This window comes from Streptomyces sp. NPDC056160, assembly GCF_042268205.1.
GTDB lineage: Bacteria > Actinomycetota > Actinomycetes > Streptomycetales > Streptomycetaceae > Streptomyces.
Window position 1 is genome coordinate 55,485 of record NZ_JBHJUW010000003.1, and the last position, 55,090, is coordinate 110,574.

Below are 55,090 nucleotides of genomic sequence, written 5' to 3' on the forward strand. Positions count from 1 at the left end.
TTCTCGCGCTACGAGGGCATGGACCGTGACCGGTACGTGCTGCGGGCGGTGACGGACTCGGTGATGACCGAGGTCATGCGGTTGTCGGGGCAGGAGTACGTGGACATGTACGCCACCAAGGCGAAGGTGGCGTAGGCCTGCGGCGGTTGGGCGGTCGGGCGCCCCGGGGAGCTCCTGTGCTTCGCCGGGTGCGGCGCCCATCGTGGTTGATCGCGCACTTCCCCGCGCCCCTTGCGGGGTGCCACCTCACCGGCGTTTCGTAGTCTCCGGGCCTTCGGTTTCAGAGTTTCTCGTTCTTCAGCAGGAGCCATGCCGCTGCCGCCGCTGCCAGGAGGACTGCCGCGCCCGCGCCCGAGGCCAGGTGGAGGCCGTGGACGAAGGCGTCGCGGGCCGCGGAGAGCAGGGCGTCCGCCGTGGGGGCCGGCAGCGTCGCCGCCGCCTCCACCGCGCCGCCCAGTGACTCGTGGGCCTGCGGCGGGGTGCCGGCCGGGCCGGTGAAGTCGCGGTAGGCGGCGGTCACGATGGAGCCGAGCAGGGCGATGCCCAGGGCGGCGCCGAGTTCGTAGGCCGTCTCGGAGACCGCGGAGGCGGCGCCCGCCTGGTCCTTGGGCACGCTGGAGAGGATCACGTCGGCGGTCACCGTGAAGGAGAGTCCGGCGCCGACGCCGACCACCAGCAGGGCCGAGCCCAGCAGCGGGTAGCCGGTGGCCCCGCTGAGCATGGTCAGCGCCGCGAGGGCCAGGCCGACCGCGGCGAGCCCGCCGGAGACCACCGCCCGCACCGAGAAGCGCCGGGCCGCGCTGCCCGCGACCAGACCGGCCGCCACCGCGCCCACGGCGGCCGGCAGCTCGGCCAGGCCCGCCTCGAACGGCCTCCTGCCCTGGACCAGTTGCAGGTACTGGGAGAGGAAGAAGACGAGGCCCGACATGCCCAGGACGGTCAGCAGGTCGGCGAGGACGGCGCCGCTGAAGCCGCGGCTGCGGAAGAGCCGCATGTCCAGCAGCGGGGTCGGCATGGTCAGCTGGCGGCGGACGAAGCCGTACAGCGCGGCCACGCCCAGGACGCCCGCGCCCAGGACCGCCCAGGTGAACCCGTGCGCGGCGGCCTCCTTGACGGCGTACACGGTGGCGATCATGCCGACCAGCGACAGCAGGACACTGGCCAGGTCCCACGGGCCCGGGTTCGGGTTGCGGGACTCGGGCAGCAGCCGGATGCCGACCAGGACGAGCACGGCCATCACGGGCAGGTTGATCAGGAAGACCGAGCCCCACCAGAAGTGTTCGAGCAGGAACCCGCCCGCGATGGGGCCCACGGCCATGCCGGCGGAGGCGGCCGCGCCCCAGATGCCGACGGCGAGGCTGCGCTCGCGCGGGTCGTGGAAGAGGTTGCGGATCAGGGCGAGCGTGGCCGGCATCAGCGTGGCACCGGCGACGCCGAGCAGCGCCCGGGCCAGGATCATCATCTCCGGCGAGGTCGCGTACGCGTTGAGCACGGAGATCAGGCCGAACGCGGTGGCACCGCCGAGCAGGATGCGCTTGCGGCCGATGCGGTCGCCGAGGCTGCCCATGGAGACGAGCAGACCGGCGATGACGAACGAGTAGACGTCGCCTATCCACAGCAACTGGGTGCCCGAGGGGCGCAGGTCCTCACTGATGTAGGGCGTCGCGAGACCGAGGACGGTCGCGTCGACGGCCACCAGCAGCACGGCCAGGACGAGGACGCCGAGCGCGAGCCAGCGGCCCGGTCGCTTCTCCGTCTCCGCCGCCCGGACGGGCTGCAGGGTGCTGGTCATGATTCCTCTCTCCGTGGTACGTCATCGCGCAGGACGCCGCCGAGCAGCAGTTGCACGATCATGTGGGTGAAGTCCTTGGGGGCCACGCGGCCCTCGGCCACGGCCCAGGCGCCGGAGGCCAGCAGGCCGTACAGCGCCTCGGTGAGCCAGGCCGGCGTGAGGTCGATGCGGAACTCACCGCCTTGCTGGCCACGCCGGAACAGGGCCTCGATCTGTTCGTCGATCCGCGTCCAGCCCGTGTTCTGCTCCTCGCCCTCGAACAGCTGGTTCTCGGTGTAGAGGAACGACAGCAGGCCCGCGACGGGCTCGACCTCGCGCACCAGCCGGTGCACGGCGTCGCGCGCCGGGCCCTCGTGCGTCCTCGCGGCGGCCAGGGCCGCTTCGCACTCCTGGATGCCGAGCGCCTCCAGCGCCCGGACGAGCGCGTCCCGCCCGGCGAAGTGCCGGTGCAGCGTGGCCCGGCTGATCCCGGCCGCGCGGGCGACCTCGTCCATCGTCGCGGTGGACTTGCGGGTCAGCAGGGCGGCTGCGCTGCGCAGCACGTGGTCACGATCGACAGCCATGAGACAAGGATACACCGAATGAGACATTAGTGTCTCAGTGGCGGCGTACGCGTCTCAGCAGCCGGGGCCTTCGAGAGGGGCGGCGGGAGTACGAAGACGCAGAGGCGCAGAGGCGCAGAGGCGCAGAGGCGCAGAGGCGCGGAGATACCGGGGTGCGGGGGATACGGGACTGCGGGGATACGGAGCTGCGGTGCGGCTCAGTGCCAGGGCAACTGGCCGCGCCGCTCCCAGTACGCCCGCGGCTCCTCGGCCAGGGTGTCGAGGCGGGCCACCTGCTCCTCGTCCAGGTCCACGGCCGGGGCGTGCAGGTTGGAGACGAGCTGGTCGAAGGTGGCCGCGCCGGAGAGCACGACGCCCGCCCACGGCCGGCGCAGGATCAGGGCGAGGGCGACCGCGTCGCAGCCCTGGCCCGTCTGCCGGGCCACGTCCCTGAGCACCTCGGGCGCCCCGGGGCCGGCCAGCCGCCCGTTGGCCATGCCCTCCTTGACGATCACCGTGAGACCGGCGTCGCGGGCCTCGGAGAGGGCGGGCCCCGCGGAGGTCTCCAGGGCGTTGTACGTCGACTGGACCGTACGGAAGAGGGGCGCGCCGTCGACGGTCACGGCGAGGGCGGCCCGGATCGCGTCGGCCTGCGCGGGCCCGCTGGTGGAGAAGCCGACGGTCAGACCGGAGGCGGCGGCCTCGGCGAGCCGGGCGTGCAGCTCCTTGTCGGTCAGGGCCGGGCTGTCCGGCGTCACCGAGTGGATCTGGTAGAGGTCGAGCCGGTCGCCGAGGAGTGCGGCGCTCTCGGCGCGCTGGCGCTCGTAGGTGGCGAGGCCGTGGTCCTTGACCTCGTGCCGCTCGGCGTCGGTGCGCCAGTCGGCCGTGTAGGTGTAGCCCCATTTGCTGCCGACGACGACGTCGTCGATCTCCGGGCGGGAGCGCAGCCAGCCGGCGAGGAACTCCTCGGAGCGGCCGTAGGAGCGGGCCACGTCGAAGTAGCGCACGCCCTGGGCGTAGGCGGCGTCCAGGAGTTCGTGGGTACGGGCCCGCAGGGCGTCGACGGAGCGGTCGGCGCCGAGGTCGCGGTCACGGCCGAGGTTGATGTACCCGGGCCGCCCGACGGCGGCGAGGCCGAGGCCGAGGTGGCAGGTGGGGGTGGTGGCTGCGGCCAGTCGGGTGAAAGGCATCGCGGGCTCCGTTCGGTCGGCTCGCGACCAACCTAACCCGCGATGCCCTCACGTCAGTTCTTCGCCCCGGCCCACGCGTGCTGGGCGGCGACGTCGGCCTTGACCTCGGCGAGCTGGACGGCGACCGCGCTCGGGGCGGTGCCGCCGCGCCCGCTGCGGGAGGCGAGGGCGCCGGGGACGTCGAGCACCGTGCGCACCTCGGGGGTCAGGTGGGCGGAGATCTTCGCGAACTGCTCGTCGGTCAGCTCGTCCAGCTCCTTGCCCTCGGCCTCGGCGGCCTTGACGCACTCGCCGGCGACCTCGTGCGCCACCCGGAACGGCACGCCCTGCTTGACCAGCCACTCGGCGATGTCGGTGGCCAGGGAGAAGCCGGCCGGGGCCAGTTCCTCCATGCGCTCGCGGTGGACGGTGAGGGTGGCCATCATGCCGGTGAAGGCGGGCAGCAGGATCTCCAGCTGATCGCAGGAGTCGAAGACGGGCTCCTTGTCCTCCTGGAGGTCGCGGTTGTAGGCGAGCGGCAGGGCCTTGAGCGTCGCCATCAGGCCGGTCAGGTTGCCGATGAGACGGCCCGACTTGCCGCGCGCCAGCTCCGCGATGTCCGGGTTCTTCTTCTGCGGCATGATCGACGAGCCGGTGGAGAAGGCGTCGTGCAGGGTGACGAAGGAGAACTCCTTCGTGTTCCAGATGATGATCTCCTCGGCGATGCGGGAGAGGTTCACGCCGATCATCGCGGTGACGAACGCGAACTCGGCGACGAAGTCCCGGGAGGCGGTGCCGTCGATGGAGTTGGCGACGCTGCCGTGCTCGAAGCCGAGGTCGCGGGCGACCGCCTGCGGGTCGAGTCCGAGGGAGGAGCCCGCGAGGGCGCCCGAGCCGTAGGGCGACACGGCGGTCCGCTCGTCCCACTGGCGCAGCCGCTCGGCGTCCCGGGACAGGGACTGCACGTGCGCGAGGACGTGGTGGGCGAAGAGGACCGGCTGGGCGTGCTGGAGGTGGGTGCGGCCGGGCATCGCCACGTCCGGGTGCGCCTCGGCGAGGCCGATCAGGGCGTCCTGGAGGTCGGCGATCAGAGCGCCGATGATCCGGGCGTGGTCGCGCAGGTACATGCGGAACAGGGTGGCGACCTGGTCGTTGCGGGACCGGCCGGCCCGGAGTTTGCCGCCCAGTTCGGGGCCGACGCGCTCCAGCAGGCCGCGCTCCAGGGCGGTGTGGACGTCCTCGTCGGCGACGGTTCCGGTGAAGGAGCCGTCCGCGACGTCGGCTTCCAGCCGGTCGAGCCCGGCGGTCATGCGGGTCAGCTCGTCCTCGGTGAGCAGGCCCGCCCGGTGCAGCACGCGCGCGTGCGCACGCGAACCGGCGATGTCGTAGGGGGCGAGCCGCCAGTCGAAGTGGACGGACGCGGACAGTTTCGCCAGGGCCTCGGCGGGTCCGTCGGCGAAACGGCCGCCCCAGAGCCGTACGTCACCGCTGTTGCTGCTCACTCGCTCTGCTCCTAGGGAGGTGTGGGTGTACGAACCGTACTCGTGCCGGGTCCGCGCCGGGCCCTGCCCGCGGATCGCGCCGCGCGGCGAGCTGGCATGCATGAGTATTCAGAAGTATGCATGAATCGTCAATCGAGCGACGGAGTGCCGCCGGCCGGTCCGGAGTGCGCCGGGGACGCGTCAGCGGTGTGCCAGTGTTGCGGGCCTCGGTGTGCCGGGGATGCGGCACTGCTGCACCGGGGAGCGTCAGTGGCACGCCGGGGCCGGAAATCCTTAGACAGTCGAAAGAATTGCGCGGATAATCGACGGACATGGGAAAGACCTACGACCGCATAGACGGCAGGCTGCGTACGTTCATCGAGGAACAGCCCCTCTTCTTCACCGCGACCGCGCCGCTCGCCGGCGACGGCACCGTCAACCTCTCTCCCAAGGGCCTCAAGGGCTCCCTGGCGGTGCTCGACGAACACACCGTGGCCTACCTGGACTTCGCCGGGTCCAACGCGGAGACCGTCGCGCACCTGCGGGAGAACGGCCGCATCACCCTGATGTGGTGCGCCTTCCAGGGCCCGCCCGACATCGTGCGGGTGCACGGCCGGGGCGAGCCGGTCTTCCGCGACGACCCCCGTTTCCCGGAACTCCTCGCCCGTTTCCCCGACATCGACCCGGCGGCGCACGGGTTGCGCGCCGTCGTCGTCGTGCACGCGTCGCTGATCCGGGACACCTGCGGCTACGCGGTGCCCTTCATGACCTACGAGGAGGACCGCGACCTGCACGGCAGGCGCTTCGCCCGGGAGGACGACACCTCGCTGAGCGAGTACTTCACCAGGAAGGAGCACATCGCCACCAGCCTGGACGGGCTGCCGGGGCTGCCGTTGCCGCTGCCGCCGTCCCCGGTCTGAGCCGCGCGCGCCCGGCCGCCCGGCGAACGCTCACCCGGCGCGGCCGTCGCCCCCGCCGGCCGGCCGGTGCTCGCCCGTGCCGTCGCCCCTGCCCCCTACGCCGTCCCGGCCCGCTCCCCCGTCCTCGCCCGCGGGCAGCCGGACCGTGAACGCCGTCGAGCCGGCGCGGCTCTCCAGGTCCACCGTGCCGCCGTGCGCCTCGGCCACCGCGGCCACGATCGACAGCCCGAGGCCCGCCCCGGCGCCGCCGAAGGAAGCGGCGCGGCGGCGGTCGGCGCGGGTGAAGCGCTCGAAGACGCCCGGCCGGACCTCCTCGGGGACGCCCGGGCCGTCGTCGTGGACGCGCAGGAGCACCCACACACCGCCGGTCTCCGCGGTCCGCTCCAGGGACACCGTCGCCTTCGTCCCCGCGGGCGTGTGCTGCCGCGCGTTGGCCAGCAGGTTGGCCAGCACCTGGTGGAGCCGGTGCGCGTCGCCGGTCACCGTCACCGGGTCCTCCGGCAGCTCCAGCGCCCAGTGGTGCCCCGGGCCCGCGGCCCGCGCGTCCGTCACGGCGTCCAGGACCAGGCGGGTGAGGTCGACCGGGCGGCGCTCCAGGGGGCGGCCGGCGTCCAGGCGGGCGAGCAGCAGCATCTCGTCGACCAGCTCGCCCATCCGCGCGGACTCGGCCGCGATGCGCTCCAGGGCGCGGGCGACCTCGGGCGGTACCGGACCCGGGTGCAGCAGCGCCAGTTCGGCGTGGCCGCGCACGGAGGCGACCGGCGTGCGCAGCTCGTGGCTGGCGTCGGCGGCGAAGCGGCGCAGCCGCTCCTCGCTCGCGTGCCGCTTGGTCAGCGCGTCCTCGACGTGGTGCAGCATGCGGTCGAAGGCGGCCCAGACCCGGCCGACCTCGCTGCGCGGATCGGTGGCGCCCGTGCGCGGCGGCAGCGCCACCTCGCCGCTGGCCAGCGGCAGCTCGCTGACGCGGGTGGCGGTGGCCGCCACCCGGCTCAGCGGTCGCAGCGACCAGCGCACCCACAGGGCCCCCGCGACCCCCGCGGCGGCGAGTGCGAGGCCGAAGACGCCCCCGGCGACCAGTTCCAGCCGGTGGACCGTGGCCCGGACGGGTTCCATGGGCAGACCGGTGACGAGGACGTCGCCGTCGCGTCCCGGGCAGGCCACCAGCCGGTAGTCACCGAGAGCCGACAGGTGTGCCGTGCGACCGGTGCGGTCCGCCGGGAGGGCCGCCAGGGCCGCGCGGTCGGCGGCGGTGAAGGTGACGCCGAAGGCCGGATGGGAGCGGGAGGGCACGACGGCCGCGTTGGTGATCCGGCCGCCGACCAGCCGGGCGCCGAAGGTCTCGGCGGCCTGGCGCCGGGTGTCGCCGTGTTCGTCGCCGTCGTGGTCGGACGGCTTGACGGTGCCCTCGGGCCCGGGCAGCCCGGCGCTGCCGTGTTCCAGGCTCTGCGCGAAACCCGTCCCGGTCTGGCGCAGCTGTTCGTCGAGCCGGCCGGTGAGGAAGCCGTCCAGTTCGAGCACCGCCGCCACGCCGACGGCCGCGCAGCTCACCGCGAGCAGTACGACGAGACCGGCGGTCAGCCGCGCCCGCAGCGTACGCGGCCACGGCAGCCGGAGCGGCCGGCGCGGGCGGTGGCTCGGGGGCGGATGGGCCGCGGGCGGGGCGGCGCCCGGGGCGCGGGGCTCGGGCGTCGCGCTCACCTCGTCGCCGGCTTCAGGACGTACCCGGCCCCGCGCACCGTGTGGATCATCGGTTCGCGGCCCGCGTCCACCTTCTTGCGCAGGTAGGAGATGTACAGCTCGACCACGTGGGCCTGGCCGCCGAAGTCGTAGGACCACACGCGGTCGAGGATCTGCGGCTTGCTGAGCACCCGGCGCGGGTTGTGCATCAGGAAGCGGAGCAGCTCGTACTCGGTCGGGGACAGCTCGATCAGCTCCCCGGCCCGGGTGACCTCGCGGGCGTCCTCGTCCATGGCCAGGTCGCCCACGGTCAGCCGCGGGCCGTCCGCCTGCTGCCGGGCCATGCCGGCGCGGCGCAGCAGCCCGCGCAGCCGCGCGACCACCTCCTCCAGGCTGAACGGCTTGGTGACGTAGTCGTCACCGCCCGCGGTGATGCCCGCGACCCGGTCCTCCACGGCGTCCCGCGCGGTCAGGAAGAGCACGCAGACGTCCGGCCGCACACCGCGCAGCTCCCGCAGCACGGCGAAGCCGTCGGTGTCGGGGAGCATCACGTCCAGCACCACGGCGTCGGGGCGCAGCGCGCGGGCCCCCGCGACCGCCGCCGCGCCGTCGCCCGCGGCCCGCACCTCCCAGCCCTGGTAGCGCAGGGCGCCCGAGAGGACCTCGGCGAGGTCGGGATCGTCGTCGACGACCAGGACCCGCACGGGGCTGCCGTCGGGTCGGGTGAGCGCGGGGAGGCCGGAGGGGCCCGGCCGGGAGGTGTCCATGGCCCTACCAGCATCGCCGACCCGCTCCCGGTGCGGCGAGCGAGGTGGCTCTGAGTTCTCTGTGAGTGGCCCGCGCGGGCCCGCTGCTCAGAGCGTGCTCAGAGGTTCGGCCCGCACAGTGGCGTCCCGGACCCCGGTGAAAGGACGTGGACGGCATGACCACGGTGGACGAGCGGCGGACGGCACCCTCCGTGCCGGCGGCGCCGCGGCGCGTGCCCGCCGGGGCGCTGCCGGCCCTGCTGTGGGCGGGGGCCGCGGCGGTCCTCGCCCTGTGGTGGCACGACACGCGTTCCGTCGTGGGGGCGGCGGGCGCGCTGACCGGCGCCGGGCGGATCACGGGACTGCTGTGCGGCTACTCCTGCGCGGTGCTCGTCGCCCTGATGGCCCGGGTGCCGCTGCTGGAGAACCGGATCGGTTCGGACCGGGTGGCCCGCTGGCACGCGATGGCCGGCCGGTACACGGTGTGCCTGCTGGCCGCGCACGTCGTGCTGGTCCTGACCGGGTACGCCGCCCAGGACCGCTCCTCGGTGCTGCACGAGGCGGTCACCGTGGTCCTGGACTACCCGGACATGCTGATGGCGAGCGCGGGCACGCTGATCCTCCTCGCCGTCGGCGTCACCTCCGCGCGTGCGGTGCGCCGCAGGACCAGCCACGAGTTCTGGTACTGGACGCACCTGCTCACCTATGCCGCCGTCTTCCTCGCCTTCTGGCACCAGCTCGCTCTCGGCGAGCAGTTCAACGGCAGGCCCGCAGCCACGGCCGCCTGGTATGCGCTGTACGGAGGCGTGAGCGTCCTGGTGCTGTGGTTCCGCGTCCTCGTGCCGGTGCGGCTCAACCTGCGGCACCGGATGCGGGTCGAGTCGGTGCACCGGGAGGCGCCCGGCGTGTACTCGGTCGTCGTCCGCGGCCACCGCCTCGACGAACTCGGCGCCCGCCCCGGCCAGTTCTTCCGCTGGCGGTTCCTGTCCGAGGGCATGGGCCGGACGTCGACGCCGTACTCGCTGTCGGCGCCGCCCCGCCCCGGCCTGCTGCGCATCACCGTGAAGGCGCTCGGCGACCACAGCGCGGCCGTGGCGCTGCTGCGGCCGGGCACCCGGGTGTGGGCGGAGGGCCCGTACGGCGCGCTGACCGCCGACCGGCGGACCTCGCCCAGGTCGCTGCTGATCGCGGCCGGGGTCGGCATCACCCCGCTGCGGGCGCTCTTCGAGACGCTGCCCGGCGAGGTCACCCTGCTGTACCGGGCGCGCACCGCCGAGGACCTGGCCCTGGGCGGCGAACTGGAGGCCATCGCCCGCTGGCGCGGCGCCCGGGTGCTGTACGCACTCAACGGCCCGCACGGCCGGCGCCCCGCCCTGACCCCCGAGTCGCTGCGCGCGACCGTCACCGACCTCGCCGGGCACGACGTGTACCTGTGCGGTCCGCACGCCTTCGCCCGGGACGTGTACGCGGCACTGCGCGCCGCCGGCGTGCCGGACCGCCGTATCCACCACGAGTCGTTCGAGCTGTGAGGCCGCCGTGCACCCGTTGAGGAAGAACCGTCCGCTGCGCCGGATCGTGCTGGCGAGCGCCGCGACCGTCTCCGGCCTGGTGATGCTGCTGTCGCTCAAGCCGCACACGCCGCCGCGGATCGCCGCGGCGCAGGCACCGGCGCCGGCCCCGGCCGCGTCGGGCAGTCGCGGTGCCGCGGGCGGGTCCACCGGTGGGTCCACCGGCACCAGGTCCGTCACCGGTGAGACCGTGCAGACCCGTTGGGGCCCGGTCCAGGTGCGGATCACGGTCGAGAACGGCCGGATCACGGACGTGACCGCCGTCGCCTACCCCACGGACAACCCGCGCGACCAGGAGATCAACAGCTACGCCCTGCCCGCGCTGCGCAGGGAGGCGCTGACCGCGCAGAGCGCGGACATCGACTCGGTCTCGGGGGCCACGTACACCAGTGACGGCTACCGGCGGTCGTTGCAGTCGGCGCTGGACCGGGGCCGTGGCTGAGGCCGCGGCCCCGGTCGCCGTGCGACACGCGGAGGAGGTCATGGGAACGGTCTTCTCCTTCGACGTCCGCGGCGGGGAACCCGGCGCGGTGCGCGCCGCGCTGGCCGAGGCCGTGGCCGCACTGCACCGGGTCGACGAGCGCTTCAGCACCTACCGTCCGGACAGCCAGGTCTCCCGGCTGGCGCGCGGTGAACTCACGGAGCGGGAGTGCGACCCGGAGGTCGCCGAGGTGCTCGCCCTGGGCGCCGAGGCGGAGGAGACCAGCGGCGGCTGGTTCAGCCTGCGCCACCGGGGGCCAGTGGACCCTACGGGCATCGTCAAGGGCTGGGCGGCCGAACGCGCCGCCCGTCACCTCGCTGCCGCGGGAGCCGGCGCGGTCAGCGTGAACGGCGGCGGCGACGTGCAGGTGCTGGGCTCCCCGGGGCCGCACCGGCCCTGGCGGATCGGGGTGGCGGACCCGGTGGGCCCCGGCCGGCTTGCCGCGGTGGTCTCGGCGGCCGGTGCGGCGGGACTGGCCGTGGCCACCTCGGGCACCGCCGAGCGCGGCGCCCACGTCCTCGACCCGCGCACCGGCCGCCCCGCCGCCACCGACCTGCTCTCCGCCACGGTGCTGGCGCCCCGCCTGACGTGGGCGGACTGCTGGGCCACCGCCGCCTTCGCCCGGGGTTCGCAGGGCGCGCTCGCCTGGCTGGAGACGCTGCCCGGCGTGGAGGCCCTGCTGATCACGGCGGGCGGGGAGATGCGGGGCACGCCGGGGCTGAGCGGGTACCTCGCCGCTCAGTGACCGTTCTGCGCCAGCCTCAGCAGGTGGTCCGCCAGGGCCTGGCCCCCGCTGGGGTCCCGGCTGATCAGGAGCAGCGTGTCGTCACCGGCGATGGTGCCGAGGATGTCCTGCAGTTCGGCCTGGTCGATCGCGGACGCCAGGAACTGTGCGGCGCCCGGCGGGGTGCGCAGGACCACGAGGTTCGCCGACGCCTCCGCCGAGATCAGCAGTTCCTGCGAGAGCCGCCGCATCCGCTCCTCCTTGGCGGACTCGCCCAGCGGGGCGCGCGGCGTGCGGAAGCCGCCCTCGCTGGGGACCGCGTAGATGAGGTCACCGTCGTTGTTGCGGATCTTGACCGCGTTCAGCTCGTCGAGGTCGCGCGAGAGCGTCGCCTGCGTGACGCTCAGCCCGTCGTCGGCCAGCAGCTTGGCCAACTGGCTCTGCGAGCGCACCGGTTGCCGGTTGAGGATGTCCACGATCCGGCGGTGGCGTGCGGTGCGGGTCTGCGGCAGGGCGGGCCCGGCGGCTGAGCCGTCACTGTGCTCGTGGTCCTGTGCCTGACTCATCGTCGTCCCATTTCTGCGGATCATCCCTCCCCGTCGGCCACGTCGGCCTGGTCCAGGATGCCGGGCAGCGCCCGCAGGAGCGCGTCCACGTCGTCGTCGCCCAGGTTCAGCGGCGGCATCAGCCGGATGACGTCGGGAGCGGGCGCGTTCACGAGCAGGCCGGCTTCCTGGGCCGCCTGCTGCACCTGTGGCGCGTGCGGCCCGGTGAGCACGATACCCAGGAGCAGGCCGGCGCCCCGGACGTGGTCGACGAGCGGGTGGCCCAGCGCCTCGACGCCCTGGCGCAGCGCCTCGCTCTGCCGTTTGACGTTCTCCAGCAGGCCCTCGCCCGCGATGGTGTCCAGGACGGCGAGTCCGGCGGCGCAGGCGACCGGGTTGCCACCGAAGGTGGTGCCGTGCTGGCCGGGCTGGAGGAGGTCGGCGGCGCGGCCGAAGGCGACCGTCGCGCCCAGCGGCAGCCCGCCGCCGAGGCCCTTGGCGAGGGTGACCACGTCCGGCAGGACGCCGTCGTGGGCCTGGTACTCGAACCAGTGCCCGGTGCGGCCGATGCCGGTCTGCACCTCGTCCAGGACGAGCAGCGCACCGGTGGCGGCGGTGATCGCGCGGGCCGCCTTCAGATAGCCGGCCGACGGTACGACGACGCCGTTCTCGCCCTGGATCGGCTCGATGACCACCAGGGCGGTGTCCTCGGTGACCGCGGCGGCCAGCGCCTGCGCGTCGCCGTAGGGCACATGGGTGACCTCGCCGGGCAGCGGCAGGAAGGGCTCCTGCTTGCCGGGCTGGCCGGTCAGGGCCAGGGCGCCCATGGTGCGGCCGTGGAAGCCGCCGTGGGTGGCGACCATGTGGGTGCGCCCGGTGAGCCGGCCGATCTTGAAGGCGCCCTCGTTGGCCTCGGCGCCGGAGTTGCAGAAGAACACCCTGCCGTCGCGGCCGAAGTGCTGGAGCAGCCGTTCGGCGAGGGCGACCGGCGGCTCGGCGACGAACAGGTTGGAGACGTGGCCGAGGGAGGCGATCTGGCGGCTCACGGCCTCGACGACCGCCGGGTGGGCGTGGCCGAGCGCGTTGACCGCGATGCCGCCGACGAAGTCGAGGTACTGCTTGCCGTCGGCGTCCCAGAGCCTCGTGCCCTCGCCGCGGACCAGGGGCAGGCGGGGCGTGCCGTAGTTGTTCATCAGCGCGCCCTGCCACCGGGCGGTCAGTTCGGCGTTGCTCACGACTCCCCCTCTTCGTCCGGCACGACCATCGTGCCGATGCCTTCGTCGGTGAAGATCTCCAGCAGGATCGAGTGCTGGACCCGGCCGTCGATGACGCGGGCGGTATTCACCCCGCCGCGCACGGCGTGCAGGCAGCCCTGCATCTTCGGCACCATGCCGGAGGACAGGTCCGGCAGGAGTTTCTCCAGCTGGCTCGCGGTGAGGCGGCTGATCACCTCGTCGGAGTTCGGCCAGTCCTCGTAGAGGCCCTCGACGTCGGTGAGGACCATGAGGGTCTCGGCGCCCAGTGCCGCAGCGAGTGCCGCAGCCGCCGTATCAGCATTGACGTTGTAGACATGTCCGTCGTCCTGGGAGCGGGCGATCGAGGAGACGACCGGGATGCGGCCGTCGGCGAGCAGGGCTTCGATCGCGCCGGTGTCGATCGCGGTGATCTCGCCGACGCGTCCGATGTCGACCGGTTCGCCGTCGATCTCGGGGAGGTGCTTGGTGGCGGTGATGGTGTGCGCGTCCTCGCCGGTGAGGCCGACGGCGAGCGGGCCGTGCTGGTTGAGCAGTCCGACCAGTTCGCGCTGGACCTGCCCGGCCAGCACCATGCGGACGACGTCCATGGCGTCCTCGCTGGTGACGCGCAGGCCCGCCTTGAACTCGCTGACGATGCCGTGCCGGTCGAGGGCGGCGCTGATCTGCGGGCCGCCGCCGTGCACGACGACGGGCTTGAGCCCGGCGTGCCGCAGGAAGACGACGTCCTGGGCGAAGGCGGCCTTCAGCTCCTCGTCGATCATGGCGTTGCCGCCGAACTTGATGACGACGGTCTTGCCGTGGTGGCGGGTGAGCCAGGGCAGGGCCTCGATGAGGATCTTGGCCTTGGGCAGTGCCGTGTGTTTCCGCGTCGTGGTCATGAGGAGTAGGCGCTGTTCTCGTGGACGTAGTCGGCGGTGAGGTCGTTGGTCCAGATGGTGGCGGTCTCGGAGCCCGCGGCGAGGTCGGCGACGATGTGCACCTCGCGGTAGCGCATGTCGACCTTCTCGCGGTCCTCACCGACCGAGCCGTTCTTGCAGACCCAGACGCCGTTGATGGCGACGTTCAGCCGGTCCGGCTCGAAGGCGGCCCCGGTGGTGCCGATCGCGGACAGGACGCGGCCCCAGTTGGGGTCCTCGCCGTGGATGGCGCACTTGAGGAGGTTGTTGCGGGCGATGGAGCGGCCCACCTCGACGGCGTCGGCCTCGGTCGCCGCGCCCACCACCTCGACCTGGATGTCCTTGCTGGCGCCCTCGGCGTCCCCGATGAGCTGGCGGCCGAGGTCCGCGCAGACGGTCCGTACGGCCTCGGCGAACTCCTCGTATCCGGGCGCCACTTCACTGGCGCCGGAGGCGAGCAGCAGCACGGTGTCGTTGGTGGACATGCAGCCGTCGGAGTCGACGCGGTCGAACGTGACCTTCGTGGCCGCGCGCAGGGCCCTGTCGAGGACGTCGGCCTCCAGGTCGGCGTCCGTGGTGAGCACGACCAGCATGGTGGCCAGGCCCGGGGCGAGCATGCCCGCTCCCTTGGCCATGCCGCCGACGGTCCAGCCGTCCTTGGTGACGACGGACGTCTTGTGCACGGTGTCGGTGGTCTTGATGGCGATGGCGGCCTTCTCGCCGCCGTGCGGGCTGAGCTGGGCGACCGCCTTGTCCACGCCCCGCAGCAGCTTGTCCATCGGCAGCAGCACACCGATCAGGCCAGTGGAGCAGACGGCGACCTGGCCCGGCGCGTGGCCGCCCGTCTCGTCGTGGCCCGCGGTGTTGAGCGATGCGGCCACCTTCTCCGCGGTGGCGTGGGTGTCCTGGAAGCCCTTGGGCCCCGTACAGGCGTTGGCGCCGCCGGAGTTGAGGACGACGGCGGTCAGCTCACCGCCCTTGAGGACCTGCTCGGACCACAGCACCGGCGCGGCCTTGACACGGTTGGAGGTGAAGACGCCCGCGGCGGCGCGGCGCGGCCCGGTGTTGACCACGAGGGCCAGGTCGGGGTTGCCGTTCTCCTTGATCCCGGCGGCGATGCCCGCAGCCGTGAATCCCTTTGCGGCCGTGACACTCACGGTGCGACTCCGATCGTGGAAAGTCCGGTGGTCTCGTCGAGTCCGAGGGCGATGTTCATGCTCTGCACGGCGCCGCCCGCGGTGCCCTTGGTCAGGTTGTCGATGGCGCTGATCACGACGACGCGGTGCGCGGCGGGGTCGTACGCCACCTGGATCTGGACGGCGTTGGAGCCGTGCACGGCGCCGGTGGCGGGCCACTGCCCCTCGGGCAGCAGGTGGACGAAGGGCTCGTCGGCGTACGCCTTCTCGTAGGCGGCGCGGACGGTCTCGGCGGTGACGCCCGCGCGGGCCCTGGCGCTGCACGTGGCGAGGATGCCGCGGGGCATCGGGGCCAGGGTGGGCGTGAAGGAGACGGTGACCGGCTCGCCGGCCGCCGCGCCGAGGTTCTGCATCATCTCGGGGGTGTGCCGGTGGCCGCCGCCTACGCCGTAGGGGGACATGGAGCCCATGACCTCGGAGCCGAGCAGGTGCGGCTTGGCCGCCTTGCCCGCGCCGGAGGTGCCGGAGGCGGCGACGACCACCGCCTCGTTCTCGACGAGTGCGGCCGCGTAGGCGGGGACGAGGGCCAGGGACACGGCGGTCGGGTAGCAACCGGGCACCGCGATGCGCCTGGACCCCTCCAGCGCGGCGCGGCCACCCGGAAGTTCGGGGAGTCCGTAGGGCCAGGTGCCGGCGTGCGGGGAGCCGTAGAACCGCTCCCAGTCGGCCGGGTCCTTCAGCCGGAAGTCGGCGCCCATGTCGATGACGAGGACGTCGTCTCCGAGCTGCTCGGCGACGGCCGCGGACTGGCCGTGCGGCAGCGCGAGGAAGACGACGTCGTGCCCGGCCAGTGCCTCGGGGGTGGTCTCGGCGAGCACCCGGTCGGCCAGCGGCAGCAGGTGCGGCTGGAGCGCGCCGAGCCGCTGACCGGCGTTGGAGTTGCCGGTCAGGGCACCGATCTCCACCTCGGGGTGCGCGAGCAGCAGACGCAGCGCTTCTCCGCCCGCGTATCCGCTGGCACCGGCGATCGCCACACGTACAGCCATGAGCCCTCCTCCTTGATGGCATGACTATACGTATGGATGCACGTTTATGCAATCCTGGGCGGGTCCGCCTTCGGGAGCATGATCCAGCGGGAGACGACGAAGGTCACCGGGATCGCCGCCGCGGAGGCGAGCAGCGGGGCGAACCGGCTCCCGGCGTGCAGCACGTCGACGATCACGTACACGCCCGCCGTGGTGATCAGGAAATTGGCGGCGTTCGTCAGTGGGAACAGCAGGAATTTCCGCCAGGTCGGCCGGGTCCGGTAGGTGAAACGCGCGTTCAGGAAGAAGGAGCCGATCATGCTGAGGAAGAAGGCGAGCACATGCGCGAGGAGATACGGCAGACGCGTGAGGAACAGCAGGTAGAGAACGTAGTACGTCGCCGTGTTGAGAACGCCGACCACGGCGAAGGTGACGATCTGCCTCGTCATCGGGTTACGCATCAGGAAATGAGATCCTTCGTTCGCTCCACGTTGCTCTCCTTCACCAGGAAGTGCGGGCGCCCCTTCACCTCGTAGTAGATCCGGCCCGTGTACTCCCCGATGACGCCGAGCATGACCATCTGCACGCCGGCGAGCGCGGTGACGGCCGTGATGATCGTGACATATCCGGGGGTCTGCACGCCGTTGACGAGGGCGGCGCCCACGATCCACGCGGTGTACACCCCGGCGCACAGCAGCAGCCACATGCCCAGGTGGAGGGCTGCGCGCAGCGGCCTGTTGTTGAACGAGAGCAGACCGTCGAGGCCGTAGTTGAGCAGGGACTTCAGGGTCCAGGAGCTGCTGCCGTGCTCGCGTACCGCGTTCTCGTACTCGAAGGTGGTGGTGGGGAAGCCCACCCAGGCGAACAGCCCCTTGGAGAAGCGGTTGTACTCGGTCAGCGCCAGCACCGCCTCCACCACGCGCCGCGACAGCAGCCGGAAGTCGCCCACGCCGTCCTTGAGTTCCACGTCGACGAGCCGGTTGACGAGCCGGTAGTACAGGCGGGCGGTGAGGGTGCGGGTGAACCGGTCGCCGTTCCTGCTGCGCCGGGCCAGCACCTGGTCGTAGCCCTGGCCGCGCAGCTCGACCATGCGCCGGATCAGCTCCGGCGGGTGCTGGAGGTCGGCGTCCATGACGACCACGGAGTCCCCCGAGGCGTGGCGCAGGCCGGCGAGCAGGGCGGCCTCCTTGCCGAAGTTGCGGCTGAACGAAACGTAGCGCACGCGTGCGTCGGCGGCGGCCAGTTCCTGGAGCAGCGTCAGCGTCCGGTCGCGGCTGCCGTCGTCGACGTACACGAACTCCATGTCGTGGCCGAGCGGCAGGAGGTCTTCGGCGACCTTCTGGACCGCCTCGTGGAAGCGTTCGATGACGTCTTCCTCGTTGTAGCAGGGCGCGACGATCGAGATGAGCATGGTTGTTCTCCCCGGGGGGCGCGGTCAGAGAGCGCTGGTCGTGCGCTCGCGCGGGCGTGTGGGCGTGGGGTGCGGGGCGGGGCGGCCGGCGGTCCGCCGTCGGCGGACGGCGCCGAGAGCGCCGAGCAGGGCCAGGACCAGGAGCGAGGCACCGCCGACGGCGGTGCCCAGGCGCAGGCCTGGCGGGTGGAAGGTGCAGATGACGCTGGTCGCGGAACCGTCCAGGGGCACGGCGATCAGGCCGTAGTACTGCTCGGCGGGGACGGCGGGGCCGTTGCCCGCGGCACACCGCCAGCCGGCGATCCGGGGCGCGGCGACGACGGCGGTGCCGGTGCTGTGGGCCGGGAGCCGGGCGTGCAGCGTGCCGTCGGAGACGCTCACCTCGCTCGCGCCGGTGGCCTTGAGGTGCTCGACGGCGGTGTGCAGCCGGGCGGTGTCCAGGCAGCCGACCGCACCGTCCGGGACCGTGCCGGCCCTGGTGGGGGTCAGCTCGATCCGCAGCCGCCCGGAGACCGGGACCCGGCCGAGCCGCTGCATGGCGGCGATCTTGGCCGCGTCGGACCTGAACCGTCCGGTCGGGCCGTAGCCGTGCGCGGCGCCCGCTCCGGTCCCGCCCGCCGGGGCGGCGGTGAGCCGGGCGGTGCCGTAGAAGTGCGGCGCCCACAGGTAGACCTCGCTGCCGGCCGGGCAGCGGGCGGTGATCGACGGCTTCGGTGCCGGGAGCGCCCCCGCGGCGCGGCGGGCGGCGCCGAACCGCAGGCCGGGACGGGCCGCGTCGGCGCTGCGGTCCGGCTGCTCCCCGGCCCCCGTGCGCAGGGTGAGGCGCGGCACGGTGTAGACGCGGGCGCCGAGGACCAGCTCCTGGTTGCGGTACGGCGAGGGGCCGAAGGCGGCGACACCCGCGCGCGCGGGCCCGGCGGCGCCGGCCGGGCGTACGGTCACCAGCGGGGGGACCTCCTGGCGGGACACGGACGGGGGGCTGGGGTCGCGCGCGTACCAGTCCTGGTGCGGGTCCGGCGGTGAGTGCACGCGGGCGCCCACGGAGAAGACGGCGTCCGTGACGGCGTTGTCCAGGCTCTGCAGATTGCGCCCGCGGGAGGTCCAGCCGTCGCCCAGGGCGGTGAGCATGCGGCTGAGGACGTCGGCGGTGAGGCTGCTGTAGTACTGCGCCCCCTGGCCGCCGACCATCATCGGGTCGTTGCCCACGGTCTGCTCCCGGCCCGGGTCGGTGCGGTAGCGGGGCCAGTCCTCGACCCGCGCGATCGCGTCCGCCTGCCGCTGCTGCCGCGCCCCCCAGGGCGCGTAGTCGTCCAGGTGGGCCAGCCGCAGCCGGGTCGCCACGGCGGAGGTGGCGGTGGCCTCCCCCAACTGCACCGCGGTGAGCAGCACCACGGCGAGTCCCGCGAGGGCGGTACGGCGCCGCTGCCTGCGACCGGCGGGCGAGGGCGCACCGCCGGGGCGGGGCCGGCGGACGGCGGGCGGACGCGGGACGGTGGACGGCCCCGCGGCCGTGCCGGGCGGGTGCGGGCCGTCGGAGGGCAGGCGCGGGCCGTCGCCGGGCGCTCCCCCGGTGGCCGAGCCGCCGCCGTCGGCGGACACGGGTGCGCGCCCGGTGGCGGATCCCCCGCCGTCGGCGAACCCCCGTGCGTCCTCGGTGGCCGAGCCCGCGCCGGCGGCGGACGCCCCCCGCTCCGCGCGGCCGAGGAGCAGCAGTCCCGCGAGGGCCCCCGTCGCGGCCAGGAGCAGTACCGGCCAGGCGAAGGAGCGGACCAGGCCGCTGCCGCTCGCGACGGCGGCGATCAGGGCGAGCAGCGTGGCAGCCGCCCCCAGCGCGCGCGGGCCCGGGGTGCCGTACGAGAGGGTGTGCCAGGCCGCGATCACCAGCAGGGCGCACAGGACGAAGGCCTGGCGGTAGGGGCTGCCGTTCGGGGTGGCGAAGGCGTGCCAGGCCAGGTGGGTCGGCGTCCACTGCAGGGACAGCGCCACGGCGGCCACCAGCAGGGGCCATCCGGCGCGCACCCGCTTGGGGGCCGCGCTGTGGAAGGGCAGGGCGAGGGCGAGCAGCAGGGCCGTGGTGCCCACGAAGAGGGCCGGGCTGCCGAAGCCGTACGTCGTGGGCAGCAGGCGGGCCAGGACGTCCTCGGCGGGCACCGGCGAGAAGTGCGTGACCCGGCCCGGGTAGGCGTGCTGCGTGCCGCGGTAGATCACCGTCACCAGCGGCGCCGACAGGCCCACGCCGAGGGCGACGGTGGCCGCGGCCCGGCCCGCGGCCCTCAGCGCGCGCCGCCGCGGCAGGCGGCCGAGCCACAGCCGCAGCAGCAGCACCAGGCCGGCGCCGAGGGTGGCCATGTAGGCGGTGTAGAAGTTGGCGATCCAGGCGAGCGCCACGATCACGACGCCGAGCAGCCGGCGCCGCCCGCTCAGGGCCCATTCGCCGACCAGGCAGAGCAGGGGCAGCGCGACGAGGCCGTCCAGCCACATCGGGTTGTAGGAGGCGTCCGCCAGGGACCACCCGCACAGGGCGTAGGCGGCGCCCAGCAGCCCCGCCGCCCACCAGCGGCCCGGGCGCAGGCGGAGCAGCAGCCAGGCCATGGCGGCGCCGGCCGACATGGTCTTCAGCGCGGTGACGACGTAGACCACGAGGTCGATCTCGTCCCGCGGGAAGAGCGCGACCAGCAGGGCGAAGGGGCTGCTGAGGTAGGTCCCGAGGTCGGGCAGGAAGCTGGAGCCGTACCCGGACTGCCAGTTGACCAGCAGGCCGCCGTCGGCGCGTCCGTGCAGCAGGTCCCACAGGTGGGCGTGGAAGGGCACGTACTGGTTGCCCAGGTCGTTGACGCTGCGGGTGCGGGGACCGAAGGGGTAGCTGCCGGCGACGGCGTCGGCGGCGCAGAAGGCGGTGGCGGTGAGCAGCGCGGCCAGCAGGGCGGCGGACTGCCCCGGCCGCCGCCACCAGGATATGCGGGGCGAGCCGTCCTCCGGCGCGCCGCCGCCCCCGTCCGCTCGTCGCCGCACGGCTTTGAGAACGGCCCTCGGCAGGCTTGGACGATCCATTCTCGGCAGGCTCCCAGGGAAATTCGGGACGTACGTCGTCTCGTCGGGGAGGGGAGGTCACTCCCCGCGCGTTGTCGGTCTACGGGCCTGGACGGCGGGCTTCCCGATGGCTGTGCCGTCGCCCGGGGCGGGGGCCGTGAATTCGAATGCGCAGCAGTATTCTCCGGCACCCTGTTTCCGTCAGGGAAACTCGAACCGTCGCGTAAATGATCCAGGGGTTAATTGAATTGCCGTCGGGTTCGGGGGCGGTGACCGGTGGTGCTCGGGAGGGCTCGCGACCGCCCCGCCGCGAGGTGCCCGGCACCGGAGCTTGACCTGGAGCGCGCTCCAGGTTCTACGGTCTTCCCATGACCAGCGGACAGCCCCTCCCCGGGGTCCGGGCAACGACTCTGACCATCGCCCAGGTCGCCGAGCGCACCGGCCTCTCCCACGACACCCTGCGCTACTACGAGCGGGCCGGCCTGATCGAACGGGTCGGCCGCAGCACCGGCAACCAGCGGCGGTACGAGGCGGCCGACCTGGCCTGGCTGGAGTTCCTGCTGCGGCTGCGCGAGACGGGCATGTCGATCGCCGGCATGCAGCGCTTCGCCCGCCTGCGGGCCGGGGGCGACGCGACGGTCGCCGACCGGCTGGCGCTGCTGCGTGAGCACCGGGCCGAACTGGCCGCGCGCATGCGGGCGCTGCGCCGCAGCGCGGGCGCGCTGGACGACAAGATCGATCACTACGAACGGCTGCTGCACGAGCGGCAGGCGGGGACGGACGATGCGAGATGAGCGAGAGCACCACCCGTGAAGAGCGCTTCGAGCGCGGCCTCGAGGTACTGCGGAGCGTGGACGGCGAGGCGGGGCAGCGGGTCGTCGACTCGCTGGCCGACATCAGCCCCGAACTGGGGCACCAGATCGTCTCCTGGGGCTTCGGCGAGATCTACGCCCGGCCGGAACTAGCGCCGCGCGACCGCCAGTTGGTGACCCTCGGGATGCTGACCGCGCTCGGCGGCTGCGAGCCCCAGCTGGAGGTGCACGTGAACGCGGCCCTCAACGTCGGTCTCACGCCGGAGCAGATCGTCGAGGCGATGCTGCACGCGGCCGGCTACTGCGGTTTTCCCAAGGCCCTCAACGCCACCTTCGTCGCCAAGAAGGTCTTCACCGAGCGTGGGCTGCTGCCGCTCGGACAGGGGTCCGCGCCGGCCTGAGGGCCCGTCGAAGAGTGCTCGGTGCGCCGAAGGGCAAGATGGGCGGGGCAGGCAGCGGGGGCACGTCCATGGGTGGGCAGCGGCCCGGGCCGGGAACGGCGAACGGCGAACGCGAGCGGAGGCGGAAGACGATGGGCGAGTACTGGCCGGTGCCGGACGCGCTGGCCTACCTGGCCGGGCGGTGGCGGGTCGAGCGGTCGGTGCGGGACCTGGCCGGCGGCGGTGAGGGCTCCTTCACCGGCGTGACCGACTTCGGTCCGCTGGACGGCGGGGGGCTGCTGCACCACGAGTCGGGCACGTTCGTCTGGCGGGGCGTGGCCCGGCCCGCGGAGCGCACCCTGCGCTTCCTGCCCGGCACCCGCCCGGGCGGGGCTGACGTGCGCTTCGCCGACGGGCGGCCCTTCCACGACCTGGACCTGACCTCGGGCCGGCACATCGCCGACCACCCCTGCTCGGCCGACCTGTACCGCGGCGAGTTCACCGTGCGGGACGCGGACCACTGGCGGACGGTGTGGCGCGTGGGCGGCCCGGCCAAGGACCTGGTCCTCACCACCGACTACACGCGCGAGGGCTGAACCCACCCGGCCGCCCGCGCGGCCCGCCTTCGCGCGGACCCCCCGGCCTCTCCTCGGGCCCCGCCTTCGCGCGGGCCGCGGCGAGGCTCGCTCGAAGACGAGCGCGATCCACCGGCCGGGCCGCTCCAGCGGCCGGCAGCCCAGCTTCTCGTAGCCGCCGTGCGCGTCGTCGCTGGCCGGCACGATCCGCCGCAGCCCGTGCGGGCGCAGGTGCTCGCGGACGGCGCCGACGAGAGCGGTACCGATGCCCTTGCCGCACGGCCGGATCGACCTGCACGTCGCACCGCCAGGCGAAGGTCGTCAGGTCGGTGATCACACGGGCGTACGCGACCTGGTAGCGCGGGCGGTGTCGAACACACCGGAGTTCAGCGAGCCGTCGATGGCCCGGCCTGCTTCTCCCGGGCGCGGCCCCGCGCCCAGTACGTCTCCGTGCAGAGCCGCTCGTGCACGCCTGCGGCGTCGATGCGGGCGGGGTCGGTGGAGATCTCGTAGCCGTCGGCCAGGCGCGGGGTGGCAGTCGTGCCGGGAGGCTGACAGGCCCGGGCGGACCCCGTCGAGCGGGTTCCCGGACACCGCCCGCGGCCGGCCGTCAGGCAAGCACCTCGGTGCAGGCCGTGCGCAGACGGCGTACGCCCTCGGCGATCTCGGCGGTGCGGCCGACCGCGGCGAAGCTCAGCCGGACGTGGGCGGCCGGGGGCTCGGCGCTGAAGTACGGGCGGCCCGGAGTGAGCGCGTCCCCCCGCGCGCAGCGCGGTGGTGGGCGCGGACTGGCCGCCCGCCGTGATCAGGACCTCGGCGGGCGGCCACCGTGCCGCCGGGGCCGCCGATGCTCCGCGCGAACCACTCGCGCAGTTCCACGAGTCCGTCCAGCGGAGGTCTGCCCCAGGCCCCGGGGCGGCGGCCCGCGCGGGAGAGCGCGGCGGCCATCGCCCGCTCGGGCTGGAGCGAGGGGTGCAGAGCGGTGGCGCGCTGACCACCGCCGACGGCTGTCTCCTCGGCGCGCTGCCGGTGTGCGCGGCGGGCTACACCGAGGGCGGCCGGCTGGCCCGGATCATGCCGGGCCGGCACGTCATCGGCTGGGCCCTGGTGCTGTGCCTGCCGGTCACCGCGCCGGCCGCCGCGGCCGCACTGTCGTTCGAGCCGGTGCACCTGGGCGTGCACAGCGTGGCCGGCCTGCTGTGGGTCGCGGCGGGCTCGCAGTTCCTCGGGCTGGTCCTCTGGTACCGGGGCATGGCGGCCGTCGGCATCCCCAAGGCCAGCCAGTTGCAGCCGGCCCAGCCGCTGCTCACACTGGTGTGGTCGGTGCTGCTGCTCGGCGAGCATCTGACGCCGGCCGCCCCGCTGACGGCCGCCGCCGTGCTCGTCTGCATCGCCGTCACCCAGCGGGCGCGCGGCTGACCGGGCCACATCCGGCGCCGACCGCACACCCGGTTTCCGGCCGCGGACCGGTTCCGGCCGCGCTCCGCGCCGTAGACTCGGGAACCGAGGACCGCTGCTCCCCCGCATGGTGAGGAGGCCCGCAGATGCGCGCAGCCAAAGGCGACCAGCTCGTGCAGCACGGCCGGGTGGTCGGCCAGCACGACCAGGTCAGCGAAGTCGTCGAAGTGATGGGCTCGGAGGGCAGTCCGCCCTACCGCGTCCGCTTCGCGGACGGGCACGAGGCCGTGATGTCACCCGGCCCCGACTGCCAGGTCCGCCGTCACGAGAAGGAACAGCAACAGTACTAGTGCCGCGGCAGGCAACGTTTACCCGTCAAGGAGCGGCGTCCGGTGCGTGCTCTCGGTGTGCCGGCCGGAAGTCCTCGTACTGGACGTACTCGGGCTTTCGGCCGGTGCGGCGAGAGTGCGTGCCGGGCGTCGCGACGGGGCGAACGTTGCCTGTTGCGGCACTAGGCGACCCGGGCCCGGGTCCGGACTCAGCGCGGGGGTCTCGCCGGCTGCCGGTAGTGGTCGGCGACCACCCGTGCCATCGCGCCCGCCGGGTCCGCGGCGACCTCCTTGGCCGCGAAGAAGACGTGCCCGCGCACCTGCGGGTACTTCTTCGCCAGCGTGAGGTGCCGGGACAGCTCGTCCGGGTCCCGCCAGGCCTTGCCCCCGCTCGCGTCACCGGCCTTGTACAGCGCCTCGCCCAGGTAGAGGCGGGTGCGGCTGCCCCGCGCCACCTCCGCCCACCAGGGCACGAGCTTGGCGTAGTCGGCGGCGCTCAGGCCGATGTTCCAGTACAGCTGCGGGACGATGTAGTCGATCCAGCCCTTGCGGACCCAGGTGCGGGTGTCCGCGTACAGGTCGTCGTAGGACTGGGCGCCCGCCTTCGTGTCGGAGCCGCGCGAGTCGGCCGAGGCGTTGCGCCACACGCCGAACGGGCTGATCCCGAACTGCGTGCCGGGCCGGATCCGGGCGATGCCCGCGGCCGTCTCCCGGACCAGCCGGTCGACGTTGTCCCGCCGCCAGGCGGCCCGGTCGGCGAAGCCGGAACCGTGGCGGGCGTAGGCCGCACCGTCGTCGAAGGTCCGGCCGGCCACCGGGTACGGGTAGAAGTAGTCGTCGAAGTGCACGCCGTCGACGGGGTACCTGCGCACCGCGTCGAGCATCGCCTCCTGCACGAAGGCCCGGACCTCGGGCAGTCCCGGGTTGTAGTAGAGGGCGCCGCCGTACGCCACCACCCAGCCGGGGTGCCGGCGCGCCGGGTGGGAGGCGGCGAGCCGGGACGGGTCGTCGTGCAGCGCGACCCGGTAGGGGTTGAACCACGCGTGCAGGCGCAGGCCCCGGGCGTGCGCCTCCTCGACCGCCGTGCCCAGCGGGTCCCAGCCGGGGTCCTTGCCCTGGGTGCCGGTGAGGAACTGCGACCACGGCTCGTACGGCGAGGGCCACAGCGCGTCGGCGGTGGGACGCACCTGGAAGACGACCGTGTTGAGGCGGCGGCGCACCGCCGCGTCCAGCAGCGCGGTCAGTTCGCCGCGCTGGCGGGCCACGCTCAGGCCGGTGCGCGAGGGCCAGTCGCGGTTGGCCACCGTCGCCAGCCACATCCCGCGCATCTCGGTGGTGGTGCGCCCGCCACGGGCCCCGGCCGACGCGCCGGGAGGCTGGGGCGCCGCCGTCGCGCCCGGCGTCACCGCCACGGTCGACAGGGCGGCCACCGTGAACGCCCGTCGTGTCACTCGGCCCATCCGGGCACCCCCAGTACGCCGTGGATCCGCGCCGTCACGGATCGTGCACCGGGCCAGCATGCACGACCCGGCCCGTCGATCGGCGTCACGACGGGGGTAACGTGCTCGATCGGAGCAGGCACCGCACACATGGGCCGCCTGCCACAGCCGAAGATCAGCAGCGAAAGGGACGATGTGACCGACATCGAACGCGTCGGAGTCGTGGGCTGCGGCCAGATGGGTGCGGGCATCGCCGAGGTGTGCGCCCGGGCCGGACTGGACGTGAAGGTCGCCGAGACCACCGGCGAAGCCCTGGAGATCGGCCGCACCCGGCTGTTCAACTCCCTGGCCAAGGCGGCCGAGCGCGGCAAGATCACCGAGGAGGAGCGGGACGCGACGCAGGCGCGGCTCACCTTCACCACCGACCTCGGCGAGTTCGCCGACCGCGACCTGGTGATCGAGGCCGTGGTGGAGAACGAGCAGGTCAAGACCGAGATCTTCCAGGTTCTCGACCAGGTGGTGACCCGGTCGGACGCGATCCTGGCGTCCAACACCTCCTCGATCCCGCTGGTGAAGCTGGCCGTCGCCACCGCGCGCCCCGACCAGGTCATCGGCATCCACTTCTTCAACCCGGCCCCGGTGCAGCAGCTGGTCGAGCTGATCCCGGCGCTCACCACGTCCGAGGGCACCCTGAGCCGGGCCCAGCTGTTCACCGAGAAGGTGCTCGGCAAGCACGCGATCCGCGCCCAGGACCGTTCGGGCTTCGTCGTCAACGCGCTGCTGATCCCCTACCTGCTCTCCGCGATCCGGATGTTCGAGTCGGGCATCGCCAGCCGCGAGGACATCGACAACGGCATGGAGCTGGGCTGCGCCCACCCGATGGGCCCGCTGAAGCTGTCCGACCTGATCGGCCTGGACACGGTCGCCTCGGTCGCGTACTCGATGTACGAGGAGTACAAGGAGCCGCTGTACGCCGCACCCCCGCTGCTCCAGCGCATGGTCGACGCCGGCCGGCTGGGCCGCAAGAGCGGCTCGGGCTTCTACACCTACGGCTGACCACGCAGCGCGACGCCCCGCGGGCCCGGCACCGGGAAGGTGCCGGGCCCGCGGCGTTCACACGCCGTGTGCGCACCGGACTCGCATATGCCGTTCACACACTCTCCCCCCACGCCCACCAGGCGAGTTGACTCCTCATGCACATGCAAGGGACGTGAGACGACTACAGAAAGGAGCGGGTCCGTGACCGTCGATCCCGAGCATCCGGCCGTTCCCGGAGACCTCGCAGAGTTACGGCGCCGTCTGGACGTGGCATATGCCCGCGTGGAGGGTGGCCTGGCCCTGCTGAACCATCGCACCGAGGAGACCGCGAAGGAGCTCGACGAGCTGAGCGCGCGGCTCGTCACCGTCGAGCACTCCCGCTGGCCGCTGCCCACGGTCTCCGCACTGGCGGCCGTGGGCGCCCTGGTCGTGGCCCTGTGGCAGGCACTGGGCCGTTAGCTCCCGTCGTCACGTTCCCGCCTGCCCCGCGACGACAGGACCTGGTCCCCCCGGCCACCGGGCCGGGTGTCCTGCCCGAGCCGGAGGTGGTGCAGGAGCAGTAACGCCGCCGCCATGTTGGCGGCCGGGACCTCCCCGCGGGCGACCAGGTCGGGGACGACTTTGAGCGGGACCCATTCCCGGCGGTCCGACTCGAAGTCGTCCACGGGGTGTCCGACGTACTCGCCCTCGTCCGACCAGTAGATGTGGTGCCGGGCGTCGGTGAGGCCGTTGGACGGCTCCACGCTCATCAGGTGGTGCAGCCGTCCCGGCCGCCAGCCGGTCTCCTCCTCCAGCTCGCGGGCCGCCGCGTGTGCGATGTCCTCGCCGTCCTCGACGACGCCTGCCGCCAGCTCCCAGCCCCAGCTGTCGGTGATGAAGCGGTGGCGCCACAGGAGGAGGACCTCCTGGGCGTCGTTCACCACCGTGGCCACGGCGACGGGCCGCAGCCGTATCAGGAAGTGGTCGAGGTGCCGGCCGTCGGGCAGCGCCACATCCGCGAGGTTGACGGTGAACCAGCGGTTTGCGTACACAGTTTGTTCGTTCTGTTTCGTCCACTGCACGGTTCTGCCACCTTCCGTCGGGTCAGTGGCAATATCGCAGCCTCAGCGACCCCGGAGGCAGGCGCACGGCGTGCGGCGCACGGCGCAGCGGCGGGCGCAGGGCGGCCCGCGGGGGCGGACGGGGAGGGCCGGTGGGGACGGACGGGGAGGGCCGTGGGGGACTGACGGGGAGGGCCGTGGGCCGGCCCGGGGGCACGGGCCGCCGGGGCGGGTGCGCGGGTCAGCGGGTCGTGAACAGCGGTACGCGCAGGGCCCCGTCGATGAGTTCGGCCGCCTCGGCCGTGCCCGCGCAGCCGCTGCGCACGAGGTGTTCGCGCACCGCCCGCAGCCGGTCCCGCAGCCGCTGGGACTCCATCCCCCGGGCCTGCTCGGTCATCCTGACCGCCGTGGCCACCGCCTGCTCCACGTTGCCCCGGCGCAGCTCGATGGTGCTGAGCATGGCCAGGCGGTGCACCCGGCCGCGGTCGTGCGCGGGGTTGTCCACCGCCTCGGTCGCGTGCTCCTCGGCCGCGGCCAGCTCGCCGAGACTGAGCAGCGCCTCCGCCACCTGGACGTTGACCAGGCCCGGCTGGACGTATCCGGTCTCGTCGGGCTCGTGTCCGCGCCGGATGCGTTCGGCGGCCTGCTCGGCTCGCCGGATGCAGGACAGCGCGTTCGTGCCGTCGCCGAGATGGGCGTACGCCTTGGCCTGCATCGCGAACAGGTCGGAGGCGAGCGCGGGCGTGATGTGCCGGCCGGCGGTGCGCAGCGCCGCCTCGGCGAAGGCGACGGCCTGCCGGTACTCCCGCATGAACAGCGCCTGGTTGACCAGCAGCGCTATCACGTAGGCCCCCAGCCCCCGGTCCCCGCTGGCCTTGGCGAGCCGCAGCGCCTGGTGGAAGTAGCGCTGGGCGAGGCCGTGCGCGTCGGAGTCGTACGCGCAGATCCCGGCGACCGCCACCAACCCGCCGGTGGCCCGGTGCAGTTGGCGGCCGGTGGCGTCGGTGTAGCCGCCGCGCAGCAGCGGCGCCGCCTCCGCGTCGAGGAAGCCCACGATGCGGCTGCGCGTCGCCACCCCGCCGGCCTTGCGGTACATCTGCTCGTAGTGCGTGCGGGCCGCGCGCAGCATCTCGATGTCGGCCGGGGTGACCCGGTGCCGGCCGCCCCGCGAGACGTCCACGTCCTCGGGCGGGTTCTCCCATTCCCACACCGGCATCACGGCCGGGGTGCCGGTCACGGCGGGGGCGCCCAGGACGTGCGGGCGCTGCTGCTCGTCGGAGCGCCACAGGGCGGTGGCCCGTTCGACGAAACCGGACAGGGAGGTGCCGTGCGGGACGGACGGCCCGCCGGGGACGCCCAGGCCGATGTCATCGAGGGTGACGGGCCGGTGCAGGCGGGCGGCCAGCACCTCGCAGATCAGGTCGGGCACCTGGCCGCGTGGCCGCTGGCCCTTCAGCCAGCGGGCCACGGCCGTGTGTTCGTAGCGGAGCGCGAGGCCGCGCGCCCGGCCCGCCTGGTTGACGTGCGCGGCCAGACCGGCGTGCGAGATGCCCGCCTCGTCCAGGATCGCGTCGAGCAGAGTGTTGGGCTGCATGTCGAACCCCCCGGGTGGCTGGGTGCGGACAGCGTAGTGCGGGGCGGTTCACACGGGGTGTGAACCGAGTGCCCGCATCCGCGCGGTGCGCGCACTGTCGCGTGGCGGGGGCTGCCGGTTGACTGAGGTGCCTCGTCAAGAGGCCGGCCGGGCCGCCCGCTCCCCCTCGCACCGTGCGGCGGCCCGCCACCGCGCCGCCCGCTCCGCCGTCTGCCCGACACTCCGTGGCGGGGCGGGCGGCGACCAGGTGCCGGGACGGGCGCGAGGCCCTACGGGCGGCGCTGGACGACGAGGACGGCGGCGTCGTCGGCGCGGCGGTGGCCGGTGTGGCCCAGGAGGCGGGTGAAGACGGCCCGGAGCACCGACTGCGCGGAGAGGGGACCGGCGCGGGCGGTCTGCGCGAGGACGGTCCGCAGCGGGAAGAACCGGCCCCGGGCGTCCCGTGCGTCCTCCACTCCGTCCGTGTGCAGCAGCAGTGTCTCGGCGGGCAGCAGGCGGCCGAGTTCCGCGACGGGCAGGCGGGACGGCAGGGGGAACAGGCCCAGCGGCGGCAGCGGTTCGCGGCGGGACACGGGGGTGGCCGTCCCGCCGCCCAGCCGGTACGGCCACGGGTGCCCGCAGTTGAGGGCGAGCAGGGTGCCGTCGGCGGCGATCTCCGCCAGGAGGACGGTGACGAAGTCCTCGGCGGCCGCCGCTTCCCGCGCATCGTCCCGGGCGCGCTGGTGGCGGGCCAGGGCCCGGTCCAGGCGGCGCAGCACGCCCGCGAGGTCCACCTCGTCGTGGGCGGCCTCGCGGAAGCTGCCGAGGACGGTGGCGGCGGTGCCGAGGGCGGCGAGACCGTGGCCGCGCACATCCCCCATGACGATCCGTACGCCGTGCTCGGTGGGGATCACCTCGTACAGGTCACCGCCGACGGCCGCGCCCGGGTCCGCGGAGAGCTGGGCCGCCGCCACGTCCAGGTCGGCGACGCGGGGCGGCAGGGGCCGCAGCAGCACGCTCTGCGCGGCGCCCGCGACCGCGCGGGCCTGCCGCAGCTCGCGCAGCATGGCCCGGCGGGCGTGCAGGAAGAGGCCGGTGCAGGTGCTCACGGCCAGGAACACGGCGCCCGGCCGCACTCCGCGGGGAGCCCCAGCCCTGATGCGGATCATGACCATGGCCCCCCAAGAGGCGCTGACAGCGCGGACCGGCCCCGAAGGGCCGGTCCGATTCTGTCGATCGCGTCCGCGGCAGGGAACCGGAACCCCGGCCTCTGCCACCCGAACGAGTGAGGGGGCCGCGAAGCGCCCCCGAAAGGGGCGCGGGGCGCTGTCGACAGCGGCTTGGCCGCGCGGGCGCGGCCGGCCGAAGGACGACCCGCACCCGGCGACCGGCCTGCGGTCCCCCCGCCCCTTCCCGGGGACGCGGCGGAGCTAGCTGCGCAGCTCCGCCCCGGTCCGCTCGGCGGCCAGCGCCACCGCCGCGTCGCGGGCGGCGGACGCCTCGTCCACCGTCAGCGTGCGGTCGGGGGCGCGGAACCGCAGCGCGTACGCCAGCGACTTGCGCCCGTCACCGAGCTGCTCGGCGTTCTCGTAGACGTCGAACAGCCGCAGGGACTCCAGGAGTTCACCGGCGCCCTCGCGCAGCGCGGCCTCGACCTCGACGGCCGGGACCGGCTTGTCGACGACCAGGGCGACGTCCTGCGTGGCGACCGGGAACGCGGAGATCCGCGGCGCCCGGGCGACGCCGTCCCCAGCCCGCTGGAGCAGGTCGAGGTCGATCTCCATGGCGCAGGTGCGCTCCGGCAGGTGCATCGCCTTGACCACACGCGGGTGCAGCTCGCCGGCGTGGCCGACGAGGGTCTCGGCGCCGTCCACCTCGGCGTACAGCGCGGCGCACCGGCCGGGGTGCCAGGGGGCGTGCCGGTCGGCACGGATGCTCAGCTCCACACCGGCCTCGCGCGCCACGGTCCGCGCCGCCTCGATCGCGTCCGCCCAGTCGGACGGACGGCCCTTGCCCCACCAGCCGGCCTGCTCGCGGGCGCCGGCGAGCACCACGGCGGCCCGGCGGGGCTGGCGCGGCAGCGCGGCGTCGAGCGCGGCGAGCTGGTCGGCGGCGGGCCGGCGGTCGGCGGGCAGCCGGACCGCGGCCCTCTCCTGGCCGGTGGGCCGGAAGACCAGGCCGGTCTCGAACAGCGCCAGGTCGTGGCTGCCGCGTCCGTCGTTGCGGCGCAGCGCGCCGAGCAGGCCCGGCAGCAGCGTCGTACGGAGCGCGGGCTCCTCGTCGGAGAGCGGGTTGACGAGGGTGACCACGGTGCGGCGCGGGTCGTCGGCGTCCAGGCCGAGCTGGTCGAGGACGGCCTCGCCGATGAACGGGTAGTTCGGCGCCTCGACGTAGCCGGCGCCGGCCAGCGCGCGGCCGACGCGGCGGTGCAGCCGCTGGCGGGCGGTCAGGCCGCGGCCGGGCAGCGGCCGGGGCAGCGTGGAGGGCAGGTTCTCGTAGCCCTCCAGGCGGATGACCTCTTCGGCCAGGTCGTTCGGGTCGGTCAGGTCGGGCCGCCAGGACGGCACGGTGACGATCAGCTCGTCCTGGCCGTACACGTCGCAGCCCACCTGCTGGAGCCGCCGTACGACGGTCTCGCGGCCGTAGGTGACGCCCGCGACCTTGTCGGGGTGGTCGGCCGGGATGGCGATGGTGCGCGGCGCGGCCGGTGCGGTGATCTCGGTGACGCCCGCCTCGGCGGTACCGCCGGCGAGCAGGACCAGCAGGTCGACGGTGCGCTGCGCGGCGGCGGAGGCGGCCTGCGGGTCGACGCCCCGCTCGAAGCGGCGGGACGCCTCGGAGGTCAGCTTGTGCCGGCGGGCGGTGCGCGCGACGGCGACCGGGTCGAAGTGGGCGGCCTCGACGACGACCTCGGTGGTGGTGCCCTCGGTGTCGTCGATCTCGGTGTTGGCGCCGCCCATGACGCCCGCGAGGCCGATCGGGCCGCGGTCGTCGGTGATGACCAGGTCCTCGGCGGACAGCGTGCGGGTGACGCCGTCGAGGGTGGTCAGCTGCTCGCCGCGCTCGGCCCGGCGCACCCCGATGGCGCCCTGGACGCGGGAGCGGTCGTAGGCGTGCAGCGGCTGGCCCAGCTCCAGCATCACGTAGTTGGTGATGTCGACGGCGAGCGAGATCGGGCGCATGCCGGCCTTCTGCAGGCGGCGCCTGAGCCAGATCGGGGAGCGCGCCTCGGGGTCGAGGCCGGTCACCGTACGGGCGGTGAAGCGGTCGCAGCCGAACGGGTCGGTGATCTTCACCGGGTGGCCGAAGGCGTTCGGCGCCGGCACGTCCAGCAGGGCCGGGTCGAGCAGCGGACGGCCGTAGGCGATGGCGGCCTCGCGGGCGACGCCGCGGATCGACAGGCAGTAGCCGCGGTCGGGGGTGACCGCGATGTCCAGGACCTCGTCGACGAGCTGGAGCAGCTCGACGGCGTCGGTGCCGACCTCGTGCTCGGGCGGCAGCACGATGATGCCGTGCGTGCCGTCGTCGCCCATGCCCAGCTCGTCGGCGGAGCAGATCATGCCGTGCGAGGTCTTGCCGTAGGTCTTGCGGGCGCTGATGGAGAAGCCGCCGGGCAGCGTCGCCCCGGGCAGCACCACGACGACCTTGTCGCCGACGGCGAAGTTGCGGGCGCCGCAGACGATCTCCTGCGGCTCGCCGGTGCCGTTGGCCCGGCCGACGTCGACGGTGCAGAACCGGATCGGCTTCTTGAAGCCCTCCAGCTCCTCGATGGTCAGCACCTGGCCGACGACGAGCGGGCCCTTGAGGTCGGCGCCGAGCTGTTCGACGGTCTCGACCTCGAGGCCGGCCGAGACCAGCTTCTCCTGGACGTCGCGGCCGGTTTCCGTCGCCGGCAGGTCGACGTACTCCCGCAGCCAAGAAAGCGGGACCCGCATCAGATCTCCATCCCGAACGGCCGGGTGAACCGGACGTCACCCTCGACCATGTCTCGCATGTCTTCGACGTTGTGGCGGAACATCAGCATCCGCTCGATGCCGAACCCGAAGGCGAAGCCGCTGTACTTCTCCGGGTCGACGCCGCAGGCGGTGAGCACCCGCGGGTTGACCATGCCGCAGCCGCCCAGCTCGATCCAGCCCTCGCTGGAGCAGGTGCGGCAGGGGCGGTCGGGGTTGCCGACGGACTCGCCGCGGCACACGTAGCAGACCATGTCCATCTCGGCGCTGGGCTCGGTGAACGGGAAGAAGTTCGGCCGCAGCCGGGTCTTCATCCCCTCGCCGAACAGCGACTGCACCATGTGGTCCAGGGTGCCCTTGAGGTCGGCCATGGTCAGGCCCTCGTCCACCGCCAGCAGCTCCACCTGGTGGAAGACCGGGGTGTGCGTGGCGTCCAGCTCGTCGGTGCGGTAGACCCGGCCGGGGCAGATCACGTAGACCGGCAGCTCGCGCTCCAGCAGGGAGCGGATCTGCACGGGCGAGGTGTGGGTGCGCAGCACGAGGCCGGAGTCGGCGCCGCCGTCGCCGCCCCGCACGAAGAACGTGTCGTGCTCGCTGCGCGCCGGGTGGTCCGGGCCGATGTTCAGGGCGTCGAAGTTGAACCACTCGGCCTCGACCTCGGGGCCCTCGGCGACCTCGTAGCCCATGGCCACGAAGATGTCCTCGATGCGCTCCGAGAGCGTGGTCAGCGGGTGCCGGGCGCCCGCCGGTACGCGGTCGTGGGGCAGCGTGACGTCCACGGCCTCCTCGACCAGGACGCGGGCGTCACGCTCGGCCTCCAGCTCGGCCTGGCGGGCGGCGAGGGCCTTGTTCACGGCGCCGCGGGCCATGCCGACGCGCTTGCCGGCGTCCGCCTTGGCGTGCGGGGGCAGGGCGCCGATCTCGCGGTTGGCGAGCGCCAGCGGGGAGGCCGGGCCGGTGTGGGCGACCTTGGCCTCGTGGAGCGCGTCGAGGGAGTCCGCGGCGGCGAAGGCGGCGAGCGCCTCGTCCCGCATGCGCTCGATCTCTTCCGGTTTCAACGTCTCGACCTCGACAGGGTCGTACGACTTATTGGGTGCGGACATCTCTTCCCGTGTTTCCGATCGGCTGGCTGACGGTCCCCGTCACCGACTCGTGGACATTCCGTCTCCAGTGGTGGGACACAAAGGTGCCAATGGCCGAGTCTAACGGGGCGGGGGAAAGCGGATGCGCCCGTGGGGCCTCGGTCCCTCCTCAGAGGAGGTGCGCCGGGGTGCCCACGGGCAGGGTAAATCGGAACCGCGCGCCGCCGCCGACGGCGCGGCCCACCGTGATGGTGCCTCCGTGGGCCTCGACGATGCCCTTGACGATGTAGAGCCCGAGGCCGGTGCCGCCGCGCTTGCTGCCCCGCCAGAAGCGGGTGAAGACGCGGTTCATGGACTCCTCCGGGATGCCGGGCCCCTCGTCGCTCACCGTGACCGACGTCCCGGCGTCCTCCCCCTCCCGGGGGGACGCCGCGGGCGTGACGTCAATGGTGACCGTTCCCTCGCCGTGCCGCACCGCATTTTCGATGAGGTTGCTCAGCACCTGGTCGATCTTGTCGGGGTCGGCCCACAGGTCGGGCAGCGGTTGTTCCAGGCGGACGAGGAACCGGTCGGCGGGCTGGCCGGCGGCGACGTAGGCCTGGACGTGCCGGCCGACCGCGGCCCCTATGTCGACGAGCTGGCGGCGCACCTCCAGGCGGCCGGAGTCGATGCGGGAGATGTCGAGCAGTTCGGCGATGAGCCGGGTGACGCGGTCGGCATCGGCGTCGACGGTCTCCAGCATCAGCCGTTTCTGGTCGTCGGTGAACCGCTCCCACTTGGCGAGCAGGGTCGCGGTGAAGCCCTTGACGGAGGTCAGCGGCGAGCGCAGTTCGTGGGCGACGGTGGCGATCAGCTCGGCGTGGCTGCGTTCGGTGCGGCGGCGGGCCTCGGTGTCGCGCAGGCAGACGATCACGCGGCGGACGGGTCCGGCGGGCCGGTCGCGGACGTACCTGGCCGACACCAGGACCTCCCGGCCGCCGGGCAGCAGCAGGTTGCGTTCGGGCTGGGCCACGCGGATGGCCAGGCCGCCGTAGGGATCGGTGAGCTGCCACCAGCGGCGGCCCTCCAGGTCCTCCAGGGGCAGGGCCTTGTCCAGGTGCTGTCCGAGGGCCTGGCCGGCGGGGACGGCGGTGATGCGGGCGGCGGCGGTGTTGAAGCAGGTGACGCGGCCGTGCTCGTCGGCGATCACCAGGCCGTCGGGCAGCTCGTCGGGGTCGACGGCCGGGCCGGCGGCGGCAGCGGCAGGTGGCGCGGCTGCCCGGCGCGCGCCCGGTACCGCCCCGCTCGTGCCGACACTCATCCCTTACCCCACCTTCCCGACGGTGCAGCGGGCCCCCGAGCTGGTCACCCTACTAGCTGGAGGTGAGGGAGCGGCATCCTCCGCGGGCGCGCTGGGCGCGGGCCGACGCGTAGAGGCATACGGCGGCCGCGGTGGCGAGGTTCAGGCTCTCGGCCTTGCCGTGGATGGGGACGCGGACGACGGCGTCGGCCAGGGTCCGGGTCTCCTCGGGCAGGCCCCAGGCCTCGTTGCCGAACACCCAGGCGGTGGGGCCGCCCATGGTGCCCTTGTCCAGCTCGTCGTCGAGGTCGTCGCTACCCGCGCCGTCGGCGGCGAGGATGCGCACCCCGGTGCCCTTGAGGGCGGCGACGGCCTGTTCGACGGGGACGCCGACGGCGACCGGCAGGTGGAACAGCGAGCCGACGGAGGCGCGTACGGCCTTGGGGTTGTACAGGTCCACGGAGGCGTCGGTGAGGACGACGGCGTCGGCGCCGGCCGCGTCGGCGCAGCGCAGCACCGTACCGGCGTTGCCGGGGTCGCGTACGTGCGCGAGGACCGCGACGAGGCGGGGCCGGGCGGCGAGGATCTCCTCGAACGGCGTGTCGAGGAACCGGCAGGTCCCGACTAGGCCCTGCGGGGTGACGGTGGTGGAGATGTCGGCGATGACCTCGTCGGCGGCGAGGTGGATCCGGGCGCCGGCGGCGCGGGCCTCCCCCACGATGTCGGCGTGGCGCTCGGCGGCTTCCACGGTGACGAAGAGTTCCACGAGCGTGGCGTCGCCGCCCGGGGTGCGGTGCGCGGCTGCCTCCCGCACGGCCTGCGGCCCCTCGGCGAGGAAGAGCCGGTCCTTCCCCCGGAAGTTCCGCTTGGCCAGCCGCCGGGCGGCGGCCACACGGGCGGAGCGGGGGGAGATCAGCTCGGGAGTGGCGGGGGGCATCCTCTTACCTTCGGATAACTACGTGCGGTGGCGTACGCGCCCCAGAAAGGGACGCGGGCTGTTTCGATACGCGGCTCCGCCGCGGGGGCGCGAGCAACCACGACGGACCCGCAGCCGGACAACGACGGCCGCAGGCCCAACAGCAGGACCCGCAAGCCCGAAAGCTTGCGGGTCCTACAACACCGGCTCGAGCCAGCGCAGTGTCACGCGGCCTTCGGCGCGTTGACGTCGCTCGGCAGAGCCTTCTGGGCGACCTCGACGAGCGCGGCGAACGCGTTCGCGTCGTTGACGGCCAGCTCGGCGAGGATCTTGCGGTCGACCTCGACGTTCGCGGCCTTCAGACCCTGGATGAAGCGGTTGTACGTGATGCCGTTGGCGCGGGCAGCGGCGTTGATGCGCTGGATCCACAGCTGGCGGAAGTCACCCTTGCGCTTCTTGCGGTCGTTGTAGTTGTAGACCAGCGAGTGGGTGACCTGCTCCTTGGCCTTGCGGTACAGGCGCGAACGCTGACCGCGGTAGCCGGAGGCCTGCTCGAGGATCGCCCGGCGCTTCTTGTGGGCGTTGACTGCCCGCTTGACGCGTGCCACTTGTTTGACTCCTTGTAGCGGGGCCGTGGTTGTGCTCACACGGCCCGGAAACGATTGGGTCCCGGTCCTGACGTACGGCGCGCGGTGATCGTGGGATCACGCGCCGCCGCGTCACTTGCCGAGAAGCTTCTTGATCTTCTTGGCGTCGCCCGGGGCCATCTCGGCGTTGCCGGTCAGGCGACGCGTCAGACGGGACGACTTGTGCTCGAGCAGGTGGCGCTTGCCGGCGCGCTCACGGAGCACCTTGCCGGAGCCGGTGACCTTGAAGCGCTTGCTGGCACCGCTGTGCGACTTGTTCTTCGGCATAGCGCCGTTCTCTCCTCGTCGGTGGCGCTCCGGTGCCCGGTCGCGAGAACCGGGCACGGTTGGAGCGTCGCTCTTGTTTCGGTTACAACCTGGGACGCGGGGTCCCGGGGGTCACGCCTCGGCGTGCTCCTCGGCGGGCTCTTCGTCAGACGCCTCGATGTCCGCGGCGTTCTGCGAGCGGCCGGGGTTGGCCTTCGCGTCCGCCTTGCGGGCTTCCTGCGCCTGGCGGGCCTCGGCCATCGCCTCGGTCTTCTTCTTGTGCGGACCGAGAACCATGATCATGTTCCGGCCGTCCTGCTTCGGGTTCGACTCGACGAAACCGAGGTCCTGGACGTCCTCCGCGAGGCGCTGCAGCAGTCGGTAGCCCAGCTCGGGGCGGGACTGCTCGCGACCACGGAACATGATCGTGATCTTGACCTTGTCGCCCTGCTTGAGGAACCGGACGACGTGACCCTTCTTGGTGTCATAGTCGTGCGGGTCGATCTTCGGCCGGAGCTTCATCTCCTTGATGACCGTGTGCGCCTGGTTCTTGCGCGCCTCACGGGCCTTCATGGCCGACTCGTACTTGAACTTCCCGTAGTCCATGAGCTTGCACACGGGCGGACGGGCGTTCGCCGCGACCTCGACCAGGTCCAGGTCGTACTCCTGCGCAAGCTCCAGTGCCTTGGCCAGGGGGACGATGCCCACCTGCTCGCCACTGGGACCGACAAGTCGCACCTCGGGAACGCGAATCCGGTCGTTGATGCGGGGCTCGGCGCTGATGGATCCTCCTCGGTAGCACCACGCGACCGTCTGGCGGACAGCCGCGTACGTCTGTGTTCCTAAGACCTAACCGCGCCGAAGCAGAAAAAATGCCCCGGACGATCACAGGCGGGGCTCCTCGAACTACCGGAGCGACCGCCGCGATGGCCGCGGGGCGCGCATTTCGGGCGGGCCGCCGCCGCTGGGACGGGACCGCCTGACCGGTGACCCGCCGCCCTGGAGGCGGTCGGGTGGGAGTTCGAAGCCTCCACTTGTGGGCCGGACTCGCTAGCCGTGGGGCACACGCGTCCAGCCGGTCGCCCACCAGATTAGCAGGATCGCTTGACAAGGGCTAATCGAGGCGCGACCGGGGGACCACCTATCGTGTGGGGCATGAGTGAGACCCCTCCTGAGACCCCCGACTTCGACGCCATGACCCGCGACATCGCGGAGGTCCCCGCGGTCGAGGTGATCGTGACGGTCGCCGTCAACCTGATGAGCGCCGCCGCCGTGAAGCTCGGCCTGACCGAGGAGGGCGACACCTACAAGGACCTGGACGAGGCCCGCAAGCTGGTCACCGCGCTCGCCGGTCTGCTGGACGCGAGCGCCACCGAGATCAGCTCCTTCCACGCGGCACCGCTGCGCGACGGCCTGAAGTCGCTGCAGCTGGCCTTCCGCGAGGCCTCGCTGGTCCCGGACGAGCCGGGCCAGGGCCCGGGCGAGAAGTACACGGGCCCGATCTACGGCTGATCCCGCCCCCGCCTACCCCCGCACGTACAAGGGCTCGCCCGGCGGCGTCGCCCCGGCCGGCAGCAGTGCCAGGTCGAGGCCGCGCACCAGGCGGGCCCTCAGTGTGTCGCTGGCGGCCAGGCGCCCGGCGACGGCACGGGCGGTGTCGGCCGGGGCCGCGGTGGCCGCCGGGTCGAGGACGAGTGCGAGGGTGCCGTCGGCCTGCCCCGGCCCCAGACAGGCGCTCAGCACCGCCGGTTCGGCGGCCACCGCGTCCCGTACGGCCGCCACGACCGCCGGGTCCGCCAGCGGGTCGGCGGTCGTGCGGCCCTCGGCGAGTGCGCGCAGCGCGGACCCGGTCAGCTCGAACGGGACCGGCCCGGCCAGATCCAGGACGACCGTGTCCGCCTTCTCGTGCGCGGCGGCCTCCAGCGCCTGGCGCAGGGGTACGGCCACGGGGCGGGCCGCCGGGTCCCAGAGCGCCAGGGAGGCGGTGGAGGTGAAGGCGGGCAGCGCGGTGCGGTGACCGGCCTTCAGGGTCGGCACGGCCATGTCGCTGGTCTTCTCGCGGCGCAGGCCCCTCTCGTCCTGCTCCCCCTCACCGAGCACGGCGACGACGGGCACGAGCAGCCGGGCGCCCTCGAGCGCGCCCAGCACCGGGTCCACGGCGGTGCGGTCCTCGGCCCAGGCGGCGAGCGCCGCGCTCAGCCGCGGGTCGGCGGAGCCGTCGTCGTCGGAGAAACCGGGGTCGGGGATGTTCTTGTTCGCCACGCCCCGAGCCTATCCGGGGCCGTTCACCGTTTTCTCAGGCTCCCCTGTCCCGCGTCTCACGCCGGCCCCACGGCACGCACAGCCGCCGACCCGACCATCGCGGCCATGGAGTCCCCGGCCCCCGGCCACCACCACCGTCGCCGCCGCCCGCGCCCCTCCGGCCGCGGGCGCCCCACCCCGCGCCGGCGCCCGCTGCGCACCGCGCTCGTCTGCGCCGTCCTCGTGGGCGGTACGGCCACGGGCACCGCGTGCCTGACGGCCCGCACGGGCTCCGGCGCCGTATCGTCACCGACGGCGCCCGCCCCGGCGCCGACGGGGACGAGCGCGAGAGCGGGGGTGGAGGCGGTGACGGAGCCGGTGGCGGACCGGACGGCGCTCCTGGCCACGGCGATGGGATCGGTGCCGGTGGCGGAGGGCGCCGCCGTGTCGGTCGCGGTCCTCGACCTCGACTCCGGGCAGGGCGCCGGGTACGGGGACGGGGTCTTCGAGACGGCGAGCATCGTCAAGGTCGACATCCTGGCGGCCCTGCTGCTCCAGGCCCAGGACGCCGGGCGACGGCTGACCGCGTGGGAGCGGACGTACGCCACCGCGATGATCGAGAACAGCGACAACGACTCGGCGTCGGCGCTGTGGCGGAGCATCGGCGAGGCCGGCGGGCTGGACGCGGCGAACCGCCGGTTCGGCCTGACGGCGACCTCCGGCGGCGACGGCACGCTGTGGGGACTGACCCGGACCACCTCCGCCGACCAGCTCGCCCTGCTCAAGCAGGTGTTCGGCCGCAAGTCGAAGCTGAGCGCGGCGTCGCGGGCGTACCTCCGGGGCCTGATGGGAGGGGTCGCGGACGACCAGGACTGGGGCGTGTCCGCCGCCGCCGACGGCTCCGCGTGGGCCCTGAAGAACGGCTGGCTGCCGCGCAGCACCACCGGTCTGTGGGTCGTCAACAGCATCGGGCGGGTGACAGTGGGCGGGGACGACTACCTGGTGGCGGCCCTGTCCCACGGGAACGCGACGAAGGAGGCCGGCATCTCGCTGGTGGAGGCGTCGGCACGGGCGGCGGTGTCGGTGTTCACGGCGCCCGCCGCTGCGGCCGCGCGGTCCGCTGCGCCTTCCGCTCCGTCGTCCGCTCCGTGGTCCGCTGCGCCTTCCGCTTCCACGGCCGGCTGACGACGGGCGGGGCGGCCTCCGCCGCACGCCCGCCCCGGGCCCCGGGCCGCTACGGCTGGAAGTCGCGGAGGTCGTACCGTTCGCGCCGGCCGCGCCGGCCGCGCCACAGGACGGCCGCGGCGACCAGCAGGACGCCCCCGGCGCCGCCCGCGAGGGGGCCCGCCCAGTCGGCGCCGTCGTCCGGCACCGCGGTGCCGGGGCCGGGCCCGAAGTACCGTTCGCCGTACGCGGCCGCGCGCAGCCCCACGGGCTTGACACGGCCGGCGGCCTCGATGGCGGCGACGGGGTCGATCATGCCGAAGCCGCGGGAGTCGTCCCGTCCGCCGACGGGGGCGTCGCGGGCGGTGTCCTCCAGGAGCTTCTTGATCTGCGCGGGCGTCAGGCCGGGGTGCCCGGCCTCGATGAGGGCGACGGCGCCGGAGACGAAGGCGGAGGCCGCGCTCGTGCCCCAGCCCTTGTAGTACTTGTGGTCCGGGTCGGCGATGACGATGTCCACACCGGGCGCGCTGACGGTGGCGTACCAGCGGCGCGTGGAGAAGGCGGCGCGGGTGCCGTAGCGGTCCACGGCGGTCGCCGCGATCACGCCCGGGTAGGCGGCCGGGTAGGAGACGTGGTCGCCCTTGTCGCCGCCGTTGCCCGCCGAGGCCACGACGACGGTGCCCTTCTTCAGCGCGTACTGGACGGCCTCGTCCTCGGCGGGCTCGGGGTGCGCGGAGTCGGAGTCGTCGCCGAGGGAGAGGTTGATGACGTCGGCGCCGTGGTCGGCGGCCCAGCGGATCCCGTCGGCGAGCGCGTTGCCCCGGGTGGTGCGGGCGCGGGCGCGGGCCTCGTCACCGTCCTCGAGGATCACCCGGACGGGCAGGATCTTCGCCTCGGGAGCGATGCCCAGGACTCCGTCGGCGCCGCCGGGACCGTGGCCGTGCCCGGCGATGATGCCGGCCATGGCGGTGCCGTGCCGCGCCCAGGTGTCCTCGCCGCGCCGCGCGCCGAAGCCGATCAGGTCCTTGGCCGGCAGGACGTTGCCCGTGAGGTCGGGGTGGTCGGCCTCCACACCGGTGTCCAGTACGGCGACGGTGACGCCCTTGCCCTTGGTCAGGCGCCAGGCCTGCTGGACGTGCAGGGAGTCCAGGGCCCACTGCTGGGCCCGGATGCCGTCGGCGTGCGCGGCGGTGGCCGGGACGAGGGCGAGCCAGGCGGCGAGCAGGAGGCTCAGGGCGCCGCTCCGCCGGGTGAGGAAGGCTGTCACGGTAGGTACCGGGGATGCGGGGGAGGTGGCCGAAGCTGTCACGAGGGCTTCTCCGTGGCAGAGCCGGCGGTCTGGGAGCCGGCGGTCTCGGAGTCGGCGGTCCTGCGGAAACCGCGTTCGATGCGGTCGGCCAGGCCCTGCGCCTCGTTGCCGAGCCCGGCCTGGGCCACGGCGGTGCCGGCGCCCGCCTTCATCGCGTCGGCGGCGGACTGCGGGGTGTCGACGGTGCGGCCGTCGGCCCAGCCCGAGACGGCGTAGACGACCACGGGCGCCTCGGTCAGCACGGAGACGGTCCAGGACGCGCGCTGCCGCAGGCCGAAGGATGCGGCGACGGTGTCCTTGGCCGCGTACGGGCGGGGCATGAGGTCCGTGCGCCGGCCCAGCCCCTCGCTCCGGAACCGGGCCGCCAGGGAACTCATCGCGGGGGCGTCGGCCTTGGTGAAGAGCAGGCCGACGGTGGTGACGAAGCTCTGGGTGGCGTCCGTGTAGGTGGCGCGCAGCAGGCGGCCGCAGCCGGCGGGGGCGAGGGCCTTGCGCAGCAGCGGGTCGAAGGCGTCCGCGCAGCCGCTGTCCGGGGCGACGGCGACCCGGGTCCAGGTTCGGTCGGCTCCGCCGGGTCCGGCGCCCCGGCCGTCCACCGTGGGCGGGAAGAGCCGGTCGACCGGGATGCTGTGCCAGAGGGTGCCCGCCGTGGTGAAGGACCCGGCGGTGCCGTCGTCGCCCGTCTCCCCGGTGAGCCAACTGCCGGTCAAGGCGCCGCCGATCAGCCCGAGGCCGAGGACCACGCAGAGGGCGGCCAGGGCGGTCCGGGGCCGTATGCGCACACCGAGGGCGCGGCCCCGCCCCTGCTCGTCGTACCCCTCGGGCTCCCCGAGGGTCACGAAGGGCCGCGCCACGGCGCCGGATCGGCTCCCGGGCGGCGCGGAGGCGACGGACGCGCTCCAGGACAGCGCCGGTCCGGGCACGCCGCCGCTGCCGCCCGGGGCGGAACAGGTGTCGCGCCCGTGGTCGCGGGCAGGGCGTACGGAGGGCTCCCCGGCGACCGGTCCGGCGAAGTCCGTACGCGGCGGCGCGTCGGGAAAGCGAGCCGAGGCGGGCGGCGGGGGCGGCACGGCCGGTTCCGCGGGCCGCCGCACCGGAGACCGGAAGGCCGGAGGCGGGGGCTGGGCGGCCGGGGGCGTGGGCTCCTCCGCGGCCCGGGCCGCCCGCGCCGGAACGGCCGGCCGGACGCCGGGCGCCGCCGGCTCGCAGCCGACAGCGGCCGTCGGCGCGGTGCCGTACCAGGACGCGGCGTCTCCTGCGGAGGCGTCCGCCGCGGGTGCGTCGCCGTCATCGGTGCTCCGCGCCGTGGCCGGGGCGGTCGCCGAGTGGCCGGGTGGTGCCGTGGCGCCGCGTGCGGGGGCAGGGGGGTGGGGTGGTCTCGGGGGGCGCGGGGGTATCGGAGCGTGGCGTGCTTCCGTACTCATGCACCCCCCGTTTCGCTGTGCCCGGGCCGTGCCCTCGTGCCCGGCCGCCGTTCTCGTTGCCCCGCCCGGTGCCGACTCGCCGTCACCGGACACGCATACCCGTACGAACGAAGTGCCATCCCGACTCGGGCCGGCGGCCGGGAACGTGCCGCCGCCGCGCCGTACGTGCGCGTCACTCTACGGGTTGAGCGCACGCGGACGGGAACCGGTCCGCGTGCGCGGGGCATCTGACCGGAACGTCCCCCTACCCTGCGGTAATCCTGTCTGGCAGGCTGCGTCCATGACCGCACGCGCCGCAGACCGGGCCCGTTACGACCGGGCCACCGCCCACCTCGACGCCCCCGTCGCGATCGTCGACCTGGAGGCCTTCGACGCCAACGCCGACGACCTGCTGCGCCGGGCCGGCGGCAAACCGGTCCGGGTGGCCAGCAAGTCCGTGCGCTGCCGTGCGCTGCTCGAACGGGCCCTGGCCAAGGACGGTTTCGCGGGCATCATGTCGTTCACGCTCGCCGAGTCGCTGTGGCTGGCCCGCTCCGGGTTCGACGACGTCCTGCTCGCCTACCCGTCCGCCGACCGCGCCGGCTTCGCCGAACTGGCCGCCGATCCCAAGCTCGCCGCCGCCGTCACGGTGATGGTCGACGATCCGGCGCAGCTCGACCTGATCGACGCCGCCCGCGAGGGCGGAGGCGAAGTCGTGCGGGTGTGCCTGGAGTTGGACACGTCGCTGAAGCTGCTCGGCGGCCGGGTCCGCGTCGGCGCGCGCCGTTCCCCGCTGTACTCCCCCGCCCAGGTCGCCGAGATGGCCCGTACGGTGGCCCGGCGGCCGGGGTTCCGGCTCGTCGGGATCATGGCGTACGAGGGGCACATCGCCGGCGTGGGGGACGCGGTGGCCGGGCGGCCGCTGCGTTCGCGAGTGGTCCGGCTGATGCAGGCGGCGGCGCGCCGCGAACTGGCCGAGCGGCGGGCCGCGGTGGTGCGGGCGGTCCGTGCGGTGGCCCCGGACCTGGAGTTCGTCAACGGCGGTGGCACGGGCAGTGTCCAGCACACCGCGGCGGAGACGGCCGTGACCGAGATCGCCGCGGGCTCGGGTCTGTACGTCCCGCGGCTCTTCGACAACTACACGTCCTTCAGGGGCCGTCCGGCGGCGCTGTTCGCCCAGCCGGTGGTGCGGCGCCCGGGGGTCGGGATCGTGACGGTCCTGGGCGGCGGCTATCCGGCGTCCGGCGTGGCCGGTCAGGACCGGCTGCCGGTGCCGTACCTGCCCGAGGGCCTGCGCTACGACCCGCAGGAGGGGCCCGGCGAGGTGCAGACCCCCCTGCTCGGCTCGCCCGCCGACGACCTCCTGATCGGCGACAAGGTGTGGTTCCGGCACGCCAAGGCGGGTGAGCTGTGCGAGCGGTTCGACGCGCTGCACCTGGTCGAGGGCGACCGGGTGACGGCGACCGTGCCGACGTACCGGGGCGAGGGCCGCACCTTCCTGTGAGCCGGTGAGCCTGCCGGGCTCACCCGGGCGGGCCGATGCTGCTGCCGGCCCCGCCCCCGGTGCCGGTGTCGCCGACCGGCCGGATGCCGTTGGTGATCCGGTCCATGCCGGCCAGGGGCGGTCCGCCGGGTCCCGCGTCGAAGACGAAGCGGACGATGACGGGGGCCTCGGTTCCGGTGCTGGAGGCGAAGGCCGGCGACTCGACGTAGCCGCCGGGGCCCTTGCCGGTACGGACGCGCCGGCGCACGAAGTATCCGGCGCGGCCCGCGACCGCCACCTGCCCGGAGGCGACCGCCTGGTGCGAGGTGACGCCGTCGCAGGGGCGCGCGCCGGCCGCATTCTCCTCGTACGCCGCGTCGGCGGCGTCGGCGATGTCGTTCCCGGCCAGGGCCCGGGGCGGGGTGCCGTCGGCCGCGCCGGGCGTCCGGGTGCTCACCAGGCCGTGCCGGCACAGTCCGGCGCCCGCCGGGCAGTCCTACGTGCCGTGCGTGGTCATCACCACGTCGTTGGCCAAGACGTACTGCGGTTCCTGCCAGCCGGGGAGCAGCGGCAGCGTGATGCCGTTGAGCTGGTCGACGACGGCGGACGGACCGCCGGTGGCGGCCCCGGACGAGGAGCCGGAAGAGGACACGGACGGGGAGGCGGGCAGGGCGCGGGGCGGGGAGGCGGGCAGGGCACGGGGCGGTGCCGCCGGGGCCTGCGAGGCAGGTGGTCCGCCGGGGTTGGTGCTCGGCGCGGTGGTGTCCGCGCCGCCGCCCCGGCCGAGCAGGACCGCGCCGGTGACGATCGCGGCGGCGAGGACCGCGCCGGCCGTGGTCAGGGCCGCCGCCTTGGCCCGGCGGGGTCCGGCCCCGGCGGGCGCGGAGGGCGGCGGCGCGAGCGGCCGGTCCCCGGGTGCCCCGGGAGTGCGCCGGTGGTCGGTCCAGGACGAGCCGTCCCACCAGCGCTCCCCGTGCGGCACCGACGGATCGCGGTACCAGCCGGGCAGGGGTGTCATGCTCACTCCAGCACTGCAGGACGGATCGCCGGGCCGCCGCAGGGGTGTCTACAGCGGGGTGACGTACGCCCCCGAGATGCCGCCGTCCACCAGGAAGTCGGTGGCGTTGACGAAGGACGAGTCGTCGCTGGCGAGGAAGGCGACGGCGGCGGCGATCTCCTCGGCCTCCGCGAACCGGCCGAGGGGGATGTGCACGAGGCGGCGCGCGGCGCGCTCGGGGTCCTTGGCGAACAGCTCCCGCAGGAGCGGGGTGTTGACCGGTCCGGGGCACAGGGCGTTCACGCGGATGCCCTCGCGGGCGAACTGCACGCCCAGTTCCCGGGACATGGCCAGCACACCGCCCTTGGACGCGGTGTAGGAGATCTGCGAGGTGGCCGCGCCCATGCGGGCCACGAAGGAGGCCGTGTTGATGATGGAGCCCCGCCCCTGGCGCCGCATGTAGGGCAGGGCGGCCTTGCAGCACAGGTAGACGGAGGTGAGGTTGACCTCCTGGACGCGCCGCCAGGCCTCCAGGCCGGTCTCCAGGATGGAGTCGTCGTCGGGCGGCGAGATGCCCGCGTTGTTGAAGGCGACATCCACGCTGCCGTAGGTGTCGTGGGCGGCCCTGAACAGCGCCTCGACCTGGCCGGGGTCGGTGACGTCGACCTGGACGAACAGGCCGCCGGTCGCCTCGGCCGCGGCCTTGCCGCTCCTCTCGTCGATGTCGCCGCAGACGACGTGCGCGCCCTCGGAGGCGAGCCGGCGCGCCGCGGCGAGGCCGATGCCGCTGCCTGCTCCGGTGACGACGGCGGTGCGGCCGACCAGTCGGCGGCAGACCGGGGCGGGGGTCGCTTCGGTCGCTGTTTCTTCGGTCACTGCGCGGGGCCCTCCGTGCTGATGAAGACGTTCTTGGTCTCGGTGAAGGCGGTCAGGGCGTCGGGGCCGAGTTCGCGGCCGACGCCGGACTGCTTGGCGCCGCCGAAGGGGGTCCAGTAGCGGACGCTGGCGTGCGAGTTGACGGACAGGTTCCCCGCCCGGACGGCCTGGCAGACGCGCAGGGCGCGGCCGACGTCCCGGGTCCAGACGGAGCCGGACAGGCCGTAGGGGGTGTCGTTGGCGAGGCGGATCGCGTCCTGTTCACCGGTGAAGGGCAGCAGGACGGCCACGGGTCCGAAGATCTCCTCGCGGGCGGCGGCGGAGTCCGGGCGCTCCCCGGTGAGCACGGTCGGCGGGAACCAGAAGCCGGGCCCGTCGGGTGCGGTGCCGCGCAGGGCCGGTGCCTGCGGTGGGACGTAGGAGCGTACGCGCTCGAGTTGCCCGTGGGAGATCAGCGGGCCCATCCGGGTCTTCTCGTCGGCCGGGTCGCCCACCACCACGGCGGCCAGCGCCTCGGCGAGCAGTTCGCGGACCTCGTCGTACACGGAGTCCTGGACGAGGACACGGGTGCGGGCGCAGCAGTCCTGGCCGGCGTTGTCCAGGAAGGAGAACGGGTCGGTGGCGGCCTTGAGGTCGGCGTCCGCGAAGACGATGTTCGGGCTCTTGCCGCCCAGTTCGAGGGTGACGGGCTTGACGTGCCGGGCGCAGCGTTCCATGACCTCGCGGCCGGTGCGGGTGGAGCCGGTGAAGACGATCTTGGCGACGCCGGGGTGGTCGACCAGGGCGCGGCCGGCGGTGCGGCCGTGGCCGGGCAGGACCTGGAACAGGTGCTCGGGCAGGCCCGCTTCAAGGCCCAGCTCCGCCAGGCGCAGTGCGGTGAGCGGGGTGGTCTCGGCGGGCTTGAGAAGGACCGCGTTGCCGGCAGCGAGGGCCGGGAAGGAGCCCCAGGCGGCGATCGGCATGGGGAAGTTCCAGGGGGCGATCACGCCGATGACGCCCAGGGGTTCGAGGAAGGTGACGTCCCAGCCGCCGGGGACCGGGATCTGCCGGCCCAGCAGCCGCTCGGCGCCACCGGCCGCGTACAGCAGCAGGTCGCGGGCGTTGCCGGCCTCCCAGCGGGCGTCGCCGACGAGGTGGCCCGCCTCGCGGACCTCCAGCTGGGCCAGTTCCTCGATGTGGCCGTCGACGACGTCGGCGAAGCGGCGCAGCAGCCGGGCCCGGTCGGCGGGGGCGGTGGCCACCCAGGCCTGCTGGGCCCTGGCCGCGCGGGTGACGGCGCGCTCGACGTCGGCGGCGCCGGCGGCGGGGACGGTGGCCACGGTCTCCTCGGTGGCCGGGTTGAGGACCAGCAGCTCGGGCTCGGGCTGGAGCTCGGGTCGGGGCTCGTGCGGCACGGCGGGGCCTCTCACATGCGTTCGAAGGAGCGGCGCAGCTCCCAGTCGGTGACCGCGGCGTCGAACGCGTCGAGTTCGACGCGGGCCATGTTGCGGTAGTGCGCGACGACGTCGTCGCCGAACGCCGCCTTGGCGATGGGGCTGTTCTCCCACAGCTCGGCGGCCTCGCGCAGGGTCGTGGGGACGTGCTCGTGGTCGGCGGTGTAGGCGTTGCCCCGGCACGGCTCGGGCAGGGGCAGGCGCTGGTCGACGCCGTACAGGCCGGCCGCGACCAGTGCGGCGACGGCCAGGTGCGGGTTGACGTCGCCGCCGGGCAGCCGGTTCTCGAAGCGCAGGGAGCGGCCGTGGCCGACGACGCGCAGGGCGCAGGTGCGGTTGTCGTGGCCCCAGGCGACGGCGGTCGGGGCGAAGGAGCCGGGCTGGAACCGCTTGTAGGAGTTGATGCCCGGGGCGTAGAGCAGGGAGAAGTCGCGCAGGGCGGCGAGCTGTCCGGCGAGGAAGTGCCGCATCACCTCGGACATCTCCCCCGGCTCCGACCCGGCCATGGCGTTGGTGCCGTCGGCGTCGGCGAGGGAGAGGTGGATGTGGCAGGAGTTGCCCTCGCGCGCGTTGTACTTGGCCATGAAGGTGAGCGAGACGCCCTCCTGGGCGGCGATCTCCTTGGCCCCGGTCTTGTAGAGGGCGTGCTGGTCGCAGGTGACGAGGGCCTCGTCGTAGCGGAAGACGATCTCGTGCTGGCCGGGGTTGCACTCGCCCTTGGCGGACTCGACGGTGAGGCCGGCGCCGGCCATGTCGTTGCGCAGGCGGCGCAGCAGGGGCTCGATGCGGCCGGTGCCGAGGATGGAGTAGTCGATGTTGTACTGGTTGGCCGGGGTGAGCCCGTGGTATCCGGCGTCCCAGGCCTGTTCGTAGGTGTCCTTGAAGACGATGAACTCCAGCTCGGTGCCGACCTGGGCCGTCCAGCCGTGCTCGGCGAGGCGGGCGAGCTGGCGGCGCAGGATCTGCCGGGGGGCCGCGGCCACCGGCGAGCCGTCGTTCCAGGCGAGGTCGGCGACGGCCAGGGCGGTGCCGGGGTGCCAGGGGATGCGGCGCAGCGTGGTGAGGTCGGGGTGCATGGCGAAGTCGCCGTAGCCGCGGTCCCAGGAGGACATGGCGTACCCGTCGACCGTGTTCATGTCGGCGTCGACGGCGAGGAGGTAGGTGCAGCCCTCGGTGCCGTGCCGCAGGACCTCGTCGAGGAAGAAGCGGGCGGCGAAGCGCTTGCCCTGGAGCCGTCCCTGCATGTCCGGGAAGGCCAGGACCACCGTGTCGATCTCACCGCCGGCGACGAGTGCCCGCAGTTCCTCGACGGTGAGCGGGGGTGTGCGGTCTGCCACGGGCGGGCCTCCTCGGGCTGCTCCGGCCTCATCGGCCGCTGCCGGGAGCCATAAGGTATTGCCCGGAACCATTGCCTGGGAAGGGGGCGCGACCGGATGACCCGGGAGACGGGCGCGGCCGGGGCGGGCGAGGACCGGCTCACGGCGGTGCTGCGGCCGGTGCGCGCGGGCAACGGCTTCGAGGAGGCCCTGGAGCAGATCCTCCAGGTGGTGCGGCTCGGGCTGGTGGCGGCGGGTGAGCGGCTGCCCGCCGAGCGCGAGCTGGCCCGGCGGCTCGGGATCAGCCGGGTGACGCTGCGCGAGGTGCTGAAGGTGCTCCGGGAACAGGGGCTCGTCGAGGCCCGGCGGGGGCGCTACGGCGGTACGTTCGTGCGCCCGCGCGCGGACGCGGCCGACGAGGGCGAGCTGCGCCGCCGGGTCGCCGGGGCGGACGTCGACGACGTGCTGCGCTTCCGCGGGGTGCTGGAGGTGGGCGCGGCGGGTCTGTGCGCGCAGCAGGGGCTGACGGGCCGGCAGGCGGCACGGTTGCGCGAGGCGCTGGAGCGGACGCACGACGCGCCGCCCGCGGACTACCGGCGCCGCGACACGCTGCTGCACCTCACCCTCGCCGAGTCGTGCGGCTCCCCCACGCTGACCGCGCAGTACGCGGCGGTCCGGGCCACGGTGAACGACCTGCTCGACTGCATACCCCTGCTGGTGCGCAACCTGGAGCACTCCCAGCGGCAGCACGCGGCGCTGGTCGCGGCGGTGCTGGCGGGGGACGCGCACGGTGCGCGGGAGGCGATGCGCGAGCACTGCGCGGGGACGGCGGCGCTCCTGCGGGGCTTTCTGACGTGACGGCAGGAGACGGGTGGTATGAGGACGTGTCCGACGTGAGGAGGTACCGGTGCGCACCATTGCGGACCGAGAGCGGGAACCGGGAGGCGGGATGACCGCGAAGGGCGGCGAACGGCGACCGCTGATCGGCGTCAGTACGTACCTGGAGGCGGCGACGCGGTGGGGGGTGTGGGAGCTGGAGGCCGCGCTGCTGCCCGCCGGTTACCCGAGGCTGGTGCAGCGGGCGGGCGGGCTCGCCGCGATGCTGCCGCCGGACGCGCCCGACCGGGCCGCGGAGACCGTGGCCCGGCTGGACGGGCTGGTCATCGCGGGCGGCCCGGACGTGGAGCCGGTGCGCTACGGCGCCGAGCCGGACCCCCGCACGGGGCCGCCGGCCCCGGCCCGGGATGCCTGGGAACTCGCCCTGATCGAGGCCGCGCTGGCCGTCCGGCTGCCGCTGCTCGGCATCTGCCGGGGCATGCAGCTGCTGAACGTCACGCTGGGCGGCACCCTGGTCCAGCACCTGGACGGGCACGCCGGGACCGTCGGCGTCTTCGGCACCCACACGGTCACCGCGGTGCCCGGCACCCGGTGCGCGGCGGCGGTCCCGGAGCCGGCGACCGTCCCGGCCTACCACCACCAGGCCGTGGACCGGCTCGGCGCGGGTCTCGTCGCCTCGGCCCACGCGGCGGACGGCACGGTCGAGGCGGTGGAGCCACCGCCCACCGCCCACTGGGTGCTGGGAGTGCAGTGGCACCCGGAGATGGGCGAGGACCCACGGGTCATGCGGGCACTGGTCCGAGCGGCGGCCGCCCACGCGGCCGGGGCGTGCCGGTGACCCCGCGTTCGCCGGCCGAACCGGTGGCCGCGCCTGGGGCCGAGCGCGTGCCCCGGCCGCACCCAGGTGAACGCGGGGCTCAGCCGAACGCGACCGGGACCGCGGACGCGCCCGACACCTCACCTCACCTCACCGCACCGCACCGCACCGCACCGCACCCAAGCCAAGCCCGGCCCGACCGAACGCCAGGCCCAAGCGAAACCCGGTTCGACCGGACCTGACCAGAACCACGCGCCCCACCACACCCACACGCGCCCCACCACACCCAAGCGAGCGCCCAGCTCGACCGAACGCGGCAGAAGCACGCACGCGTCCCCGCCCCCCGCCCCCCGTGAACCGCCCCGCTCACCCCGCGCCCGAGCGGGTCAGTGACAGCAGGTCGCGGGCCGGGCCCGTGGGGCGGTGGCCCGTGGGCCAGACCGCGCGCAGGTCCCGCCGCAGGGCGACACCCTCGACCGGGACGGTCACCAGGCGCCGCAGGGACAGCTCGTCGCCCACGGCGAGTTCGCTCAGCACGGCCGGACCCGCTCCGCTGACGGCCGCCGCCTTCACCGCCGTGGTCGAGGACAGCTCGATCAGCGGACGGGCCAGACCGCCCAGCGCGGCGTCCAGGACCTGCCGGGTCCCGGAGCCCGTCTCCCGCAGGATCAGCGGCGTCGCCGCCAGTTCGGCCGCCTCCAGCGGGCGCCGCCGCCGGGCCCAGGGGTGGGCGGGGGCGGTCACCACGGTCAGGCGGTCGTGGGCGATCACCACGGAGTCCAGCCCGGCGGGCACCGACAGCCCCTCCACGAAGCCGAGGTCCGCCTCGCCCGCCAGCAGCCGTTCGGCGACCACCGCCGAGTTCCCGGCGAGCAGCGACACGGCCGTGTCGGGGCGCAGCGTGCGCAGGGCGATCAGCCAGCCGGGCAGCAGGTACTCGGCGATCGTCATGCTCGCCGCCACCCGCAGCCGCGAGTCCCGACGGTCCCGCAGTGCTTGGGCGCCCGCGTCGAAGGCCTCGGCGGCCTCGACGACCCGCCGCGCCCAGTCCGTGACCAGCGCGCCCGCGTCGGTCAGCCGGGACCCGCGGGGCGAGCGGTCCACCAGCGCGAGGCCCAGCTGCCGTTCCATGGAACGGATCCGGCTGCTGGCCGCCGGCTGGGTGATGCCCAGTTCGCGGGCCGCGCCGCCCAGGCTGCCCAGCCGTGCCACCGCCAGCAGCAGTTCCAGCGCGCCCAGGTCCGGCACCCGGTGGGCCAGCGGCGCCGCCCCGTGCGTCCGCCCCCCGCCGTTGGCTGCGTCCACCTCCGACCTCCTCATAAACCCAGCTTATGCCTTGATAGGGACAAACCCCCTGGTGGGGACCGTGGGCCTGCGAAAACCTCAAGTCATGGTCACCGCAGCGCATTCCCCCTCACGTCCGTCCCGGTCACATCCCTCCCCCCGATCACAGGGGTCCCACGGGTCCCGTACGCCCTCCGTACCGCCCGCGGGCCCGGCACGGGCGCGCGTCCCGGCCCTGCGCCACCTCGGCCCGAACTGGTACGGCTCCGTCATGGGCACCGCCGCCGTCGCCGCGGCGGGCGCCGCGCTGCCGGTCCACGTCCCCGGGCTGCGTACCGTGTGCACGGCTGTCTGGGCGCTCGCGCTCGTCCAGCTCGCCGTGCTGCTGGCGGCCCGGGCCCTGCACTGGGCCCACCACCGCGACCAGGCCCGCGCGCACCTCCTCGACCCGACGGCGGCCCCCTTCTACGGCTGCCTGTCCATGGCGCTGCTGGCGGTGGGCGGCGGCGCGCTCTCGGTGGGGCGGGACTGGATCGGCACCCCGGCCGCGCTCGCCCTGGACACCGTGCTGTTCACGGCCGGCACGGTCGTCGGGCTGGTGGGCGCGGTGGCGGTGCCGTACCTCATGGCCGTGCGCCACCGCACCGAGCCGCACCAGGTGACGCCCGTGTGGCTGCTGCCGGTGGTCGCGCCGATGGTGTCCGCCGCGCTGGGCCCGGCGCTGGTGGCGCACCTGCCGGCGGGTCAGCCGCGGCAGACCCTGCTGATGGGCTGCGTGGCGATGTTCGGGCTCAGTCTGCTGGCGACACTGGCCCTGCTGCCGCTGGTGCTGAACCGGCTGCTCGTCGTCGGCCCGCTGCCGCTCGCGCTGACTCCGACACTGTTCCTGGTCCTGGGCCCGCTCGGGCAGTCGACGACGGCCGTGGGTGCCTTCGCGGACGCGGCGCCCGGTGTCGTACCGGCCCCCTACGGCACCGGCTTCGCCGTCCTCGCCCTGCTGTACGGGGTGCCGGTGATGGGCTTCGCCGTGCTCTGGTTCGCCTTCGCCGCCGCCCAGGTGGTGCGGGCCGGCCGGCGGGGCATGGGCTTCGCGATGACGTGGTGGTCCTTCACCTTCCCCGTGGGCACCTGCGTGACCGGTGCGTCGGCGCTGGCCCGGCGCACCCACCTGGCCGCGTACGACTCCCTCGCGCTCGCGCTCTACGCCGTCCTGGTCGCCGCCTGGGCCGCCGCGGCGGTGCACACGGCCCGGGGGCTGGTCAGCGGCGCGCTGCTCGCAGCGCCCGGCCCAGCACCCGCGGGGCCTCGGCGAGCGAGGGTCCGTACCACGTCAGGTGCCGTCCGCTGACCAGCGCGCAGGGCAGCCGGGGGAAGGCGTCCGGCCCGTCCCCGGCGGTGAAGCGGTAGGGCTCGTCCGGCAGGACGACGAGGCCGGGGGCCGCCGCCCGCAGTTCCTCGACGGGGACGCGCGGATAACGCTCGGCGTGGCGCGCGTAGAGGTGGTCGACGCCCAGGCGGGCCAGGACGTCACCGGCGAAGGTGTCGCGGCCCAGCACCATCCAGGGCCGCCGCCACACCGGGACGACGGCGGTCGTACGGTAGCCGGGCGCGGGCGGCGCCGACCAGGCGGCCTCCGCCTCGTCCAGCCACCTCGGCCGGGTCGCCGCCCCGCAGGCGGACAGGACCCGCGCCAGCTCGCGGAAGGCCTGCGGCACGTCCCGCACCTCGGTGACCAGCACCTCGACGCCGGTTGCCCGCAGGGCGTCGAGGTCGGCCGCCCGGTTCTCCTCCTCGTTGGCGATCACCAGGTCGGGGCCGAGGGCGGCGACCTTGCCGGTCTGCGGGTTCTTGGTCCCGCCGACGCGGACCACGTCCAGGCCGGCCGGGTGGCTGCACCAGTCGGTGGCGCCGACGAGGGCGCCGGGCAGGGTCACGGCGACCGCCTCGGTGAGCGAGGGGACCAGGGAGACGACCCGGGTCATCAGCGCGTGCGGTCCTGGACCGCCTCGATGTGCTCGGCCACCGCGACCACGATCACGCGGGTGTCGGCGACCGTCGCCCGCCAGCGGTGGCGCACTCCGCCGGTCAGGTACATGGTGTCGCCGCGGACGAGCCGGTAGGCGCGGCCCTCCGCCTCGACCTCGACCGCGCCGTCGGCGACGTACATCAGCTCGTCGTTGCGGTGCTGGAACTCGCGGCCCGCGTCGTGGTCCCCGGTGTACTCGGAGGCGTGCAGCTGGTGGTGGCCGCGCACCAGGGCACGCACCCGGGGATCCGGCTCCGGTTCGGCCGTCTCGGGGATCTCGGCGCGTACGACGTCGACGCTGCAGGCGGGGTCGGCCGCCGCCAGCAGCTCCACGGCGGTGGTGCGCAGCGCGTCGGCGACCTTCTCCAGGGAGCTCCTGCTGGGGCGGGCCCGGTCGTTCTCGATCTGGCTCAGGAAGGGCACCGACAGGCCGCTGCGCTCGGCCACGACGGCGAGGGTGAGGTCGAGCGCCCGGCGCCGCCGTCGTACGGCCGCGCCCACTCGAAGGGGCTGCTCTTTGTGGTCGCCCATCGCTCCGGCTCCCTCCTTCGCTCGTCGGTCCGCTCTCCTGGGACCCGCGCCGGTGCGCACGTGTCCTGTCGGGTTCTCTGCACCCTACGCATGTCCGGCAAACCGTTCCCTGCCGCCGTCGCTTCCCCGTGCGGTGCGCGCACCGGCGGTGTCGCGGTGCGCGTCGGCGGACCGGCCGTGCTCAAGCCCACGGTACGGGGTCGGGCGGGACGGCGGGGTGACTGTGCGTGGTTGGCCGGATCCTGCCGTGGACGGCCCGAGGGGCGG

General features: G+C 74.2%; 52 protein-coding genes and 4 pseudogenes (1 of these 56 running past the window's edge). 18 read left to right on the plus strand and 38 right to left on the minus strand.

What is annotated here, in order from left to right:
- Positions 1–135: the final stretch of a lysophospholipid acyltransferase family protein gene (locus tag ACFC02_RS01810; protein WP_360965464.1), read on the plus strand. It extends 618 nt beyond the left edge of the window; 135 of the gene's 753 nt are visible here — the last part of the coding sequence; the start codon falls outside the window, past its left edge; its stop codon occupies positions 133–135.
- 145 nt (positions 136–280) lie between these two features.
- Here the strand turns inward: ACFC02_RS01810 and ACFC02_RS01815 are convergent, their stop codons facing one another.
- From ACFC02_RS01815 to argH, 4 genes are all read right to left on the minus strand, one after another.
- A complete protein-coding gene (locus tag ACFC02_RS01815; RefSeq protein WP_376350736.1) occupies positions 281–1,792 on the minus strand; it encodes an MFS transporter in 1,512 nt (503 codons plus the stop codon).
- Positions 1,789–2,355: a helix-turn-helix domain-containing protein gene (locus ACFC02_RS01820; RefSeq protein ID WP_360965469.1), complete on the minus strand. Its 567-nt coding sequence runs from the start codon at positions 2,353–2,355 to the stop codon at positions 1,789–1,791. The genes ACFC02_RS01815 and ACFC02_RS01820 overlap by 4 nt, the downstream gene beginning before the upstream one ends.
- A 197-nt stretch (positions 2,356–2,552) precedes the next feature.
- Entirely contained in the window at positions 2,553–3,524 is a 972-nt protein-coding gene (locus ACFC02_RS01825) for an aldo/keto reductase (RefSeq protein WP_376350738.1), read from the minus strand.
- Between the two features lie 53 nt (positions 3,525–3,577).
- Positions 3,578–5,005 carry an argininosuccinate lyase gene (gene argH, locus ACFC02_RS01830; RefSeq protein ID WP_376350740.1) on the minus strand — a complete coding sequence of 476 codons (1,428 nt, stop codon included), beginning with the start codon at positions 5,003–5,005 and terminating at the stop codon, positions 3,578–3,580.
- Between the two features lie 311 nt (positions 5,006–5,316).
- Here argH and ACFC02_RS01835 point away from each other — a divergent pair, with 311 nt between their 5' ends.
- Positions 5,317–5,904 carry a pyridoxamine 5'-phosphate oxidase family protein gene (locus tag ACFC02_RS01835; RefSeq protein ID WP_376350743.1) on the plus strand — a complete coding sequence of 196 codons (588 nt, stop codon included), beginning with the start codon at positions 5,317–5,319 and terminating at the stop codon, positions 5,902–5,904.
- A 30-nt stretch (positions 5,905–5,934) separates the two neighbouring features.
- Here the strand turns inward: ACFC02_RS01835 and ACFC02_RS01840 are convergent, their stop codons facing one another.
- A complete protein-coding gene (locus ACFC02_RS01840; RefSeq protein ID WP_376350924.1) occupies positions 5,935–7,512 on the minus strand; it encodes a sensor histidine kinase in 1,578 nt (525 codons plus the stop codon).
- Between the two features lie 86 nt (positions 7,513–7,598).
- Positions 7,599–8,348 (minus strand): response regulator transcription factor, encoded by a 750-nt coding sequence (locus ACFC02_RS01845; protein ID WP_376350745.1) that lies wholly within the window; start codon positions 8,346–8,348, stop codon positions 7,599–7,601.
- Positions 8,349–8,503: 155 nt separating this feature from the next.
- On the opposite strand from ACFC02_RS01845, the gene ACFC02_RS01850 reads away from it, so the two are divergent.
- From ACFC02_RS01850 to ACFC02_RS01860, 3 genes are read left to right on the plus strand one after another with little or no spacing between them, the layout of a single operon-like run.
- Complete coding sequence (locus ACFC02_RS01850) at positions 8,504–9,856, plus strand: ferric reductase-like transmembrane domain-containing protein (protein WP_376350748.1); 1,353 nt, start codon at positions 8,504–8,506, stop codon at positions 9,854–9,856.
- Between the two features lie 7 nt (positions 9,857–9,863).
- Positions 9,864–10,337, plus strand: a complete 474-nt coding sequence (locus tag ACFC02_RS01855) for an FMN-binding protein (protein ID WP_376350750.1) — start codon at positions 9,864–9,866, stop codon at positions 10,335–10,337.
- Between the two features lie 40 nt (positions 10,338–10,377).
- Positions 10,378–11,121, plus strand: coding sequence for an FAD:protein FMN transferase (locus ACFC02_RS01860; protein ID WP_376350927.1), 744 nt, complete (start codon positions 10,378–10,380; stop codon positions 11,119–11,121).
- Here ACFC02_RS01860 and ACFC02_RS01865 read toward each other — a convergent pair.
- The 8 genes from ACFC02_RS01865 to ACFC02_RS01900 are packed head-to-tail and all read right to left on the minus strand — an operon-like array spanning position 11,115 to position 20,420.
- Entirely contained in the window at positions 11,115–11,666 is a 552-nt protein-coding gene (locus tag ACFC02_RS01865; RefSeq protein WP_360965490.1) for an arginine repressor, read from the minus strand. The genes ACFC02_RS01860 and ACFC02_RS01865 overlap by 7 nt on opposite strands.
- A gap of 20 nt (positions 11,667–11,686) precedes the next feature.
- The gene (locus ACFC02_RS01870; protein WP_376350754.1) at positions 11,687–12,880 is read right to left on the minus strand and encodes an acetylornithine transaminase; all 1,194 of its coding nucleotides are present in this window, start codon (positions 12,878–12,880) and stop codon (positions 11,687–11,689) included.
- Positions 12,877–13,779, minus strand: coding sequence for an acetylglutamate kinase (gene argB / locus ACFC02_RS01875; protein WP_376350756.1), 903 nt, complete (start codon positions 13,777–13,779; stop codon positions 12,877–12,879). The genes ACFC02_RS01870 and argB overlap by 4 nt, the downstream gene beginning before the upstream one ends.
- Positions 13,776–14,954, minus strand: coding sequence for a bifunctional glutamate N-acetyltransferase/amino-acid acetyltransferase ArgJ (argJ, locus tag ACFC02_RS01880; protein ID WP_376350758.1), 1,179 nt, complete (start codon positions 14,952–14,954; stop codon positions 13,776–13,778). The genes argB and argJ overlap by 4 nt, the downstream gene beginning before the upstream one ends.
- Positions 14,951–15,979 (minus strand): N-acetyl-gamma-glutamyl-phosphate reductase, encoded by a 1,029-nt coding sequence (gene argC, locus ACFC02_RS01885; protein ID WP_376350761.1) that lies wholly within the window; start codon positions 15,977–15,979, stop codon positions 14,951–14,953. The genes argJ and argC overlap by 4 nt, the downstream gene beginning before the upstream one ends.
- Positions 15,980–16,023: 44 nt before the next feature.
- The gene (locus ACFC02_RS01890) at positions 16,024–16,419 is read right to left on the minus strand and encodes a GtrA family protein (protein ID WP_360965505.1); all 396 of its coding nucleotides are present in this window, start codon (positions 16,417–16,419) and stop codon (positions 16,024–16,026) included.
- On the minus strand, positions 16,419–17,369 hold the full coding sequence (locus tag ACFC02_RS01895) for a glycosyltransferase family 2 protein (RefSeq protein WP_376350764.1): 951 nt from the start codon (positions 17,367–17,369) through the stop codon (positions 16,419–16,421). Before ACFC02_RS01895 ends, ACFC02_RS01890 begins: the two co-directional genes overlap by 1 nt.
- Before the next feature lie 24 nt (positions 17,370–17,393).
- Complete coding sequence (locus ACFC02_RS01900; protein ID WP_376350766.1) at positions 17,394–20,420, minus strand: YfhO family protein; 3,027 nt, start codon at positions 20,418–20,420, stop codon at positions 17,394–17,396.
- 347 nt (positions 20,421–20,767) lie between these two features.
- Between ACFC02_RS01900 and ACFC02_RS01905 the strand changes: the two genes are divergently transcribed.
- The 3 genes from ACFC02_RS01905 to ACFC02_RS01915 all read left to right on the plus strand — a co-directional run bounded on the left by ACFC02_RS01905 (position 20,768) and on the right by ACFC02_RS01915 (position 22,187).
- On the plus strand, positions 20,768–21,193 hold the full coding sequence (locus ACFC02_RS01905) for a MerR family transcriptional regulator (RefSeq protein ID WP_360965514.1): 426 nt from the start codon (positions 20,768–20,770) through the stop codon (positions 21,191–21,193).
- Entirely contained in the window at positions 21,190–21,612 is a 423-nt protein-coding gene (locus ACFC02_RS01910; protein ID WP_376350770.1) for a carboxymuconolactone decarboxylase family protein, read from the plus strand. Before ACFC02_RS01905 ends, ACFC02_RS01910 begins: the two co-directional genes overlap by 4 nt.
- A gap of 131 nt (positions 21,613–21,743) precedes the next feature.
- Positions 21,744–22,187 (plus strand): DUF6314 family protein, encoded by a 444-nt coding sequence (locus tag ACFC02_RS01915; RefSeq protein ID WP_376350773.1) that lies wholly within the window; start codon positions 21,744–21,746, stop codon positions 22,185–22,187.
- Between the two features lie 90 nt (positions 22,188–22,277).
- On the opposite strand, the pseudogene ACFC02_RS01920 reads toward ACFC02_RS01915, so the two are convergent.
- Positions 22,278–22,690 (minus strand): annotated as a pseudogene (locus ACFC02_RS01920) (GNAT family N-acetyltransferase); the annotation flags it as partial.
- Positions 22,691–22,894: 204 nt separating this feature from the next.
- Positions 22,895–23,144: pseudogene (locus ACFC02_RS01925) on the minus strand (PLP-dependent aminotransferase family protein); the annotation flags it as partial.
- On the opposite strand from ACFC02_RS01925, the pseudogene ACFC02_RS01930 reads away from it, so the two are divergent.
- Both ACFC02_RS01930 and ACFC02_RS01935 read left to right on the plus strand, forming a co-directional pair.
- Positions 23,142–23,585, plus strand: a pseudogene (locus ACFC02_RS01930) (EamA family transporter); the annotation flags it as partial. The pseudogenes ACFC02_RS01925 and ACFC02_RS01930 sit on opposite strands and share 3 nt — an antisense overlap.
- Before the next feature lie 125 nt (positions 23,586–23,710).
- Complete coding sequence (locus ACFC02_RS01935; protein WP_376350776.1) at positions 23,711–23,914, plus strand: DUF1918 domain-containing protein; 204 nt, start codon at positions 23,711–23,713, stop codon at positions 23,912–23,914.
- A gap of 188 nt (positions 23,915–24,102) precedes the next feature.
- Here ACFC02_RS01935 and ACFC02_RS01940 read toward each other — a convergent pair whose 3' ends face one another.
- Positions 24,103–25,353, minus strand: coding sequence for a glycoside hydrolase family 10 protein (locus ACFC02_RS01940; RefSeq protein WP_376350778.1), 1,251 nt, complete (start codon positions 25,351–25,353; stop codon positions 24,103–24,105).
- 129 nt (positions 25,354–25,482) lie between these two features.
- On the opposite strand from ACFC02_RS01940, the gene ACFC02_RS01945 reads away from it, so the two are divergent.
- Positions 25,483–26,388 carry a 3-hydroxybutyryl-CoA dehydrogenase gene (locus ACFC02_RS01945; RefSeq protein WP_376350781.1) on the plus strand — a complete coding sequence of 302 codons (906 nt, stop codon included), beginning with the start codon at positions 25,483–25,485 and terminating at the stop codon, positions 26,386–26,388.
- A 183-nt stretch (positions 26,389–26,571) separates the two neighbouring features.
- Positions 26,572–26,829: a hypothetical protein gene (locus tag ACFC02_RS01950; RefSeq protein ID WP_376350784.1), complete on the plus strand. Its 258-nt coding sequence runs from the start codon at positions 26,572–26,574 to the stop codon at positions 26,827–26,829.
- 59 nt (positions 26,830–26,888) lie between these two features.
- Here ACFC02_RS01950 and ACFC02_RS01955 read toward each other — a convergent pair.
- The 10 genes and pseudogenes from ACFC02_RS01955 to infC all read right to left on the minus strand — a co-directional run.
- Positions 26,889–27,431 (minus strand): annotated as a pseudogene (locus ACFC02_RS01955) (NUDIX hydrolase); the annotation flags it as partial.
- Positions 27,432–27,651: 220 nt separating this feature from the next.
- Positions 27,652–29,004, minus strand: coding sequence for a transcriptional regulator (locus ACFC02_RS01960; protein ID WP_376350786.1), 1,353 nt, complete (start codon positions 29,002–29,004; stop codon positions 27,652–27,654).
- A 269-nt stretch (positions 29,005–29,273) separates the two neighbouring features.
- Positions 29,274–30,152, minus strand: a complete 879-nt coding sequence (locus ACFC02_RS01965) for a PP2C family protein-serine/threonine phosphatase (protein ID WP_376350788.1) — start codon at positions 30,150–30,152, stop codon at positions 29,274–29,276.
- Positions 30,153–30,413: 261 nt separating this feature from the next.
- A complete protein-coding gene (gene pheT / locus ACFC02_RS01970) occupies positions 30,414–32,918 on the minus strand; it encodes a phenylalanine--tRNA ligase subunit beta (RefSeq protein WP_376350791.1) in 2,505 nt (834 codons plus the stop codon).
- Entirely contained in the window at positions 32,918–34,039 is a 1,122-nt protein-coding gene (gene pheS / locus ACFC02_RS01975) for a phenylalanine--tRNA ligase subunit alpha (RefSeq protein WP_376350793.1), read from the minus strand. Before pheS ends, pheT begins: the two co-directional genes overlap by 1 nt.
- A 148-nt stretch (positions 34,040–34,187) precedes the next feature.
- Positions 34,188–35,318, minus strand: a complete 1,131-nt coding sequence (locus tag ACFC02_RS01980; RefSeq protein WP_376350796.1) for an ATP-binding protein — start codon at positions 35,316–35,318, stop codon at positions 34,188–34,190.
- Positions 35,319–35,370: 52 nt separating this feature from the next.
- A complete protein-coding gene (locus ACFC02_RS01985) occupies positions 35,371–36,234 on the minus strand; it encodes a TrmH family RNA methyltransferase (protein WP_376350798.1) in 864 nt (287 codons plus the stop codon).
- Between the two features lie 203 nt (positions 36,235–36,437).
- Positions 36,438–36,821 carry a 50S ribosomal protein L20 gene (gene rplT / locus ACFC02_RS01990; RefSeq protein WP_006141703.1) on the minus strand — a complete coding sequence of 128 codons (384 nt, stop codon included), beginning with the start codon at positions 36,819–36,821 and terminating at the stop codon, positions 36,438–36,440.
- Positions 36,822–36,932: 111 nt separating this feature from the next.
- On the minus strand, positions 36,933–37,127 hold the full coding sequence (gene rpmI, locus ACFC02_RS01995) for a 50S ribosomal protein L35 (RefSeq protein ID WP_007829094.1): 195 nt from the start codon (positions 37,125–37,127) through the stop codon (positions 36,933–36,935).
- 111 nt (positions 37,128–37,238) lie between these two features.
- Positions 37,239–37,889 carry a translation initiation factor IF-3 gene (gene infC / locus ACFC02_RS02000; RefSeq protein WP_376350930.1) on the minus strand — a complete coding sequence of 217 codons (651 nt, stop codon included), beginning with the start codon at positions 37,887–37,889 and terminating at the stop codon, positions 37,239–37,241.
- A 372-nt stretch (positions 37,890–38,261) separates the two neighbouring features.
- Here infC and ACFC02_RS02005 point away from each other — a divergent pair, with 372 nt between their 5' ends.
- Positions 38,262–38,618 (plus strand): DUF1844 domain-containing protein, encoded by a 357-nt coding sequence (locus ACFC02_RS02005; protein ID WP_360965558.1) that lies wholly within the window; start codon positions 38,262–38,264, stop codon positions 38,616–38,618.
- A 12-nt stretch (positions 38,619–38,630) separates the two neighbouring features.
- On the opposite strand, the gene ACFC02_RS02010 is transcribed toward ACFC02_RS02005, so the two are convergent.
- The gene (locus tag ACFC02_RS02010) at positions 38,631–39,368 is read right to left on the minus strand and encodes an SseB family protein (RefSeq protein ID WP_376350802.1); all 738 of its coding nucleotides are present in this window, start codon (positions 39,366–39,368) and stop codon (positions 38,631–38,633) included.
- 105 nt (positions 39,369–39,473) lie between these two features.
- Here ACFC02_RS02010 and ACFC02_RS02015 point away from each other — a divergent pair, with 105 nt between their 5' ends.
- Positions 39,474–40,532, plus strand: a complete 1,059-nt coding sequence (locus tag ACFC02_RS02015; RefSeq protein WP_376350804.1) for a serine hydrolase — start codon at positions 39,474–39,476, stop codon at positions 40,530–40,532.
- Positions 40,533–40,581: 49 nt separating this feature from the next.
- Here the strand turns inward: ACFC02_RS02015 and mycP are convergent, their stop codons facing one another.
- Together mycP and ACFC02_RS02025 are read right to left on the minus strand one after the other, a co-directional pair.
- Entirely contained in the window at positions 40,582–41,778 is a 1,197-nt protein-coding gene (mycP, locus tag ACFC02_RS02020) for a type VII secretion-associated serine protease mycosin (protein ID WP_376350807.1), read from the minus strand.
- 38 nt (positions 41,779–41,816) lie between these two features.
- Positions 41,817–42,890, minus strand: coding sequence for a hypothetical protein (locus ACFC02_RS02025; protein WP_376350810.1), 1,074 nt, complete (start codon positions 42,888–42,890; stop codon positions 41,817–41,819).
- A gap of 634 nt (positions 42,891–43,524) precedes the next feature.
- Between ACFC02_RS02025 and ACFC02_RS02030 the strand changes: the two genes are divergently transcribed.
- Positions 43,525–44,727, plus strand: coding sequence for an amino acid deaminase/aldolase (locus ACFC02_RS02030; protein ID WP_376350812.1), 1,203 nt, complete (start codon positions 43,525–43,527; stop codon positions 44,725–44,727).
- Positions 44,728–44,746: 19 nt separating this feature from the next.
- On the opposite strand, the gene ACFC02_RS02035 is transcribed toward ACFC02_RS02030, so the two are convergent.
- The 5 genes from ACFC02_RS02035 to ACFC02_RS02055 are packed head-to-tail and all read right to left on the minus strand — an operon-like array spanning position 44,747 to position 49,349.
- The gene (locus ACFC02_RS02035) at positions 44,747–45,163 is read right to left on the minus strand and encodes a hypothetical protein (protein ID WP_376350814.1); all 417 of its coding nucleotides are present in this window, start codon (positions 45,161–45,163) and stop codon (positions 44,747–44,749) included.
- Between the two features lie 39 nt (positions 45,164–45,202).
- Positions 45,203–45,724 (minus strand): DUF2510 domain-containing protein, encoded by a 522-nt coding sequence (locus ACFC02_RS02040; protein WP_376350932.1) that lies wholly within the window; start codon positions 45,722–45,724, stop codon positions 45,203–45,205.
- Positions 45,725–45,772: 48 nt separating this feature from the next.
- On the minus strand, positions 45,773–46,579 hold the full coding sequence (locus ACFC02_RS02045; protein WP_376350816.1) for a 3-oxoacyl-ACP reductase: 807 nt from the start codon (positions 46,577–46,579) through the stop codon (positions 45,773–45,775).
- Positions 46,576–47,973: an aldehyde dehydrogenase family protein gene (locus tag ACFC02_RS02050; protein WP_376350819.1), complete on the minus strand. Its 1,398-nt coding sequence runs from the start codon at positions 47,971–47,973 to the stop codon at positions 46,576–46,578. The genes ACFC02_RS02045 and ACFC02_RS02050 overlap by 4 nt, the downstream gene beginning before the upstream one ends.
- Before the next feature lie 11 nt (positions 47,974–47,984).
- Entirely contained in the window at positions 47,985–49,349 is a 1,365-nt protein-coding gene (locus tag ACFC02_RS02055) for a glutamine synthetase family protein (protein ID WP_376350822.1), read from the minus strand.
- A 96-nt stretch (positions 49,350–49,445) separates the two neighbouring features.
- On the opposite strand from ACFC02_RS02055, the gene ACFC02_RS02060 reads away from it, so the two are divergent.
- Together ACFC02_RS02060 and ACFC02_RS02065 are read left to right on the plus strand one after the other, a co-directional pair.
- Positions 49,446–50,186, plus strand: coding sequence for a FadR/GntR family transcriptional regulator (locus tag ACFC02_RS02060; RefSeq protein WP_376350825.1), 741 nt, complete (start codon positions 49,446–49,448; stop codon positions 50,184–50,186).
- Positions 50,187–50,277: 91 nt separating this feature from the next.
- Positions 50,278–51,003: a gamma-glutamyl-gamma-aminobutyrate hydrolase family protein gene (locus ACFC02_RS02065; protein ID WP_376350828.1), complete on the plus strand. Its 726-nt coding sequence runs from the start codon at positions 50,278–50,280 to the stop codon at positions 51,001–51,003.
- Between the two features lie 345 nt (positions 51,004–51,348).
- Here ACFC02_RS02065 and ACFC02_RS02070 read toward each other — a convergent pair whose 3' ends face one another.
- Positions 51,349–52,302: a LysR family transcriptional regulator gene (locus tag ACFC02_RS02070; RefSeq protein WP_376350830.1), complete on the minus strand. Its 954-nt coding sequence runs from the start codon at positions 52,300–52,302 to the stop codon at positions 51,349–51,351.
- A gap of 70 nt (positions 52,303–52,372) precedes the next feature.
- Between ACFC02_RS02070 and ACFC02_RS02075 the strand changes: the two genes are divergently transcribed.
- On the plus strand, positions 52,373–53,614 hold the full coding sequence (locus ACFC02_RS02075) for a TDT family transporter (protein WP_376350833.1): 1,242 nt from the start codon (positions 52,373–52,375) through the stop codon (positions 53,612–53,614).
- On the opposite strand, the gene ACFC02_RS02080 is transcribed toward ACFC02_RS02075, so the two are convergent.
- A complete protein-coding gene (locus ACFC02_RS02080; protein ID WP_376350836.1) occupies positions 53,526–54,248 on the minus strand; it encodes a helical backbone metal receptor in 723 nt (240 codons plus the stop codon). The genes ACFC02_RS02075 and ACFC02_RS02080 overlap by 89 nt on opposite strands.
- Positions 54,248–54,823, minus strand: coding sequence for an XRE family transcriptional regulator (locus tag ACFC02_RS02085; RefSeq protein ID WP_360965594.1), 576 nt, complete (start codon positions 54,821–54,823; stop codon positions 54,248–54,250). Before ACFC02_RS02085 ends, ACFC02_RS02080 begins: the two co-directional genes overlap by 1 nt.
- Positions 54,824–55,090: the final 267 nt, after the last annotated feature.

Coding starts and splice junctions, on each gene's coding strand:
- ACFC02_RS01815 (WP_376350736.1), bottom strand. CDS start 1,792: ATGACCAGCACCCTGCAGCCCGTCCGGGCGGCGGAGACGGAGAAGCGA.
- ACFC02_RS01820 (WP_360965469.1), bottom strand. CDS start 2,355: ATGGCTGTCGATCGTGACCACGTGCTGCGCAGCGCAGCCGCCCTGCTG.
- ACFC02_RS01825 (WP_376350738.1), bottom strand. CDS start 3,524: ATGCCTTTCACCCGACTGGCCGCAGCCACCACCCCCACCTGCCACCTC.
- ACFC02_RS01835 (WP_376350743.1), top strand. CDS start 5,317: ATGGGAAAGACCTACGACCGCATAGACGGCAGGCTGCGTACGTTCATC.
- ACFC02_RS01845 (WP_376350745.1), bottom strand. CDS start 8,348: ATGGACACCTCCCGGCCGGGCCCCTCCGGCCTCCCCGCGCTCACCCGA.
- ACFC02_RS01850 (WP_376350748.1), top strand. CDS start 8,504: ATGACCACGGTGGACGAGCGGCGGACGGCACCCTCCGTGCCGGCGGCG.
- ACFC02_RS01860 (WP_376350927.1), top strand. CDS start 10,378: ATGGGAACGGTCTTCTCCTTCGACGTCCGCGGCGGGGAACCCGGCGCG.
- ACFC02_RS01865 (WP_360965490.1), bottom strand. CDS start 11,666: ATGAGTCAGGCACAGGACCACGAGCACAGTGACGGCTCAGCCGCCGGG.
- argB (WP_376350756.1), bottom strand. CDS start 13,779: ATGACCACGACGCGGAAACACACGGCACTGCCCAAGGCCAAGATCCTC.
- argC (WP_376350761.1), bottom strand. CDS start 15,979: ATGGCTGTACGTGTGGCGATCGCCGGTGCCAGCGGATACGCGGGCGGA.
- ACFC02_RS01890 (WP_360965505.1), bottom strand. CDS start 16,419: ATGCGTAACCCGATGACGAGGCAGATCGTCACCTTCGCCGTGGTCGGC.
- ACFC02_RS01895 (WP_376350764.1), bottom strand. CDS start 17,369: ATGCTCATCTCGATCGTCGCGCCCTGCTACAACGAGGAAGACGTCATC.
- ACFC02_RS01900 (WP_376350766.1), bottom strand. CDS start 20,420: ATGGATCGTCCAAGCCTGCCGAGGGCCGTTCTCAAAGCCGTGCGGCGA.
- ACFC02_RS01905 (WP_360965514.1), top strand. CDS start 20,768: ATGACCAGCGGACAGCCCCTCCCCGGGGTCCGGGCAACGACTCTGACC.
- ACFC02_RS01910 (WP_376350770.1), top strand. CDS start 21,190: ATGAGCGAGAGCACCACCCGTGAAGAGCGCTTCGAGCGCGGCCTCGAG.
- ACFC02_RS01915 (WP_376350773.1), top strand. CDS start 21,744: ATGGGCGAGTACTGGCCGGTGCCGGACGCGCTGGCCTACCTGGCCGGG.
- ACFC02_RS01935 (WP_376350776.1), top strand. CDS start 23,711: ATGCGCGCAGCCAAAGGCGACCAGCTCGTGCAGCACGGCCGGGTGGTC.
- ACFC02_RS01940 (WP_376350778.1), bottom strand. CDS start 25,353: ATGGGCCGAGTGACACGACGGGCGTTCACGGTGGCCGCCCTGTCGACC.
- ACFC02_RS01945 (WP_376350781.1), top strand. CDS start 25,483: ATGGGCCGCCTGCCACAGCCGAAGATCAGCAGCGAAAGGGACGATGTG.
- ACFC02_RS01960 (WP_376350786.1), bottom strand. CDS start 29,004: ATGCAGCCCAACACTCTGCTCGACGCGATCCTGGACGAGGCGGGCATC.
- ACFC02_RS01965 (WP_376350788.1), bottom strand. CDS start 30,152: ATGATCCGCATCAGGGCTGGGGCTCCCCGCGGAGTGCGGCCGGGCGCC.
- pheT (WP_376350791.1), bottom strand. CDS start 32,918: ATGCGGGTCCCGCTTTCTTGGCTGCGGGAGTACGTCGACCTGCCGGCG.
- pheS (WP_376350793.1), bottom strand. CDS start 34,039: ATGTCCGCACCCAATAAGTCGTACGACCCTGTCGAGGTCGAGACGTTG.
- ACFC02_RS01980 (WP_376350796.1), bottom strand. CDS start 35,318: ATGAGTGTCGGCACGAGCGGGGCGGTACCGGGCGCGCGCCGGGCAGCC.
- ACFC02_RS01985 (WP_376350798.1), bottom strand. CDS start 36,234: ATGCCCCCCGCCACTCCCGAGCTGATCTCCCCCCGCTCCGCCCGTGTG.
- rpmI (WP_007829094.1), bottom strand. CDS start 37,127: ATGCCGAAGAACAAGTCGCACAGCGGTGCCAGCAAGCGCTTCAAGGTC.
- ACFC02_RS02005 (WP_360965558.1), top strand. CDS start 38,262: ATGAGTGAGACCCCTCCTGAGACCCCCGACTTCGACGCCATGACCCGC.
- ACFC02_RS02015 (WP_376350804.1), top strand. CDS start 39,474: ATGGAGTCCCCGGCCCCCGGCCACCACCACCGTCGCCGCCGCCCGCGC.
- ACFC02_RS02030 (WP_376350812.1), top strand. CDS start 43,525: ATGACCGCACGCGCCGCAGACCGGGCCCGTTACGACCGGGCCACCGCC.
- ACFC02_RS02040 (WP_376350932.1), bottom strand. CDS start 45,724: ATGACACCCCTGCCCGGCTGGTACCGCGATCCGTCGGTGCCGCACGGG.
- ACFC02_RS02060 (WP_376350825.1), top strand. CDS start 49,446: ATGACCCGGGAGACGGGCGCGGCCGGGGCGGGCGAGGACCGGCTCACG.
- ACFC02_RS02065 (WP_376350828.1), top strand. CDS start 50,278: ATGACCGCGAAGGGCGGCGAACGGCGACCGCTGATCGGCGTCAGTACG.
- ACFC02_RS02070 (WP_376350830.1), bottom strand. CDS start 52,302: ATGAGGAGGTCGGAGGTGGACGCAGCCAACGGCGGGGGGCGGACGCAC.
- ACFC02_RS02075 (WP_376350833.1), top strand. CDS start 52,373: ATGGTCACCGCAGCGCATTCCCCCTCACGTCCGTCCCGGTCACATCCC.
- ACFC02_RS02080 (WP_376350836.1), bottom strand. CDS start 54,248: ATGACCCGGGTCGTCTCCCTGGTCCCCTCGCTCACCGAGGCGGTCGCC.
- ACFC02_RS02085 (WP_360965594.1), bottom strand. CDS start 54,823: ATGGGCGACCACAAAGAGCAGCCCCTTCGAGTGGGCGCGGCCGTACGA.